This window comes from Streptomyces armeniacus, assembly GCF_003355155.1.
Taxonomy (GTDB): domain Bacteria; phylum Actinomycetota; class Actinomycetes; order Streptomycetales; family Streptomycetaceae; genus Streptomyces; species Streptomyces armeniacus.
In genome coordinates this window covers 57672-114272 of the sequence record NZ_CP031320.1, presented here as the reverse complement: position 1 = coordinate 114272, position 56601 = coordinate 57672, and the positions used below count along the sequence as shown (strand labels likewise).

General features: G+C 71.9%; 51 protein-coding genes (2 of these 51 running past the window's edge). 20 read left to right on the top strand and 31 right to left on the bottom strand.

Features of this window, described 5'->3' with window-relative positions; translation table 11 throughout:
- Window positions 1–621: the 5' portion of an SDR family oxidoreductase gene (locus tag DVA86_RS00510; protein WP_208874793.1), read on the bottom strand. 270 nt of this gene lie to the left of the window's left edge; only the first 621 of its 891 coding nucleotides appear in the window; it begins with the start codon at window positions 619–621; the stop codon falls past the left edge of the window.
- Window positions 622–671: 50 nt separating this feature from the next.
- On the opposite strand from DVA86_RS00510, the gene DVA86_RS00505 reads away from it, so the two are divergent.
- Window positions 672–1400 (top strand): TetR/AcrR family transcriptional regulator, encoded by a 729-nt coding sequence (locus DVA86_RS00505; RefSeq protein ID WP_208874787.1) that lies wholly within the window; start codon window positions 672–674, stop codon window positions 1398–1400.
- On the opposite strand, the gene DVA86_RS00500 is transcribed toward DVA86_RS00505, so the two are convergent.
- A complete protein-coding gene (locus tag DVA86_RS00500; protein WP_208874786.1) occupies window positions 1397–2023 on the bottom strand; it encodes a HEAT repeat domain-containing protein in 627 nt (208 codons plus the stop codon). The two genes, DVA86_RS00505 and DVA86_RS00500, sit on opposite strands and share 4 nt — an antisense overlap.
- 643 nt (window positions 2024–2666) lie before the next feature.
- On the opposite strand from DVA86_RS00500, the gene DVA86_RS00495 reads away from it, so the two are divergent.
- The 9 genes from DVA86_RS00495 to pssA all read left to right on the top strand — a co-directional run bounded on the left by DVA86_RS00495 (window position 2667) and on the right by pssA (window position 13544).
- On the top strand, window positions 2667–4403 hold the full coding sequence (locus tag DVA86_RS00495) for a 3-hydroxyacyl-CoA dehydrogenase family protein (RefSeq protein WP_245997506.1): 1737 nt from the start codon (window positions 2667–2669) through the stop codon (window positions 4401–4403).
- Window positions 4404–4525: 122 nt separating this feature from the next.
- Window positions 4526–5308, top strand: a complete 783-nt coding sequence (locus DVA86_RS00490; RefSeq protein WP_208874783.1) for a TetR family transcriptional regulator — start codon at window positions 4526–4528, stop codon at window positions 5306–5308.
- 369 nt (window positions 5309–5677) lie between these two features.
- Window positions 5678–7051 carry a crotonyl-CoA carboxylase/reductase gene (gene ccrA / locus DVA86_RS00485; protein ID WP_208874781.1) on the top strand — a complete coding sequence of 458 codons (1374 nt, stop codon included), beginning with the start codon at window positions 5678–5680 and terminating at the stop codon, window positions 7049–7051.
- Window positions 7052–7092: 41 nt separating this feature from the next.
- Window positions 7093–9147: a protein meaA gene (locus tag DVA86_RS00480; protein WP_245997504.1), complete on the top strand. Its 2055-nt coding sequence runs from the start codon at window positions 7093–7095 to the stop codon at window positions 9145–9147.
- Complete coding sequence (locus tag DVA86_RS00475; protein ID WP_208874775.1) at window positions 9144–10151, top strand: HpcH/HpaI aldolase/citrate lyase family protein; 1008 nt, start codon at window positions 9144–9146, stop codon at window positions 10149–10151. The genes DVA86_RS00480 and DVA86_RS00475 overlap by 4 nt, the downstream gene beginning before the upstream one ends.
- A gap of 3 nt (window positions 10152–10154) precedes the next feature.
- Window positions 10155–10676: a MaoC family dehydratase gene (locus DVA86_RS00470; RefSeq protein WP_208874773.1), complete on the top strand. Its 522-nt coding sequence runs from the start codon at window positions 10155–10157 to the stop codon at window positions 10674–10676.
- Window positions 10676–11881, top strand: a complete 1206-nt coding sequence (locus DVA86_RS00465) for an acyl-CoA dehydrogenase family protein (RefSeq protein WP_208874771.1) — start codon at window positions 10676–10678, stop codon at window positions 11879–11881. The genes DVA86_RS00470 and DVA86_RS00465 overlap by 1 nt, the downstream gene beginning before the upstream one ends.
- A gap of 165 nt (window positions 11882–12046) precedes the next feature.
- A complete protein-coding gene (locus DVA86_RS00460) occupies window positions 12047–12715 on the top strand; it encodes a phosphatidylserine decarboxylase (protein ID WP_208874769.1) in 669 nt (222 codons plus the stop codon).
- A complete protein-coding gene (gene pssA / locus DVA86_RS00455) occupies window positions 12702–13544 on the top strand; it encodes a CDP-diacylglycerol--serine O-phosphatidyltransferase (protein ID WP_208874768.1) in 843 nt (280 codons plus the stop codon). Before DVA86_RS00460 ends, pssA begins: the two co-directional genes overlap by 14 nt.
- Window positions 13545–13848: 304 nt before the next feature.
- On the opposite strand, the gene DVA86_RS00450 is transcribed toward pssA, so the two are convergent.
- Complete coding sequence (locus DVA86_RS00450; RefSeq protein ID WP_208874766.1) at window positions 13849–14991, bottom strand: glycerate kinase; 1143 nt, start codon at window positions 14989–14991, stop codon at window positions 13849–13851.
- Between the two features lie 274 nt (window positions 14992–15265).
- Between DVA86_RS00450 and DVA86_RS00445 the strand changes: the two genes are divergently transcribed.
- Complete coding sequence (locus tag DVA86_RS00445) at window positions 15266–15418, top strand: helix-turn-helix domain-containing protein (RefSeq protein ID WP_208884255.1); 153 nt, start codon at window positions 15266–15268, stop codon at window positions 15416–15418.
- Window positions 15419–15423: 5 nt separating this feature from the next.
- A complete protein-coding gene (locus tag DVA86_RS36240) occupies window positions 15424–16068 on the top strand; it encodes a Clp protease N-terminal domain-containing protein (RefSeq protein WP_208874764.1) in 645 nt (214 codons plus the stop codon).
- A gap of 133 nt (window positions 16069–16201) precedes the next feature.
- Here the strand turns inward: DVA86_RS36240 and DVA86_RS00435 are convergent, their stop codons facing one another.
- The 4 genes from DVA86_RS00435 to DVA86_RS00420 form a co-directional block, all read right to left on the bottom strand.
- Window positions 16202–17635, bottom strand: coding sequence for a phytoene desaturase family protein (locus tag DVA86_RS00435; RefSeq protein ID WP_208874762.1), 1434 nt, complete (start codon window positions 17633–17635; stop codon window positions 16202–16204).
- A 27-nt stretch (window positions 17636–17662) separates the two neighbouring features.
- Window positions 17663–18481 carry an inositol monophosphatase family protein gene (locus tag DVA86_RS00430; RefSeq protein WP_208874760.1) on the bottom strand — a complete coding sequence of 273 codons (819 nt, stop codon included), beginning with the start codon at window positions 18479–18481 and terminating at the stop codon, window positions 17663–17665.
- 116 nt (window positions 18482–18597) lie between these two features.
- Entirely contained in the window at window positions 18598–19200 is a 603-nt protein-coding gene (locus DVA86_RS00425) for a hypothetical protein (RefSeq protein WP_222623270.1), read from the bottom strand.
- A gap of 140 nt (window positions 19201–19340) precedes the next feature.
- Window positions 19341–21260 (bottom strand): gamma-glutamyltransferase family protein, encoded by a 1920-nt coding sequence (locus DVA86_RS00420; protein WP_208874757.1) that lies wholly within the window; start codon window positions 21258–21260, stop codon window positions 19341–19343.
- Between the two features lie 259 nt (window positions 21261–21519).
- Here DVA86_RS00420 and lplAB point away from each other — a divergent pair, with 259 nt between their 5' ends.
- Complete coding sequence (gene lplAB, locus DVA86_RS00415) at window positions 21520–22572, top strand: lipoate-protein ligase LplAB (protein WP_208874755.1); 1053 nt, start codon at window positions 21520–21522, stop codon at window positions 22570–22572.
- Between the two features lie 102 nt (window positions 22573–22674).
- On the opposite strand, the gene DVA86_RS00410 is transcribed toward lplAB, so the two are convergent.
- The 6 genes from DVA86_RS00410 to ggt all read right to left on the bottom strand — a co-directional run bounded on the left by DVA86_RS00410 (window position 22675) and on the right by ggt (window position 31425).
- Window positions 22675–24279 (bottom strand): NCS1 family nucleobase:cation symporter-1, encoded by a 1605-nt coding sequence (locus tag DVA86_RS00410; RefSeq protein WP_208874751.1) that lies wholly within the window; start codon window positions 24277–24279, stop codon window positions 22675–22677.
- Window positions 24280–24543: 264 nt separating this feature from the next.
- Window positions 24544–25560 (bottom strand): TIGR03842 family LLM class F420-dependent oxidoreductase, encoded by a 1017-nt coding sequence (locus DVA86_RS00405; protein ID WP_208884253.1) that lies wholly within the window; start codon window positions 25558–25560, stop codon window positions 24544–24546.
- A 36-nt stretch (window positions 25561–25596) separates the two neighbouring features.
- On the bottom strand, window positions 25597–26994 hold the full coding sequence (hydA, locus tag DVA86_RS00400; RefSeq protein ID WP_208874749.1) for a dihydropyrimidinase: 1398 nt from the start codon (window positions 26992–26994) through the stop codon (window positions 25597–25599).
- Window positions 26991–28364: an aspartate aminotransferase family protein gene (locus DVA86_RS00395; protein WP_208874748.1), complete on the bottom strand. Its 1374-nt coding sequence runs from the start codon at window positions 28362–28364 to the stop codon at window positions 26991–26993. The genes hydA and DVA86_RS00395 overlap by 4 nt, the downstream gene beginning before the upstream one ends.
- Window positions 28361–29203 (bottom strand): nitrilase-related carbon-nitrogen hydrolase, encoded by an 843-nt coding sequence (locus tag DVA86_RS00390; protein ID WP_208874747.1) that lies wholly within the window; start codon window positions 29201–29203, stop codon window positions 28361–28363. The genes DVA86_RS00395 and DVA86_RS00390 overlap by 4 nt, the downstream gene beginning before the upstream one ends.
- Window positions 29204–29577: 374 nt before the next feature.
- On the bottom strand, window positions 29578–31425 hold the full coding sequence (ggt, locus tag DVA86_RS00385) for a gamma-glutamyltransferase (protein WP_208874743.1): 1848 nt from the start codon (window positions 31423–31425) through the stop codon (window positions 29578–29580).
- A gap of 102 nt (window positions 31426–31527) precedes the next feature.
- Here ggt and DVA86_RS00380 point away from each other — a divergent pair, with 102 nt between their 5' ends.
- Entirely contained in the window at window positions 31528–32328 is an 801-nt protein-coding gene (locus DVA86_RS00380) for a hypothetical protein (RefSeq protein ID WP_208874741.1), read from the top strand.
- Here the strand turns inward: DVA86_RS00380 and DVA86_RS00375 are convergent.
- Window positions 32304–32747 (bottom strand): DUF6278 family protein, encoded by a 444-nt coding sequence (locus DVA86_RS00375; protein WP_208874740.1) that lies wholly within the window; start codon window positions 32745–32747, stop codon window positions 32304–32306. The genes DVA86_RS00380 and DVA86_RS00375 overlap by 25 nt on opposite strands.
- Before the next feature lie 280 nt (window positions 32748–33027).
- Here DVA86_RS00375 and DVA86_RS00370 point away from each other — a divergent pair, with 280 nt between their 5' ends.
- Complete coding sequence (locus DVA86_RS00370; RefSeq protein WP_245996174.1) at window positions 33028–34872, top strand: SGNH/GDSL hydrolase family protein; 1845 nt, start codon at window positions 33028–33030, stop codon at window positions 34870–34872.
- Window positions 34873–34914: 42 nt separating this feature from the next.
- On the opposite strand, the gene DVA86_RS00365 is transcribed toward DVA86_RS00370, so the two are convergent.
- The 13 genes from DVA86_RS00365 to DVA86_RS00305 all read right to left on the bottom strand — a co-directional run bounded on the left by DVA86_RS00365 (window position 34915) and on the right by DVA86_RS00305 (window position 48267).
- Window positions 34915–35694 (bottom strand): exodeoxyribonuclease III, encoded by a 780-nt coding sequence (locus DVA86_RS00365; RefSeq protein ID WP_208874738.1) that lies wholly within the window; start codon window positions 35692–35694, stop codon window positions 34915–34917.
- A gap of 10 nt (window positions 35695–35704) precedes the next feature.
- Window positions 35705–36361 carry an MBL fold metallo-hydrolase gene (locus tag DVA86_RS00360; RefSeq protein WP_208874736.1) on the bottom strand — a complete coding sequence of 219 codons (657 nt, stop codon included), beginning with the start codon at window positions 36359–36361 and terminating at the stop codon, window positions 35705–35707.
- A 35-nt stretch (window positions 36362–36396) separates the two neighbouring features.
- Window positions 36397–37656: a bifunctional 3-oxoadipate enol-lactonase/4-carboxymuconolactone decarboxylase PcaDC gene (pcaDC, locus tag DVA86_RS00355; RefSeq protein ID WP_208874734.1), complete on the bottom strand. Its 1260-nt coding sequence runs from the start codon at window positions 37654–37656 to the stop codon at window positions 36397–36399.
- 76 nt (window positions 37657–37732) lie between these two features.
- Complete coding sequence (locus DVA86_RS00350; protein ID WP_208874732.1) at window positions 37733–38551, bottom strand: hypothetical protein; 819 nt, start codon at window positions 38549–38551, stop codon at window positions 37733–37735.
- Window positions 38548–39693, bottom strand: a complete 1146-nt coding sequence (locus tag DVA86_RS00345) for an ROK family glucokinase (protein WP_208874730.1) — start codon at window positions 39691–39693, stop codon at window positions 38548–38550. The genes DVA86_RS00350 and DVA86_RS00345 overlap by 4 nt, the downstream gene beginning before the upstream one ends.
- A gap of 265 nt (window positions 39694–39958) precedes the next feature.
- Window positions 39959–40762 carry an ATP-binding cassette domain-containing protein gene (locus DVA86_RS00340; protein ID WP_208874728.1) on the bottom strand — a complete coding sequence of 268 codons (804 nt, stop codon included), beginning with the start codon at window positions 40760–40762 and terminating at the stop codon, window positions 39959–39961.
- Complete coding sequence (locus tag DVA86_RS00335; protein ID WP_208874726.1) at window positions 40762–41814, bottom strand: ABC transporter permease; 1053 nt, start codon at window positions 41812–41814, stop codon at window positions 40762–40764. Before DVA86_RS00335 ends, DVA86_RS00340 begins: the two co-directional genes overlap by 1 nt.
- Window positions 41811–42797 carry a sugar ABC transporter substrate-binding protein gene (locus DVA86_RS00330; RefSeq protein ID WP_208884250.1) on the bottom strand — a complete coding sequence of 329 codons (987 nt, stop codon included), beginning with the start codon at window positions 42795–42797 and terminating at the stop codon, window positions 41811–41813. The genes DVA86_RS00335 and DVA86_RS00330 overlap by 4 nt, the downstream gene beginning before the upstream one ends.
- A gap of 145 nt (window positions 42798–42942) precedes the next feature.
- Entirely contained in the window at window positions 42943–43941 is a 999-nt protein-coding gene (locus DVA86_RS00325) for a substrate-binding domain-containing protein (RefSeq protein WP_208874724.1), read from the bottom strand.
- Window positions 43942–44065: 124 nt separating this feature from the next.
- Window positions 44066–45775, bottom strand: coding sequence for a glycoside hydrolase family 183 protein (locus DVA86_RS00320; protein WP_208874722.1), 1710 nt, complete (start codon window positions 45773–45775; stop codon window positions 44066–44068).
- 129 nt (window positions 45776–45904) lie between these two features.
- Window positions 45905–46642, bottom strand: a complete 738-nt coding sequence (locus tag DVA86_RS00315) for a GntR family transcriptional regulator (protein WP_208884249.1) — start codon at window positions 46640–46642, stop codon at window positions 45905–45907.
- Window positions 46643–46754: 112 nt separating this feature from the next.
- Entirely contained in the window at window positions 46755–47567 is an 813-nt protein-coding gene (locus tag DVA86_RS00310) for a methyltransferase domain-containing protein (RefSeq protein WP_208874720.1), read from the bottom strand.
- 241 nt (window positions 47568–47808) lie between these two features.
- The gene (locus DVA86_RS00305) at window positions 47809–48267 is read right to left on the bottom strand and encodes an ATP-binding protein (protein WP_245996172.1); all 459 of its coding nucleotides are present in this window, start codon (window positions 48265–48267) and stop codon (window positions 47809–47811) included.
- A 207-nt stretch (window positions 48268–48474) separates the two neighbouring features.
- Between DVA86_RS00305 and DVA86_RS00300 the strand changes: the two genes are divergently transcribed.
- The 3 genes from DVA86_RS00300 (at window position 48475) to DVA86_RS00290 (ending at window position 50550) form a co-directional block, all read left to right on the top strand.
- Window positions 48475–49332, top strand: coding sequence for a helix-turn-helix domain-containing protein (locus DVA86_RS00300; RefSeq protein ID WP_208874716.1), 858 nt, complete (start codon window positions 48475–48477; stop codon window positions 49330–49332).
- A gap of 2 nt (window positions 49333–49334) precedes the next feature.
- Entirely contained in the window at window positions 49335–49580 is a 246-nt protein-coding gene (locus tag DVA86_RS00295; protein ID WP_208874714.1) for a DUF397 domain-containing protein, read from the top strand.
- Between the two features lie 142 nt (window positions 49581–49722).
- Window positions 49723–50550 carry an SAM-dependent methyltransferase gene (locus DVA86_RS00290; protein WP_208874713.1) on the top strand — a complete coding sequence of 276 codons (828 nt, stop codon included), beginning with the start codon at window positions 49723–49725 and terminating at the stop codon, window positions 50548–50550.
- A 39-nt stretch (window positions 50551–50589) separates the two neighbouring features.
- On the opposite strand, the gene DVA86_RS00285 is transcribed toward DVA86_RS00290, so the two are convergent.
- From DVA86_RS00285 to DVA86_RS00270, 4 genes are all read right to left on the bottom strand, one after another.
- The gene (locus DVA86_RS00285) at window positions 50590–51093 is read right to left on the bottom strand and encodes a GNAT family N-acetyltransferase (protein WP_208874711.1); all 504 of its coding nucleotides are present in this window, start codon (window positions 51091–51093) and stop codon (window positions 50590–50592) included.
- Window positions 51094–51169: 76 nt separating this feature from the next.
- The gene (locus tag DVA86_RS00280; protein WP_208874709.1) at window positions 51170–51802 is read right to left on the bottom strand and encodes a bifunctional 4-hydroxy-2-oxoglutarate aldolase/2-dehydro-3-deoxy-phosphogluconate aldolase; all 633 of its coding nucleotides are present in this window, start codon (window positions 51800–51802) and stop codon (window positions 51170–51172) included.
- A 138-nt stretch (window positions 51803–51940) separates the two neighbouring features.
- A complete protein-coding gene (locus DVA86_RS00275) occupies window positions 51941–52909 on the bottom strand; it encodes a sugar kinase (RefSeq protein WP_208874707.1) in 969 nt (322 codons plus the stop codon).
- A gap of 32 nt (window positions 52910–52941) precedes the next feature.
- A complete protein-coding gene (locus tag DVA86_RS00270; protein WP_208874706.1) occupies window positions 52942–54222 on the bottom strand; it encodes an ROK family transcriptional regulator in 1281 nt (426 codons plus the stop codon).
- A gap of 156 nt (window positions 54223–54378) precedes the next feature.
- On the opposite strand from DVA86_RS00270, the gene DVA86_RS00265 reads away from it, so the two are divergent.
- Both DVA86_RS00265 and DVA86_RS00260 read left to right on the top strand, forming a co-directional pair.
- A complete protein-coding gene (locus tag DVA86_RS00265; RefSeq protein ID WP_208874704.1) occupies window positions 54379–55722 on the top strand; it encodes an ABC transporter substrate-binding protein in 1344 nt (447 codons plus the stop codon).
- A gap of 13 nt (window positions 55723–55735) precedes the next feature.
- Window positions 55736–56601, top strand: the 5' portion of a protein-coding gene (locus DVA86_RS00260; protein ID WP_208874703.1) for a carbohydrate ABC transporter permease. It continues 133 nt past the right edge of the window; 866 of the gene's 999 nt are visible here — the first part of the coding sequence; the start codon lies at window positions 55736–55738; its stop codon lies beyond the right edge, outside the window.

Below are 56601 nucleotides of genomic sequence, written 5' to 3'. Positions count from 1 at the left end.
TTCCTGCTCCGGGGTCATCCCGGCGGCCAGTTCGTTCGCCGTGGCGATCCCGCGGGTGGCCATCTCCGTACGGACGCCGCCGGGTTCGACCACGACCACCTGGACGCCCAGCGGCGCGAGTTCCCGGCGGAGCGAGTCGCTCACCGCCTCCAGGGCGAACTTCGCGCCGGCGTAAGCGCCGTACGTGGCCATGGCGACCTTGCCGCCGACCGAGCTGATGTTGATCACGCGGCCTGTGCTCCGCAGCAGCGCGGGCAGGAGCGCCTGGGTGACGGCGATGTGGCCGAACAGGTTGACCTCGAACACGTGCCGCCACTGCGCCAGGGGCAGCGTTTCGACCGGGGCGTTGACCTGGATGCCGGCGTTGTTCACGAGCGCGTGCAGCGGCCGCGGGTCGTCGGCCGTCCGCGCGGCGAGTGCCGCCACGTGCTCGGGGCTGGTGATGTCGAGGATGACCGGTTCGACGCCGGGCGCGCGGATGGCGTCGGCGTCGCGGTCGCGCCGTACGCCGGCCAGTACGTGGAATCCCCGGCGGGCCAGTTCGCGGGCGGCCGACGCGCCCATGCCGGTGGAGGCTCCGGTCACGACGACGAGCTTCCGGGTTTCAGTTGACGCTGTCATCTCACGACCGTAGCATTTCAGATGACAGCGTCAACTGTATGCTGAGCACCATGTCCACCCGTGCGGAGTCCGCCGCCGCCACCCGCCGCGCGCTGCTCGACGCGGCCGCCGAACTCCTCGACCTCGGCGGCCCCGAAGCCGTCACCCTGCGCGAGGTGGGCGCGCGGGCGGGCGTAAGCCGGGGCGCGCCGTACCGGCACTTCACGGGCAAGGACAGCCTGCTGACCGTCGTCGCGACCGAGGGCTGGCAGCGGATCGGCGACCAGGTCCACGCCCTGCGGGCCGACCCGGCGCTGTCGGCCGCCGGCAGGCTGCGCGGCGCGCTCCAGACCCTCGTCGGCGTCGGCCGGAGCCAACCGCACCTGTACCAGGTGCTGTTCAGGCGGCGGGGGCACCGCCCCGAGGAGCTCGGCGAAGGACTCGACCGCGTCCGGCGCCAGCTGTGCGGACCGGCGGACGACCCGGCCGCGGACCGCGTACGCGCGGCTGGGCGCTTCCACGGCGAGTTCCTGGCGATCGTCGCCGGCCTCGTGGGCGAGCGGAACGCACGGCACTACGGCGCCCTGCTGCTCAGCAGCGCCCACGGCATCGCGGACATGGAGGTCAGCGGCCATCTGGCACCGGAGGGGCTGGGCGCGGGCGCCGACGAACTTGTCGACACCCTCGTCCAGATGATCGCCGAAGCCGGCATCGGGGACGCGGCACAGCGGCAGCACCCGAGCCCCGTCCACGCCGACTCGACGGACGGCGGCATGGAGGACTCCGGCGGCAGCCGCTAACCCCCCGCCCGCGCGAGCGCCGCGTGCGCGGCCGCGCGGAGGCGGTGGTGGTGGGCGGCCTCCTGGAGGACGGGGCGGGCGCGGGCGTCGCCGATGCGGCCCAGGCCCTCGACGCACGCGAGCGCGACGGGCCAGTGCGGTACGGGCCGCTCGAGCAGCCGGGAGAGTACACCGACCAGTGTCGGTACGGACTCGGGCGCGCGCAGCGCGACCAGCAGCCGTACGGGATGCAGGGCATATGCTGTCCGCAACTCGTTGGTGGCAAGTGCCGCCGCGGCGCGGGCCGTACGCGGGTCTCCGAGCCGTACGAGCGCGTGCGCGGCGGTGGCGCCGCGCACGGGATCGCGGTAGTTCAGGAGGAAGATCAGGGTCTCGAAGGCGCGGCGGTCTCCCGCGCACCCCAGGGCGAACGAGGCCACCTCCCGCGCCCACAGCGGCCGTTCGGTCTCCGCCAGTACGTCTGCCAGCGCATCCCGCGACTCCGGGCCGCCGTCCCGCGCGAGGGCGACCAGCTCCGCGCAGTCGGCCGACGCTTCCGGGCTCGCCGCCTCGGCGCGTACCCGCCGCAGGAGCGCCGCGAATTCACTTCCGTCTTGCTGCCGGGTCCGTCCACCGCTCGCCATGAGACCCCCTTCACTTTTCAATTGAACCGCAGATCGAAGCGGCGTCCAGAGCAGCGGTAAGCCCTGTTCCGGGCAATTGCGGAGCGGGCTTGCCCTGGGACGCGGTCTTCACAGTCCCGCCCCGCACGCAACGCCGTGCCCGCACATCTCCCCGCCGAACCTTGACGGCCCGTACGGTTTCGCCGCCGCGGTACGGCCGTGCGCGCGGCGGTGCGCGCGGCGCCGTACGGGTGCCCACGGGGACCCCGAACGCGGCGCAGCTCACACCGGCGCACCCCTGGCGTTCTTGTTACCCACCGGTTAGCCTGCTCATCAGAGCGGTACCCCCGCTCAGGCGGCCTGGTGACGCAGCCGCCGAGAGTGCAGTCGGTCTGGCGACCTCAAGCTGCGGCCGCGGCCCCGGGACAGGGCCGCAGGCCGGTTTCCCGCAACTCCGTTGCCCTGCGCGTGTGCACGCGCGGCACGCCTCAACTGCCACGCCCCGCCGTACGGGGCCTGTGTCACAACCCTCTGGAGTCCCGTGATGGACAGTCCCTCCCTCACCGCCCTCTCCCCCGAAGCCCCGGACGCCCCCGGCGCCGGCGCCGGCGCCCAGGACGCTCCTCCCGCGCTCGCCACCGTCGCCGTCGTCGGCCTGGGCACGATGGGCACCGGCATCGCCGACGTGCTCGCCCGCGCCGGCCGCGAGGTGATCGGGATCGACCACGACCCGGAGGCCGCGCGCCAGGCCGTGGCCGCGCTGGAGTCGTCCACCGCGCGCGCCGTGCGCCGCGAGCGGATCACCGAGGCGGAACGCCGCGACGTGCTGGCCCGGTTCCGTACGTTCCCCGACCTCCAGGCTGCCGCCGAGGCAGACCTGGTGATCGAGGTCGTGCCGGAGGACTACGACACCAAGTGCCAGGTGTTCGCCGCCCTCGACCAGGTGGTCAAGCCGGACACCATCCTCGCCACCGGCACCAACGCGCTGTCCGTGACCCGGCTCGCCGCCGACTCGGACCGGCCCGAACGCGTCCTGGGCCTGCACTTCTTCAACCCCGCCCCGGCCATGAAGCTGGTCGAGGTGGTCTCCTCGGTGCTGACGTCGCCGGAGGCGGTCGCGGCCGTGACCCGGCTCGCCCGCGAGCTCGGCAAGGACCCGATCGCGGTCGGCGACCGGCCCGGATTCGTGGCCGACGGGCTGCTGTTCGGCTACCTCAACCAGGCCGCCGCGATGTACGAGTCCCGGTACGCCACCCGCGAGGACATCGACGCGGCGATGCGGCTGGGCTGCGGCCTGCCGATGGGGCCGCTGGCGCTGCTCGACCTGATCGGCATCGACACGGCGCGCACCGTGCTGGACGCGATGTACGCGGCGTCGCACGACCGCCTGCACGCCCCCGCCCCCGTCCTGCGGCAGCTCAGCGACGCGGGCCTGAACGGCCGTAAGTCCGGCCGGGGTTTCTACACGTACGCCGCCCCCGGCAGCGCCGAGACCGTCGCCGACGCGGAGACGCCGGACCCGGCCGGGCGGAGGGCGGCCGCGCGTACGGTCGACTCCGTCGGCGTCGTCGGCTCCGGCACGATGGCCGCCGGCATCGCGGAGGTCTTCGCCAAGGCGGGCTACCCGGTCGTGCTGGCCGCGCGCAGCGCGGAGAAGGCCGAGGCGGCGAAGGCGCGCGTGGCCAAGTCGCTGGAGCGGGCAGTCGCCAAGGGCCGGCTCGGCGCCGACGACCGGGACGCGGCGCTGGCCCGGCTGTCCACGGCCGGTGCGCTCACCGCGCTGGCCGGGGTGGACCTGGCCGTGGAGGCGGTGGCGGAGGACCTGGAGGTGAAGCGGGAGCTGTTCGCGGCGCTGGACGAGGTCTGCCGGGACGGCGCGGTGCTCGCCACGACCACCTCGTCGCTGCCGGTGGTCGCGTGCGCACGCGCCACGTCGCGGCCGCGGGACGTCGTCGGCATGCACTTCTTCAACCCGGCGCCCGCGATGAAGCTCGTCGAGGTGGTCCGTACGGTGCTCACGGCCGACGACGCGCACGCCACCGTACGAGAGGTCTGCGGCACGCTCCGCAAGCACCCGGTGGACTGCGGTGACCGGGCGGGCTTCATCGTGAACGCGCTGCTGTTCCCGTACCTCAACAACGCGGTCAAGATGGTCCAGGAGCACTACGCCTCGCTGGACGAGATCGACACCGCGATGAAGCTCGGCGGCGGCTACCCGATGGGCCCCTTCGAACTCCTCGACGTCGTCGGCCTGGACGTCTCGCTGGCCATCGAGCAGGTGCTGCACACCGAGTTCCGCGACCCGGGTCTGGCCCCGGCGCCGCTGCTCGAGCACCTGGTTGCCGCGGGCTGCCTCGGGCGCAAGACGGGACGTGGATTCCGCGAGTACGCACGGCGGTGACCGGGTCCTGGCCCGGGCCGTGGCACGGTCCGGGCACCCACGGCGAGAGCTGGGGCGGGCTGCTGCGTCCGTCGGCCAACGGCCCGCCTCCCGGGCAGGTCACACCGTGTAACGTGCACCACATGCCGGAGACCGTGAAGCCTTCCCGTACCCCTGCCGCGACGTCCCAGCGGCTGAAGCTCCGCCGGGACCTCGCGGCGGCGGCCATGGAGCTGTTCGCGACGAAGGGGTACGAGGGGACGACCGTCGACGAGATCGCCGCCAGGGCCGGAGTCGCCCGCCGTACGTTCTTCCGGCACTTCCGCTCCAAGGAAGAGGCGATCTTCCCGGACCACGACGAGACCCTCGTACGCGTGCAGGCCGTGCTGGAGGCCGCGCCCGCGCACGAACACCCGCTGGACACCGTGTGCCGCGGCATCAAAGAGGTCATGCGGATGTACGCGTCCTCGCCGAAGGGCAGCGTCGAGCGGTACAAGCTGACCCGCGAGGTGCCCGCGCTCCGCGAGCGCGAGATCGCCTCCGTCGCCCGCTACGAGCGGCTGTTCACGCGCTATCTGCTGGGCCACTTCGACGAGGCCGCACACGGCGACGGCGTCAGCGACTTCGACGAGCCGCTGCTCGCGGAGGTCGCCGCGTCCGCGGTCGTCACGGCGCACAACCACGTGCTGCGGCGCTGGCTGCGCGGCGGCGCGGTGGGCGACGTGGAGGCGCAGCTGGACCACGCGTTCGCGATCGTACGGAAGACCTTCGGCACCGGCTTCGGCGCCAACCGTACGGAGGGCGGGGGCCGTTCGCTCGCGGCGCAGACGGAGCGGCAGGACGAGGTGCTGGTCACGGTGGCCCGTACGGACGCGCCGCTGGAGGACATCATGAGCTCGATCGAGGAAGCCCTGCGGAGGCGGTAAGCCTCAGTTTTTCCCGCCGCCGCGGCGCGCAACCGCGACGGCGAGGGTCCCGGGGACACCTCCCGGGCCGCCAGACCCAGGGGGAGGAATGCCCTGCTGGCTCAGCCGATACGTACGGCCAAAATCAATGGCACGCAGTGTCTTGTCAACTGGCACTGGGTGTCATACGGTGAGTGTCAGTCCGGGCGCTGTCCCCACGGCGACACCCCGTGCGTGTCCGGACGCCTGCGTCACAGGCACTCCGCGCGCCCACCGGCGCGCACCAGAGTCAGACAGCTAGAACCGGTCAGATACAGCCAGCCGACGGCACTGCCTCACAACCGACGTCCCTCAGCGTTCTCCCCCATGCGCTTCGCCGGAGGCATTACCGTGAACAAGATCCTCGACGCGATCCTGGCGTCAGACACACCAGCGGAAGAGTTCGCCCAGCTGGACCTCCCGGAGTCGTACCGCGCGGTGACCGTGCACAAGGACGAAACCGAGATGTTCGACGGACAGTCCAGCAGGGAGAAGGACCCGCGCAAGTCGCTGCACCTGGACGAGGTCCCGGTGCCCGAACTCGGCCCCGGCGAAGCGCTGGTGGCCGTCATGGCCTCCTCGGTCAACTACAACTCCGTGTGGACCTCGATCTTCGAGCCGATGTCCACCTTCGGCTTCCTCGAGCGCTACGGGCGGCTGTCGCCGCTCGCCAAGCGGCACGACCTGCCGTACCACGTGATCGGCTCCGACCTGGCAGGCGTCGTGCTCCGTACGGGCGCGGGCGTCAACTCCTGGAAGCCCGGCGACGAGGTGGTCGCGCACTGCCTGTCGGTCGAGCTGGAGAGCTCCGACGGGCACAACGACACGATGCTCGACCCCGAGCAGCGCATCTGGGGCTTCGAGACGAACTTCGGCGGCCTCGCCGAGATCGCCCTCGTCAAGGCCAACCAGCTGATGCCCAAGCCGGGCCATCTCTCCTGGGAGGAGGCCGCGTCGCCGGGCCTGGTGAACTCCACCGCGTACCGGCAGCTGGTCTCGCGCAACGGCGCGGGCATGAAGCAGGGCGACAACGTGCTGATCTGGGGCGCGAGCGGCGGACTCGGCTCGTACGCCACGCAGTTCGCGCTCGCGGGCGGCGCCAACCCGATCTGCGTGGTCTCCAGCGAGCAGAAGGCGGAGATCTGCCGGCGGATGGGCGCCGAGGCGATCATCGACCGCAGCGCGCGCGACTACCGGTTCTGGAAGGACGAGCACAACCAGGACCCCAAGGAGTGGAAGCGCTTCGGCAAGGACATCCGCGAGCTGACCGGCGGCGAGGACGTGGACATCGTCTTCGAGCACCCCGGCCGCGAGACGTTCGGCGCGAGCGTGTACGTGACGCGGAAGGGCGGCACGATCGTGACCTGCGCGTCCACCTCGGGCTACAGCCACGAGTACGACAACCGCTACCTGTGGATGTCGCTGAAGCGGATCGTCGGCTCGCACTTCGCCAACTACCGCGAGGCGTGGGAGGCCAACCGCCTGATCGCCAAGGGCAAGATCCATCCGACGCTCTCCAAGACGTACCGGCTGGAGGACACCGGCCAGGCGGCGTACGACGTGCACCGCAACCTCCACCAGGGCAAGGTCGGCGTGCTCGCGCTGGCTCCCGAGGAGGGCCTGGGCGTACGCGACCCGGAGCTGCGCGCGAAGCACGCCGACGCGCTCGCACGCTTCCGCGACGACTTGCCGGAGCGGAACAACAAGCACAGCCGGAGCGTGTGACCATGCCGGGCGAGCACAAAAAGCGAGATCGTCCGTGGCTGATGCGGACGTACGCCGGGCACTCCACCGCCGAGGCGTCCAACGAGCTGTACCGGCGCAATCTCGCCAAGGGCCAGACCGGCCTGTCCGTGGCCTTCGACCTGCCGACCCAGACCGGCTACGACCCCGACCACGTCCTCGCCCGCGGCGAGGTCGGCCGGGTCGGGGTCCCGGTGTCCCATGTCGGGGACATGCGGCGGCTGTTCCAGGACATCCCGCTGGACAGGACGAACACCTCGATGACGATCAACGCCACCGCCATGTGGCTGCTGGCGCTCTACCAGGTCGTCGCGGAGGAGCAGGGTGCGGACGTGGCGGCGCTCCAGGGGACGACGCAGAACGACATCGTCAAGGAGTACCTGTCGCGCGGCACGCACGTGTTCCCGCCCGGTCCGAGCCTGCGGCTGACCACGGACATGATCGCGTACACGGTCAACCGCATCCCCAAGTGGAACCCGATCAACATCTGCAGCTACCACCTCCAGGAGGCGGGCGCCACGCCCGTCCAGGAGATCGCGTACGCGATGTCCACGGCCATCGCCGTCCTCGACTCGGTGTTCGCGTCCGGACAGGTCCCCGAGGACCGCAAGGGCGACGTGGTGGGCCGCATCTCGTTCTTCGTGAACGCGGGCGTCCGCTTCGTCGAGGAGATGTGCAAGATGCGCGCCTTCGGCCGCATCTGGGACCAGGTGACACGCGAGCGGTACGGCATCGGGGACCCGCGGCAGCGCCGCTTCCGCTACGGCGTCCAGGTCAACTCCCTGGGCCTGACGGAGGCGCAGCCGGAGAACAACGTCCAGCGGATCGTGCTGGAGATGCTCGCCGTCACGCTGTCCAAGGACGCGCGCGCCCGCGCCGTACAACTCCCCGCCTGGAACGAGGCGCTGGGCCTCCCCCGGCCCTGGGACCAGCAGTGGTCGCTCCGGGTCCAGCAGGTGCTGGCGCACGAGAGCGACCTGCTGGAGTACGACGACCTCTTCGCCGGCTCGCACGTCGTCGAGGAGAAGGTGGCCTCACTGACCGCCGAGGCGCTGGCGGAGATCGAGCACATCGAGCGGCTGGGCGGCGCGATGGCCGCGGTCGAGTCCGGCTACCTCAAGTCGCAGCTCGTCGCGTCGCACGCGGAGCGCCGGGCGCGCATCGAGTCCGGCGAGCAGAAGATCGTCGGCGTCAACTGCTATGAGGGCACCGAGCCGAGCCCGCTGACCGCCGACCTCGACACGGCCATCATGACCGTCGACCCGGCCAACGAGGCGAGCGTCGCGCAGGCCGTACGGGACTGGCGTACGGCACGCGACGCACCGCACGCCGGAGCGGACACGCCGCACGCCGACCCGCCGGCCGCCGAGGCGCTGCGGCTGCTCAAGGAGGCCGCGGGCGGCGACGCCAACCTGATGGAGGCCACGCTCGAGTGCGCCCGCGCGGGCGTCACGACCGGCGAGTGGGCGGAGGCGCTGCGCGAGGTGTTCGGCGAGTTCCGCGCGCCGACGGGGGTGAGCAGCGCGCCGGTGGCGGTCGCCCCGGAGCACGGCTCGGACCTCGCGAGGGTGCGCGCCGACGTCGAACGCACCGCCGCCGAACTCGGCCTGGGGACCGGCGGCCGGCTGCGGCTGCTGGTGGGCAAGCCCGGCCTGGACGGGCACAGCAACGGCGCCGAGCAGATCGCCGTACGCGCCCGCGACGCCGGCTTCGAGGTCGTCTACCAGGGCATCCGGCTCACCCCGGAGCAGATCGTCTCCGCGGCCGTCGCGGAGGACGTGCACTGCGTCGGCCTGTCCATCCTCTCCGGCTCGCACGCCCAGCTCGTCCCCGACGTGCTGGAACGGCTCCGGGCGGCGGGCGCCGAAGCGTCCCCTGGGCCTAGCGGCCCGGGAGATACCCCAATCCCCGTGATCGTCGGCGGGATCATCCCGTCCGCCGACGCCGAGGCACTGCGTACGGCCGGGGTGGCGGCCGTGTTCACGCCGAAGGACTTCGGCATCACGGAGATCATCGGCCGTATCGTCAACGAGATCCGCACCGCGAACAAGCTCGACCCACTGGAGGTCCCCGCATGACCGGCTCTTCCCCGTCGGACGCCACGGAGTCCCCGGCCGCCCCGGCGGGCGTGAACCGGCTCCGCCCGCGGCGTTCCTGCCTGGCCGTGCCCGGCAGCAACCCCCGCTTCCTGGAGAAGGCCCAGGGCCTCCCGGCGGACCAGGTGTTCCTCGACCTGGAGGACGCGTGCGCGCCGCTCGCCAAGGAGGGCGCGCGGCACACCATCGTGAAGTCGCTCAACGAGGGCGACTGGACCGGCAAGACCCGCGTCGTACGCGTCAACGACTGGACGACGCACTGGACGTACCGCGATGTGATCACGGTCGTGGAGGGCGCCGGCGCCAACCTCGACTGCATCATGCTGCCGAAGGTCCAGGACGCGCAGCAGGTGCACGCCCTCGACATGCTGCTCACCCAGATCGAGAAGACGGTCGGGCTGGACGTGGGCCGCATCGGCATCGAGGCGCAGATCGAGAACGCCAAGGGCCTGATCAACGTGGACGGGATCGCCGCCGCCTCGCCGCGCCTGGAGACGATCATCTTCGGGCCCGCGGACTTCATGGCGTCCATCAACATGAAGTCCCTCGTCGTCGGCGAGCAGCCGCCCGGCTACCCGGCCGACGCCTACCACTACATCCTGATGCGCATCCTGATGGCCGCCCGCGCCCACGACCTCCAGGCGATCGACGGCCCGTACCTCCAGATCCGCAACGTGGACGGCTACCGCGAGGTGGCACAGCGTGCCGCCGCGCTCGGCTTCGACGGCAAGTGGGTGCTGCACCCGGGCCAGGTGGAGGCGTCGAACGAGATCTTCTCGCCGTCCCAGGAGGACTACGACCACGCCGAGCTGATCCTCGACGCGTACGAGTACTTCACCTCCGAGGCGGGCGGCAAGAAGGGCTCCGCGATGATCGGCGACGAGATGATCGACGAGGCCAGCCGCAAGATGGCGCTCGTGATCGCCGGGAAGGGGCGCGCCGCCGGCATGACCCGTACGTCCACGTTCGAGCCCCCGGAGGCGTAAGCGATGCAGTTCGGCCGCACCTACGAAGAGTTCGCCGTCGGGGACGTCTACAAGCACTGGCCGGGGAAGACCGTCACCGAGTACGACGACCACCTGTTCTGCCTGCTCACGATGAACCACCACCCGCTGCACATGGACGCCAACTACGCGGAGAAGACCACCGACTTCGGCCGCAACGTGGTCGTCGGCAACTACGTCTACTCCCTGCTGCTCGGCATGTCCGTGCCGGACGTCTCCGGGAAGGCCATCGCCAACCTGGAGGTCGAGTCGCTGCGGCACGTCGCGCCGACGTTCCACGGCGACACCCTCTACGGCGAGACGACGGTGCTCGACAAGACCCCGTCCCGGTCCAAGGACGACCGCGGGATCGTGCACGTGGAGACGAAGGGCTACAACCAGGACGGCACCCTCGTCTGCGTGTTCCGGCGCAAGGTGATGGTGCCCACCGCCACGTACGTCAAGGAACGCGGCGGAGAGCAGCCGGGCCGCCCGGAGCTCAGGGAATCCCCGAAGGGAGAGCGGTGATGGGACGGCTCGCACAGACCGAGGGTCTGACGGAGATCCAGCAGGAGATCGTCGCCACCGTCCGCAGCTTCGTCGACAAGGAGATCCTGCCGGTCGCGACGGAGCTGGAGCACCGCGACGAGTACCCGAGCGAGATCGTCGACGGTCTCAAGGAGCTGGGCCTGTTCGGCCTGATGATCCCCGAGGAGTACGGCGGGCTCGGCGAGTCGCTGCTCACGTACGCGCTGTGCGTGGAGGAGATCGCCCGCGGCTGGATGAGCGTGTCGGGCATCATCAACACGCACTTCATCGTGGCGTACATGCTCAAGCAGCACGGCACCCAGGAGCAGAAGGACCACTTCCTGCCCCGGATGGCGGCGGGCGACATACGCGGCGCCTTCTCCATGTCCGAGCCGGGCCTGGGCTCCGACGTGTCCGCGATCACCTCCAAGGGCGTACGGGACGGCGACGAGTACGTCCTGGACGGCCAGAAGATGTGGCTCACGAACGGCGGCTCCGCGTCGCTGGTCGCGGTGCTCTGCCGGACCGACGAGGGGCATCCGGAGGGGACGGCTCCGCACAAGTCGATGACGACGTTCCTGGTCGAGAAGCAGCCGGGGTTCGGCGAGGTCAAACCGGGCCTGACGATCCCCGGCAAGATCGACAAGATGGGCTACAAGGGCGTCGACACCACCGAGCTGATCATGGACGGGCTGCGCGTACCGCAGGACCGCGTGCTCGGCGGGAGCACCGGCCGCGGCTTCTACCAGATGATGGACGGCGTCGAGGTCGGCCGCGTGAACGTGGCCGCGCGTGGCTGCGGCGTCGCCCAGCGTGCGTTCGAGCTGGGCATCGCGTACGCGCAGCAGCGGCACACGTTCGGCAAGGCGATCGCGGAGCACCAGGCCATCCAGTTCAAGCTGGCCGAGATGGCGACCAAGGTCGAGGCCGCCCACGCCCTGATGGTGGGCGCCGCCCGCAAGAAGGACTCGGGCCAACGCAACGACCTGGAGGCCGGGATGGCGAAATATCTCGCCTCCGAGTACTGCAAGGAGGTCGTGGAGGACGCGTTTCGCATCCATGGCGGGTACGGTTTCTCCAAGGAGTACGAGATCGAGCGGCTCTACCGGGAGGCGCCGATGCTGCTGATCGGCGAAGGAACCGCCGAGATCCAGAAAATGATCGTCGGGCGCCGCCTGCTGGAGGAGTACCGCTTCCAGGGGTGAGTGTCCGATTCGGGGTGGTGTCGGGGATTCCGGGCAGACTCCCGGACAGGACACCGGCCAACGGACTGGCCCACTGGCTTGCCCAGTTGCCACCCGTAACCGATAACATCCCGGAATACCCGCCGTCCCCCTCTATTGCGGCACCCACCGCGACGAAGGTCTTCCATGCCCCACAGCCCATCTTCTGCTTCCAGTGATGGAGCCTCTGCACCCAGCGGTCGCGTCCGGCTCGCGCGTGGAGCGTCGCCGTGGCTTCTCCCGACCGTGGCCACCGCCGCCGTCAGCCTCGCCCGGTCCCGCCGGTCGCGGCGGGCGGCGGCGGTCGCCGTGCCTGCCACCGCGCTCGCGGCGGGCATGCTGTGGTTCTTCCGCGACCCCGAGCGTGAGATCACCCAGGGCCGCGTGATCTCCCCGGCCGACGGCGTGGTGCAGAGCATCATGCCGTGGCAGGACGGGCGTACCCGCGTCGCGATCTTCATGAGCCCGCTGAACGTCCACGTCAACCGCGCACCGCTGGCGGGCACCGTGGCCTCCGTGGAGCACGTTCCCGGCGGCTTCGTGCCGGCGTTCAACAAGGAGAGCGAGCACAACGAGCGCGTCATCTGGCACTTCGACACCGAGCTCGGCGACATCGAGCTGGTCCAGATCGCCGGCACCGTCGCGCGCCGGATCGTTCCGTACGTCGCCCAGGGCGCGAAGCTCGAGCAGGGGGAGCGCATCGGCCTGATCCGCTTCGGCTCACGCGTCGACGTCTACCTCCCGCAGGGGGTCGAGGCCGCCGTCGAGGTCGGCCAGACCACAACCGCGGGGGTGACGCGCCTTGACCGTGATTGATCCCGACACGCAGGCGGGCTGGGTCCCGGACGAGGACGAGGACGAGATGCCGCTGTCCATGCGGCTCTCGATAGCGGACACGCTCACGCTGGGCAACGCCACGTGCGGCTTCCTGGCGGTGTACTTCACGACCACCGGCGTCCTCATCCCGCACCTCGCCGGCAACGAGGACGGCGGCATGGCCCGGCACAGCGCCGCCACGGCCGTCATCCTCATGCTCCTCGCGTCGGTCTTCGACCTGTTCGACGGCCTCGTCGCGCGCAAGCTGCGCAGCTCGGCGATGGGCGCCGAGCTCGACAACCTCTCCGACCTGATCAGCTTCGGCCTGGCCCCCGCGTACTTCGTCGCGGTCTGGGGCATGGTCGCCAGCGACGCCCACCAGCGGGTCTCGGTGGTCGCCGCGGTGGTGGTGCTGCTGGCCGTGGTCCTGAGACTCGCACGGTTCTCGTGCGTCACCCTGAGAGACGGCATCTTCCAGGGGATGCCCAGCCCGTTCGGGGCGCTGACGGTCGTCTCCATCGTGCTGCTGGAGCTGCCGTTCTTCCCGACGCTGCTGGCCATCATCGGAGTGGCCTGGCTGATGGTGAGCCGCGTCGAGTACCCGAAGCCGCGCGGGCGGCTCGCGATCGCGATGCTCAGCTGGATCGTGCTCAGCATGGGGCTGCTGGCGGCGTGGGCGTTCGACGCCCCCGGCGGCGAACTGGTGCTCCAGACGGGGTGCGCGCTGCAGGTGGTACTGGGTGCGGTGATCCCGCTGTTCGCGACGGCCCGCAGGGTGAACGCGTTCCGCGACCACCGCCGCGAGGCCCGCGCGGCGGCCCAGGGCTGACGCCCCTGTACGACGACGGAAGGGGGCCCGGGCTTTCGCCCGGGCCCCCTTCCGCGTGCGGCGCCGCGGGGGCGCACCTTCAGGCGTCCTCAATCGCCGGACGGGCTTGGGGTGTGGCTGCTCGACGGCCCACAACAAGCGACAGAGGGAGGACGGACCGCACCAGATCAAGCCCGTCCGGCGATTGAGGACGGCCCTCGGCCCGCGACAAGCAGCACGGGTGGGCGCGGACGCGCACCAAATCAAGCCCGTCCGGCGATTGAGGACGCGCACGCTGACGCGCACCGGCCACAGACCGGACCCGTCACTTCGAGAGCCGGTCCTCCGCCAACCGCTCCGCGACCCGCTCCAGCAGCGGTCCGGCCTCCGCCATGCACTTCGCCGGATCGCGCTCGACGGACGTCAGCGGGTACGCCGCCTCGATCCCGGCACCCTTCAGCGCCGACTTGTTGATCGTGATCCGCCCGCACACCGCGAGCACCGGCTTCCCGGCCTTGCGGGCCGCCGCGGCCACCCCGGCCGGGGCCTTCCCGTGCAGGGTCTGCTCGTCGAGTGAGCCCTCGCCCGTGATGACCACGTCCGCCCGTTCCAGCGCGGGCGCGAAGCCCAGCACGTCGAGCAGCACCTCGATGCCGGGCCGGAAGGCCGCGCCGAGTCCGACCAGCGCGCCGTACCCGATGCCGCCCGCCGCTCCCGCGCCGGGCGAGTCCGCCGCCTCGGCGGCCTCGGGGCCGACCGCCTCGGCGAGCACCTCCGCGAAGCGGGCGAGTCCTGCGTCCAGTACGGCCACGTCCTCCTCGCTGGCACCTTTCTGCGGGCCGTAGACCGCGGGCGCGCCCTTCGGGCCCGTCAACGGGTTGTCGACGTCGCTGGCGAGGACGATCTCGACGTCCTTCAACCGGCTGTCCAGGCCCGTGAGATCGGCGCTCACCATGTCCCGCAGAGGGCCGCCGCCGTGCGCCACCGGGTCGCCGTCCTCGTCGAGGAACTCCGCGCCGAGCGCCTGCAGCATCCCCGCGCCGCCGTCGGTCGTGGCGGAGCCTCCGACGCCGAGGACGACCGTACGCGCGCCCGCCTCGATCGCCGCGAGCAGCACCTCGCCGGTGCCGTAAGTCGTCGCGGTCAGTGGCGCGAAAACGCCCGGCGGCATCAGCTGGAGCCCGGATGCCTCGGCCATCTCGACCACGGCGGTGTCCCCGCGCAGCGCGTACGCCGCCGTCACGGAGGCGCCGAGCGGACCGGTCACGTCCACTTCACGCCGCTCGAACCCGCCCGCTACCGCCGCGGCAACCGTCCCGTCGCCGCCGTCGGCCACCGGCAGCGCCTCGATCTCGAGGTCCGGACGCGCCCGGCGCAGGCCGGCGGTGACGTGCTCGGCGACCTCCACGGCCGTCAGCGATCCCTTGAACTTGTCCGCGGCGATCAGCACGCGCCCAGAGTGAGCCATTGAGTCGTCCCTTGCTGTCGAACAGGCAGTCGCGCCGCCCAGACCCTATCCGCCGCGGGCTTCGGCCACCAGCATGTCAATCAGGGTTGACGCGAGCCGTCTGTCATCCTAAGTTGACACCATGACCGGACAGACGGACGAACGGGATCTACCGGACGCGAGGAACGCCCCCAACGCCCCCGACGCCCACGCACGCGGCGCGACCGGCGGCGACGACGCGGGTGACGCGCTCACCGCCGCCCAGGCCGCCGCCGACCGGGACCCGCACGTCGGCCTGCGCGCCGTCGCAGCACTGCGGCGCCTCGTCGAACGGCTGGAGGCGCTGCAGGTCGAGAGCGCGCGAAGGCAGGGCTGGTCCTGGGAGGAGATCGGGGCCGCGCTCGGAGTCAGCAGGCAGGCCGTGCACAAGAAGCACTCCAGGAGGTAAGCGGGATGTTCGAGCGATTCAGCAAGCAGGCACGTCAGACGGTGATTTCCGCCCAGGAAGAGGCGCGCACACTCCACCACGCCCGGGTGGGCACAGAGCACCTGCTGCTCGCTGTGCTGCGCCGGCCCGAGGAGCCGGGCGCGGCGACGCTCGTACGCCTCGGGGTGACGGTGGATTCCTGCCGCGCCGCCGTCTCGGGCGTGGTCGCACAGGACACGGACACGCTGGGGCCGGAGGACGCGGAGGCACTCAAGGCGTTCGGCATCGATCTGGACGAGATCCGGCGCCGTACGGAGGAGACGTTCGGCCCGGGTGCCCTGGACGGGCCCGGACCGCGGACCGGGCCCGGACCGCAGAAGCCGTGGCCGCTGTCGGCGCTGAGCCGCCGCCGTAACCCCCGCTCGGACGGTACGGAGTCGCGCGCGCCGGAGCAGGGTCACATCCCGTTCGCGCCGCGCGCCAAGAAGGCCCTGGAGCTGTCGCTGCGGGAGGCGATCGCGCTCAAGGACCGGCAGATCGGCGTGGAACACGTGGTGCTGGCCCTGCTCCGCTCCGACGACCGCCTCACCCGCGCCGTCTTCCAACGCCTGGGCGTCGACCCCCAGTCGTTCCGCGAACTGGTCCTGTCGGACTGCCGCGAGGCGGCCTGACGCGTGCAACGCACGCGGTGACGCGGGCCGTCGCGGATTTCCCCCGGACGGAGGGCTCCACGACGGCCGGTTCATCACCCGTACGGTGACCGGCGTCGGCGGCCGGAAGCCGCCGCCGCGCCCACAGCACCGGCTAGCGCGGCGCCGATGCGCGGAGGCGGCGCCAGACCGCGCGGGCCGCGTGGTGGCCCGACATGCCGTGGACGCCCGGGCCCGGCGGCGTGGCCGACGAGCAGAGGTAGACCGCCGGGTGCGCCGTCGCGTACGGGACGCGGGCGAGGCGGGGCCGCAGCAGCAGCTGCAGTCCCGAGGCGGCGCCGCAGGCGATGTCGCCGCCGACGTAGTTCGCGTTGCGGGCGGCGAGTTGGGGCGGTCCGGCCGTCGCGCGGGCGAGGACGAGGTCGCGGAAGCCGGGTGCGAAGCGCTCCAGCTGACGCTCGACGACGTCGGTCGCGTCGCCCTCCCAGCCGTTGGGCACGTGGCCGTACACCCAGAACGTCTGCTTGCCCTCCGGCGCCCGCGTCGGGTCCACGATGCCGGGCTGGACGCTGATCAGGAACGGCCGGTCCGGGTCACGGCCCGCCACCGCGCGCCGCATCGCGTCGTCCACCACGCCGGCGGTCGGGGCGACGTGCACCGTCGTCGCGCGGCGGGCCTCCTCCGAGGTCCACGGAACGGGCCCGTCCAGCGCGTAGTCGATCTTGAACAGGCTGGGCCCGTACCGGAATCCGCTGTACGCGTGCCCCAGCCCGGCGATGCGGGCGAGCGCGGTCGGGGAGGTGTCGAAGACGTACGCGCGTGCCGGCGGCAGTTCGTCCAGCCGCTTCACCTCGACGCCCGTGTGGATGACGCCGCCCAGGTCCCGCAGGTACGCGGCCAGCGCGTCCGAGACGGACTGCGAACCGCCGCGCGCCACCGGCCACCCCCGCGCGTGCCCGGCCAGCGCGAACACCAGGCTGATCCCCGCGGTCGCGAACGTACTGGTCGGCGCGATCACATGCGCGGCGAGCCCCGCGAACAGCCCGCGTGCCTTCTCGTCGCGGAAGCGGCGGCTGACCCAGGAAGCGGGCTGCAGCCCGGTCAGCCCGAACCGCGCCAGCCCGACGAGGTCGCGCGGCAGCCCGCCGTTCAACGCTGAGCCCAGCCCCAGGAAGTCCTCCGACAGCCGGTCCCACTTCGGCACGAACGGCTCGACCAGCCGCCGGTACGCGCCCGCGTCCCGCGGCCCCAGGGAGCTGGCCGTCTCCGCCACCGAACGGGCCAGCACCGCGGCGGTGCCGTCCGGGAAGGGATGCGCCATGGGGAGCTCCGAGTGCAGCCACTCCAGCCCGTAGCGGTCCAGCGGCATGGCGCGGAACGCGGGCGAGTTGATGCCCAGAGGGTGCGCGGCGGAGCAGGGGTCGTGCCGGAACCCCGGGAGCGTCAGCTCCTCCGTACGCGCCCCTCCCCCGATCGTGTCGAGCGCCTCGAAGAGCTCCACCGAGAAGCCGCGGCGGGCGAGTTCGACCGCCGCTGTCAGCCCGTTGGGCCCGGCTCCCACCACCACCGCGTCACGGATCGACGGCACTCTCGGCTCTCCCCTCGCCGTGCGAACTCAGCTTCCCCGCTGAAGGAGGCTCAGGATACGCCGCACGGTTTCGGCGTCCCGCGCCGCGGTGAACGGCAGCGCGTTCCCGCCCGCCAGCCGGAACGGCTCGCCCGCGATCGTGCTGCTCGCGCCGCCCGCCTCGGCCACCAGCAGCAGTCCGGCGGCGTGGTCCCAGGCGTTCTCCCAGGAGAAGGCGACCGCGTCGACGGCGCCCCGCGCCACGTTCAGATACTCCAGCCCGGCCGAGCCGCACGGGCGCGGCGCCGCCTCCGGCGTCCACAGGCCCAGCAGGGCCTGCTTCTGCGCGTCGGTCGTGAAGTCCGGGTGTGAGGTGGCGACTTCGAGGATCTTGCCGGGCTCGGGCGACCCGGCGCGCAGCACGTCCCCGTTCAGCAGCGCGCCGCCGCGGTGCCGGGCGACGGCCATCAGCTCCTGCACGGGCGCGTACGTCCAGGACGCCAGCAACTCGCCGTGCCGGGCCAGCGCCACCAGCGTGCAGAAGCCGCCCTCGCCGCGGACGAACTGGCGGGTGCCGTCCACCGGGTCCACGATCCACACCGGGGCGGGACCGCGCAGCGCCTCGTACCCTGCGGGGTCCGCGTGCACGGCCTCCTCGCCGACCACCACCGAGCCGGGCAGCAGCTCGGTCAGCGAGCGCGTCAGATGCTCCTCGGCCAGCCGGTCGGCGACGGTGACCAGGTCGTGCGGCCCGTTCTTCTCGACCACCTCGTGCGCGGCCAGCTGCCGCCAGCGCGGCATGACCTCCTCGGCCACGGCCTTGCGTACGGCTTCCTCGGCGCCGGCGACCAGCGCATCATCGATCATGCCCTCCATGGAAGCACGACCGTCCGACAGTGGACCTGTCGTACGGGTGGCGGCCCGGCGTCGTACGGGTGGAGCCCAGGCGGCGCGGGGCCCGGCGGGCGCGGGGCACCGGGTTGTCAGGCGTGGCCGGTCGGAGGCCGCCGCCAGTCGTCCGCCTTGTGGTACGGCCACACTCGGTGGCTGGCCGGCACGGTGCGGGTGATCAGCTTCAGCTGCTGCCCCGCGTCGCGGTAGTCGATCTCCCAGCTCTCGTGGCCGCTGTACGACCGCTGCCCGCCGGGCAGCCGCCCCGAGCCCTGCTGCCCCGCCTCGTCCCAGGCCAGCTTGCCCTTGCCGAGCATGCGGGCGTGGTGCGTCCCGAGGCCGTGCAGCCGTACGTGGGGGCGGCCGGCGATGCACTTGCGGCGCGCGGGCTTCTCCTCGCTGCCGAGCTCCGAACCGCTCTGCCCCGGCCGGGTGTGGAGCAGGGCCGGCTGCACCGTGTGGTGCGGGATGACGTGGATGGGGGTGCCGATCATCATCGTGCGCAGCACCAGCCCGTGCTCGTACAGCCGGTGCTCGAGCAGCAGCGACGGCGCGAAGACGAGGGCCTCGCCGTAGACGAGGAGCACGAAGACGACGGCGTGGACCGGGAGGGGCGCCACGTCGCCGCTGGTCGCGAACGGCGTGAGCACGAGCGCGACGAGGATGACCAGCCCCCAGCCGAGCACGGGCTGCAACGGCCGGTGGACGTCGATGAGTCGGCCGAGTTCGGCGGGAGGCTTACGACGCAGCGTCCCCTCGATTGAAGCAGACGGGGGCAGGGTGGGGAGGGGGGTTCGGCGCGGGCGCCGGCGGGCGGCGCCCGGCGGATCAGCGGTCAGCGGCCGACCGCGTACCCCTGCGCGCCGCGCGGGTTGGCCGCCCCGCTCAGCACCCCCGTCTCCGGGTCCCGCGCGACCGCGCACAGCCGCCCCTCCGACCAGGGCGGCCCGACGGTCACCTGGTGCCCGCGGCGGCGCAGTCCGGCGATGACGTCCTCGCCGATCCGGGACTCGACGGTGACGCTGCCGGGGCGCATCGTGCGCGGGTAGAACGAGCCGGGGAAGCTCTCCGTATGCCAGTTGGGCGCATCGATGGCGCCCTGCAGGTCCGGGCCGCCGCGTACGGCCGCGCGGCGGGCCAGACCGACCAGGAAGTGCAGCTGCCACTGGTCCTGCTGGTCGCCGCCGGGCGTACCGAACGCCATCACCGGCACCCCGTCCCGCAGCGCCAGCGACGGCGACAGCGTGGTGCGGGGGCGGCGGCCGGGGGTCAGCGAGTTGGGCAGTCCGGGCTCGAGCCAGGCCATCTGCAGCCGCGTGCCGAGCGGGAACCCCAGCTCGGGGATCACGGGGTTGGACTGGAGCCAGCCGCCGCTGGGGGTGGCGCTGACCATGTTGCCCCAGCGGTCGACGACGTCCACGTGGCAGGTGTCGCCGCGGGTCAGGCCGTCCGCGCCGACGGTCGGCTCGCCCGTGCCTGTGCCTGTGCCTGTGCCTGCGGTCGGCTCGCCCGTGCCCGCGCCGACGGGCCGGTGCGCGGGCGCGGCCGCACCGGCCGAGGCCACGGCCCGCGCGTGCCGGGGCAGTCGCGGCGTACGGCCGCCGGGGTGGCCGGGACGCAGCTCGTACGACGCGGACTCCCCGATCAGCGCCCGGCGCGCGGCGGCGTACGGCCGCGACAGCAGCCCGTCCAACGGCACGGTCGCCGCCCCCGCCGCGTCGCCGTACCACGCCTCGCGGTCCGCCATCGCCAGCTTCGTCCCCTCGATCAGGCGGTGCGCCTGCTCGGCGGTCGGGCTGCCGTGGGCGCCGCGGGCGCCGTTCGCGGCTGGACCGGCGGTCTCCTGCTCCCAGTCGTCCGGGTCGCCGGGCAGCAGGGCCAACTGCTGCAGCAGACTCGGCCCTTGCGACCACGCCCCCGCCTTGCACACCGTCCAGCCGTGCCACCAGGGCAGCGTCACGGGGTCCTCGTACGTCGCCTCCCAGCCGGCGAGATCGTCGCCGCTGAGGGTGCCGCTGTGGCGCTCACCGCTGCTGTCCATGGTCGGCCGCGCGGCCGCCCGTACGAGCGCCTCCGCCACGAAGCCCTCACGCCAGGCCCTGCGGGCCGCCTCCAGCTGCGCGTCCCGGTCCGCCCCGGCCGCACGCGCCTCGGCCAGCAGCCGCCGCCACGTACGGGCCAGCGCGGGGTTCTTCAGCAGCGCGCCGGGGGCGGGGGCGCGGCCGCCGGGCAGGTACAGCTCGGCGGAGGTGGTCCACTCCCGTTCGAAGAGATCCCGTACGGACTCCACCGTCTCACCGACCCGTTCGACGGCCGGGTGCCCGCCCTCGGCATAGCCGATGGCGTACGTCAGCACGTCCTCCAGGGGCTTCGTGCCGTAGTCCCGCAGCAGCACCAGCCAGGCGTCGAACGAGCCCGGCACGGCGGCGGCCAGCGGCCCGGTGCCGGGGACCAACTCCAGCCCCAGACCGGTGTAGTGGTCGACGGTGGCACCGGCGGGCGTGGTGCCCTGACCGCACAGCACCCGTACGGGGCGGCCGTCGGCGGGCGCGACCAGGATGGGCACCTCGCCGGCGGGCCCGTTCAGATGCGGCTCGACGACCTGCAGCACGAAGCCCGCGGCGACGGCGGCGTCGTACGCGTTGCCGCCGTCCTCCAGCACGGCGAGAGCGGTCTGTGAGGCCAGCCAGTGGGTGGAGGACGCCATGCCGAATGTGCCCTGGAGTGTGGGCCGCGTGGGCCGCGTGGTCACCATGGTGACCATCCTGCCCGCGCCCGCGCGAACTCCCACCTCACGACGGCGACTCCCGCGGCGGCGGAAGTTCTTCCCGCCGCGACGGCGAGCAGCCACCGCGGCGGAGCCCGGCGGTACCAAACCGGGCCCGGCCCGCGTACGACACCGAAGGCCGCCACCCATGCCGCCGGACCCACTCCAACCTGGCCGCCCGCCGCGGCGGCGGGAAGAGTGTCCGCTGCGGCGGAAGGGACTCGCGGCGGCGCGTTACCGTTGCCGGATGCACGGTGAATACAAAGTCCCCGGTGGCAAGCTCGTCGTCGTGGACTGCGAAGTCCGGGACGGGGCACTGCGCGACGTGCGGGTCGCCGGGGACTTCTTCCTGGAGCCCGACGAGGCGCTCGACGCCATCGACCGGAGCCTCGAGGGCGCGCCCGCGGACGCCGACGCCGCGCAGCTCGCCGCCCGTATCGAGGCGACGCTGCCCGAGGGCACCGTCATGTTCGGCTTCTCGGCCGACGCCGTGGGCACCGCCGTCCGCCGGGCGGTCGCGGAGGCGACCGACTGGACGGACTACGACTGGCAGTTGATCCACGAGCCGCCCCAGCCGCCCGCCCTGCACATGGCCCTGGACCAGGTGCTGATGGAGGAGGTCGCCGCCGGGCGCCGGCCGCCGACGCTGCGGGTCTGGGAGTGGGGCGCGCCCGCGGTGATCATCGGCAGCTTCCAGTCGCTGCGCAACGAGGTGGACCCGGAGGGCGCCGCGCGGCACGGCATCGAGGTCGTACGCCGGATCAGCGGCGGCGGCGCGATGTTCGTGGAGCCGGGCAACACCATCACGTACTCGCTGTGCGTGCCGGGGGCGCTCGTCAACGGGCTGTCGTTCGCGGACAGTTACGCCTACCTGGACGACTGGGTGCTCGGCGCCCTCGCCGACATGGGCGTCAAGGCGTGGTACCAGCCGCTCAACGACATCGCCTCCAAGGACGGCAAGATCGCGGGCGCCGCGCAGAAACGGGTCGCGGGCGGCGGCGCCGTGCTGCACCACGTGACGATGGCGTACGACATCGACGCCGCCAAGATGCTCGAAGTCCTGCGCATCGGCAAGGAGAAGCTGTCGGGCAAGGGCACCGCCAGCGCCGCGAAACGCGTCGACCCGCTCCGCCGCCAGACGGGCCTCCCCCGCGCCGAGGTGATCGACCGCATGATCGCCTCGTTCCGGGGCCGCTACGGGCTGACGCGTGACCGTGTCACGGACGAGGAGGCGGCGCGGGCGGAGGAGCTGGCCGCGACCCGGTTCGGCACCGCGGAGTGGACCGCGCGCGTGCCGTAGCGGCCCCGGCCCACGCCCCGGCCCACGCGCCCCGCCACGAGGCGCGCCACGGGGCGCGGGCACGAGGCGCGGCACGAAGCGCGGACCGGCGAACGGCAGCGGTCACCTGCCCCGCGCGGGCAGCGCCGGCTCCGTCCCCTGGCGCGGCGCCGTGAACGGCGCCGTCATCAGCACCGCGTACACCAGCATCGAGCCGCCCAGCCCCACGGCCCACCCGTAGTCCGCGAGCGGCTGCAGGAACGGGATCACGCCGTCCGCCGGGAACGGGCCCTTGCCCTGTTTCGAGTACGAGCCGCCCACCGCCAGGACGCCGCCGACCGCGAAGGCGGCCACGGCGCGCCAGTTCCAGCCGGCGTCGTACCAGTAGCGGCCGTGCGGGCGGTAGAGGTCGGCGAGGTGCAGGTGGGTGCGGCGGAGCAGCCAGTAGTCGGCGATGAGGATGCCCGCGACGGTGCCGAGGAGGCCGGCGACCGTGCCGAGCCAGGTGAAGATGTACACGTCCGGGTTCTCGATCAGCTTCCACGGGAAGATCAGGACGCCGATCGTGCAGGCGAGCAGCGCGCCGGTGCGGAACGAGATGAGCCGGGGCGCGAGGTTGGACAGGTCGTACGCGGGGCTGACGAGGTTGGCGGCGATGTTCGTGGAGAGCGTCGCCATCAGCACGATGAGCAGCGCGAAGAGGACGCCGACGGTGCTGTCCATGCGGGCGGCCAGTTCACTGGGGTCCCATACGGGCTCGCCGTAGACCGCCTGCGAACCGGAGGTGACGAGGACGGACAGCAGCGCGAACGCCGCCATCGTGGTGGGCAGTCCGAGCGACTGGCCCCAGACCTGGGCGCGCTGGCCCGCGCCGAAGCGGGTGAAGTCGGGGATGTTCAGGGACAGCGTGGACCAGAAGCCGATCATGCCCATGAGGGCGGGGAAGAAGACCGGCCAGAAGTCGGCGCCCCAGCCCAGCTCGGACGGCTGGTCCAGGAGCGGGCCGAAGCCGCCCGCCTTGTCGGCGATCCAGATGAGCAGGGCGAGGGCGCCGACGAGCATGAGCGGCGCCGCCCAGTTCTCCAGCCGCCGTACGGCCTCCATGCCGCGCAGGATGACGGCGATCTCGATCAGGAAGAAGGCGAGGAACGACAGCCACTGCGTGGCCGGGTAGCCGAACACGTCGGCGGAGTCGACCCACCAGCCGGCACCGTCCAGCACCTTTCCGGCGAGGAAGTAGATCGACTGGCCGCCGATCCACGTCTGGATGCCGAACCACGCGCACGCCACCAGCCCGCGCAGCAGCGCGGGCAGGTTCGCCCCGGCAACGCCGAACGAGGCGCGGGCCAGCACCGGGAAGGGGATGCCGTACTTCGGTCCGGCGTGCCCGGTGAGCAGCATCGGGAAGAGGACGATGACGTTGGCGAGCGAGATGGTGAGGACGGCCTGCTTCCAGTCCATCCCGAGCGAGACCAAGCCGGAGGCCAGGGTCCAGGACGGGATGTTGACGGCCATGCCGATCCAGAGGGCGGCGAAGTTGTACGTCGTCCAGTCGCGTTTGGCGATCGGCACGGGGTGCAGGTCGGCGTTGGTGTAGCGGCTGTCGGCGGGTACGACGCCGGCGGCGAGCTCCACCCGCCCGTCGGGGCGGGTGTGCTGCTCGGCGCCGGCGGCGCCGCCGGGTGCGCCGGCCGGCGGGCCGGGGGTGCTGGGAGCGGTGTCGGTCATGGGGAGAGCACCTCGTCGGCTCGGAACGGCACGGGGGACGGGACGTGCGACGGGGATACGGGACAGGAGACCGCGCCGCGGATACGCGGCGGTGACAGGCGCGTTACGGGCGCTGACGGCCGTACGGGGACGGGTGCGGGCACGGGTCCGGGTGCCGTACGGGGACGGTTGCGGGGAGTCGTACGGGACCGGGTGCGGGTGGCCGTCGGCGGACGGGTGGTACGGGCGGGGCAGGCGTGGGTGGCCGTGCCGTGCCGCCGGCGCTCAGTCCTTCTGCAGGACGGGGATGACGCTGCTGCCGTACGCGTCGATGGTGTCCTCCTTCGCGTCGTGCATCGCGTAGACCGCGAACTGGTCCACGCCGAGCGCCCGCAGCGTGCGCAGCTTCTCGATGTGCGCCTCGGCGGGCCCGAGCAGGCAGAAGCGGTCCACGATCTCGTCGGGCACGAAGGCGGTGTCGGGGTTCCCGGCGCGGCCGTGGTGGGCGTAGTCGTAGCCCTCGCGGGCCGCGATGTACGAGGTCAGCGCCTCCGGTACGAGCGTGGAGTCGGTGCCGTAACGGGACACCAGGTCGGCGACGTGGTTGCCGACCATTCCGCCGAACCAGCGGCACTGCTCCCGCGCGTGCTCCAGCCCGTCCGCCGTGTCCTCGCTGACGTAGGCGGGGGCGGCGACGCAGATGGTGACCTCGTCGGGGTCGCGGCCCGCGTCGGCCGCGGCCGTACGGACCGCCTTGACCATCCACTCGACGAGGTACGGGTCGGCCAGCTGGAGGATGAAGCCGTCCGCCTCACGGCCGGCCATCGCCAGGGCCTTGGGGCCGTACGCCGCCATCCAGACCGGGAGTTTGCTGTCCTCGATCCACGGGATGCGCAGCGTGGTGCCGTCCACCTCCGCCTCGCGGCCCTCGGCCAGGTCGCGGATGACGGTCATGGCCTCGCTGAGCCGCGCCAGCGTGTTCGGCTTCCGCCCGGCGACCCGCATCGCCGAGTCGCCGCGGCCGATGCCGCAGACGGTGCGGTTGCCGTACATCTCGTTGAGCGTCGCGAAGGTGGAGGCGGTGACCTCCCAGGAACGCGTGCCCGGGTTGGTCACCATGGGGCCGACGACGAGCCGCTGGGTGTGCGCCAGGATGCGGCTGTGAATGACGAACGGCTCCTGCCACAGCACCGCGGAGTCGAATGTCCAGCCGTAGCGGAATCCGCTGCGTTCGGCGCGCCGCATCAGCCCCACGGTTGCCGCGCCCGGCGGATCGGTCTGCAGGACCAGCCCGAAATCCATGCTCATGGCCGTCTCGTCTCCCATCAGTGGTACTGGTCAGAGGTACTGGCAGATACCGCGGGGGGTGTATTGGCCGTGCCCGGCCCGGCCGGTGTACGAACGCCGTTCGAGTACGGGTGTGCCGCGAGAGAGTACCGTCTCGACCTGTCCCGTGACCCGCTTTCCCTCGTAAACGGAATAGTCGACATTCATGTGGTGGGTCTCTGCGGACAGGGTCTGCTCGGCCGCCGGGTCGTAGATCACGACGTCCGCGTCGGAGCCGGGCGCGAGGGTGCCCTTCTTCGGGTAGAGACCGAACATACGGGCCGGGGCGGCGGCCGCGAGCTCGATCCAGCGGCGGCGGGTGATGTGCCCCTCCACCACCGCCTGGTGCAGCAGGTCCATCCGGTGCTCCACGCCGGGAAGCCCGTTCGGGATCTTCGAGAAGTCCCCGCGGCCCAGCTCCTTCTGGCCGCTGAAGCAGAACGGGCAGTGGTCGGTGGAGACCACCTGGAGGTCGTTCGTACGCAGCCCCCGCCAGAGCGCCGCCTGGTGCTCGCGCGGCCGCAGGGGCGTGCTGCACACGTACTTGGCGCCCTCGAAGTCGGGCTCCGCGAGGTTGTCCGTGGACAGGAAGAGGTACTGCGGGCAGGTCTCGCCGAATACGGGGAGGTCCTTGTCGCGGGCGGCGGCCAGTTCGGCGACCGCCTCCTCGGCCGAGACGTGCACGACGTACAGCGGCGAACCTGCCACCCTGGACAGCTGGATCGCCCGGTGCGTCGCCTCGGCCTCCAGCAGCACCTTGCGTACCTCGCCGTGGTAGCGCGGGTCGGTGCGGCCCTCGGCGAGCGCCTGCTCGACGAGGACGTCGATGGCGATGCCGTTCTCCGCGTGGATCATGGTGAGCGCGCCGTTGGCGGCGGTGCGCTGCATGGCGCGGAGGATCTGGCCGTCGTCGCTGTAGACGACGCCGGGGTAGGCCATGAACAGCTTGAACGAGGTGATGCCCTCCTCGACCAGCAGGTCCATCTCCTTGAGGGTGCCCTCGTGCACATCGGAGAGGATCATGTGGAACGCGTAGTCGATGGCGCACTGCGCGTCGGCCTTCGCGTGCCACTGGTCCAGCCCCTCGCGCAGCGCGTGCCCGCGGGTCTGGACGGCGAAGTCGACGATGGTGGTGGTGCCGCCCCAGGCCGCGGCCCGGGTGCCGGTCTCGAACGTGTCGGACGAGAACGTGCCGCCGAACGGGAAGTCCATGTGCGTGTGCGCGTCGACACCGCCCGGCAGGACGTACTTCCCGGTCGCGTCGATGGTGCTCTCCGCCGACCAGCTCTCGGCCGTCGAGCTGCCGTGTGCGGCGAGGGCGGCGATCCGCCCGTCCTCGATCAGTACGTCGGCGTGCACCTCGTCGCTGGCGGTGATGACGAGGCCGCCGCGGATGACTGTACGGCTCACTGTCCGGCACTCCCCTCGGTGTCCTGACTGGTTCCGGTCTGCGAAGTACCTGCCGCCGCCTGCCCGTTGAACGCGCCGTCGGCCGTACGCAGCGCGCGGGCCAGGATGTCCGCGCCCTCCTCCGCCTCGGCCACGGTCAGCGACAGCGGCGGCGCGATGCGCAGCACGCTGCCCAGGTGGCTGCCGCCCTTGCCGATCAGCAGCCCGCCCTCGCGCGCCGCCTCCAGCACGAGCGACGCGGCCTCGGGCGAGGGCTCGTCGGTGCCGGGCCGCACCAGCTCGACGCCGATCATCAGGCCGCGCCCGCGCACCTCCCGCACGACGCCCAGCCCGGCGCAGGCCGAGCGCAGCCGCTCCAGCAGCAGGCCGCCCACCCGGCGGGCGTTGCCCTGGAGGTCGTGTTCGAGCAGGTGGATCAGGTTGGCGTTGCCCGCGGCCATGGTGACGGGGCTGCCGCCGAAGGTGGAGATGGAGTTGGCGTCGAGGCAGTTCATGATGTCGGCGCGGGCGACGACACCGCCGATGGACATCCCGTTGCCGATGCCCTTGGCGAACGTGAGCATGTCCGGCGGGCCCGCCGCGCCGTGCGCCTGCCAGCCCCAGAAGTGGTCGCCCGTACGGCCCCAGCCCGTCTGCACCTCGTCCGAGATCCACAGGATGCCGTGCTGTTGGAGCACTTCGCGGAACGCCGCGTACAGCCCGTCCGGTGGGGCCGTGAACCCGCCGACGCCCTGCACCGGTTCGGCGATCAGCGCCGCCACTCCCCCGCGGGTCTGGCCCAGCATGTCCTCGAGGTCCGCGACGCAGGCGGCGGTGAACTCCGCGTCGTCGAGGTGCGCGTACGGGCCGCGGGTACGGACGCCGCCGTGCACGTACAGCGTCTGCAGCGGCGACAGGCTGGTCGGCGACCAGGCGCGGTTGCCGGTGATCCCGACGGCGGAGAAGGAACGGCCGTGGTAGCTGTTCCGCATCGCCAGGATCTGGTTGGACTGCCGGTACGTGGTGGCCAGCAGCAGCGCGGTGTCGTTCGCCTCCGTGCCGGAGGTGGTGAAGAAGACCCGCGCGTCGGGGATGCCGGACAGCCCGGCGATACGTTCCGCCAACTCGACCATGGGCCGGTCGAGATAGAGCGTCGAGGTGTGCAGGATGCGCCCGGCCTGCTCGCTGACGGCCTTGGTGACCTCGGGCAGCGCGTGCGCCGTCATGGTGGTGAGGATGCCGCCGAAGAAGTCCAGATAGCGGCGGCCGTCGGCGTCCCAGACGTGCCGCCCCTCGCCGTGCGTGAGCTCCAGCGGACGCTCGTAGTAGAGGGAGAGCCAGTCGGGCAGGACGGCGCGGTGCCGCTCGTGCAGATCGCGGGGCTCGGTCACGGCTGCACCAGCCCGTCGTACGCGTCGGGCCGCCGGTCCCGGTAGAACGCCCACTGCTGGCGCACCTCCTCGATCAGCGACATGTCGAGGTCGCGGACCACCAGCTCCTCCTCCTTGTCGCTGGCGGCGTCGCCGACGAGCTGGCCGCGCGGGTCGACGAAGTAGCTGGTGCCGTAGAAGTCGTTCTCGCCGTACTCCTCGACGCCGACCCGGTTGATGGCAGCGATGTAGTACTCGTTGGCGACGGCCGCGGCGGGCTGCTCCAGCTGCCACAGGTACGAGGACAGGCCGCGCGATGTCGCCGACGGGTTGTAGACGAGCTGCGCGCCGGCCAGCCCGAGGGCGCGCCAGCCCTCCGGGAAGTGGCGGTCGTAGCAGATGTACACGCCGACCTTGCCGACGGCGGTGTCGAACACGGGCCAGCCGAGGTTCCCCGGCTTGAAGTAGAACTTCTCCCAGAAGCCCTTCAGCTGCGGGATGTGGTGCTTGCGGTAGCTGCCGAGGACGGTGCCGTCGGCGTCGATGACGGCGGCGGTGTTGTAGTAGAAGCCGGACTGCTCGACCTCGAAGACCGGCACGACGACGACCATCCCGGTCTCCCGGGCCAGCTCCCGCATCCGCTGCACGGTCGGCCCGTCGGGCACGGGTTCCGCCCATTTGTAGTGCTCGGCGTCCTGGACCTGGCAGAAGTAGGGCGCGTTGAACACCTCCTGGAAGCCGATGATCCGCGCGCCCTGGCGGGCCGCCTCGCGCGCGTGCTTCTCATGCTTCTCGATCATCGACTCGGTGTCGCCGGTCCAGGTCGCCTGCACCAGTGCGGCGCGCAGAACATCGGGCATGAGCAGCTCCTTTGTACGGGCGTCAGCCGGGTTTGACCCGCGTAGATCCGCGAAGATCCGCGTAGTCCCGCGTAAGGATGCGACGGTAAATCCCGCCCAGGACTGTGGCAAGAGCATCGGCGCCAGGTCGCGGGATCGATCGTGCTCCGTACGGCGTACGGAGCAGCGCTTTCTCTCCGGCCCGAACCGCCCACAACCCCGCCCGTCCGGCGTTTGAGGACGGCCCGGAGCGGCCACCGCCGGTGGTGGGTCCGGGCGCTTGGCCCAGCGCGCGTGCTTCGTGGCCGAGGGCCGTCCTCAATCGCCGGACGGGCTTGATTTGGCTGAGGTACGCCCTCAAGTACCCGAGGGCTTGATTTGGCTGGCCTTGGTCGTCAGCTGTCCGAGGGGTCGAGGACGCGGGCCGATCCGCCGCCGCGGCGGGTCTTCTCCGCGGCGGCCAGCCACCGCCCGTCGTCGAGCCGCTGCACACCCGTCGCCGCGCCGATCTCCGGGTTCGCCTTGAAGCTGTGGCCCAGTGCCTCCAGCTCGGCGCGTACGGGGCTGTCCCACAGGCCCGGTTCGAGCTCGGTCTGCTCGGTGTTGCGCTGGCTGGCCCGCGGCGCGGCGATCGCCTCGTGCAGCGGCATGCCCCGGTCGACGTGGTTGAGCACCGTCTGCAGCACGGTCGTGATGATCGTGGAGCCGCCCGGTGAGCCCAGCGCGAACGCCGGTTCGCCGTTCTCCAGCGCGATCGTCGGCGACATCGACGAGCGCGGGCGCTTCCCGGGGCCCGGCAGGTTCGGGTCGGGGACGTCGGGGTCGGCGGGCGCGAACGAGAAGTCGGTCAGCTCGTTGTTCAGCAGGAAGCCGCGGTCGGGCACGGTGATGCCGCTGCCGCCGGTCTGCTCGATGGTGAGGGTGTACGAGACGACATTGCCCCACTTGTCGGCGGTCGTCAGATGCGTCGTGCTCTCGCCCTCGTACGTCAGCGGCGCCGCCTTGCCGCCGTCCCCGCAGTCCTCGGGGTGCCGCGGGTCGCCGGGGGCGAGCGGGCTGGTGAGGGCCTTGTCGTCCTGGATCAGGCAGCCGCGGGAGTCGGCGTACCGCTGCGACAGCAGCCCGCGCGTGGGCACGTCCGCGTGCTCCGGGTCGCCGACCCAGCGGCCTCGGTCGGCGAACGCGATACGGCTCGCCTCGATGTAGCGGTGCAACCGCTCGCGTTCACCGGCGGAGCCACCGGCACCGGCGTCGGCGCGGGCGCCGTCACCCCCCTCGTACCGCTCCAGGATGTTCAGCGCCTCCCCCACCGTCGTACCGCCCGACGAGGACGGCGCCATTCCGTACACGTCCAGCCCCCGGTAGCCGATCCGGGTCGGCTTCTGGTCCCGCACTCCGTAGTCGCGCAGGTCGGCCATGCGCAGGTCGCCCGCCCGCACCTCGCGTTCGGCGTCTGGCGCGACGGGCGGGGTGCGTACGGTGCGGACGACGTCGCGGGCCAGCTCGCCCTCGTACATCGCGTCGGCGCCCTCGCGGCCCAGCCGCTGGTACGTGCGGGCCAGGTCGGGGTTGCGGAGGGTGGAGCCGACCTCGGGGAGTTCGCCGCCGGGGAGGAAGAGTTCGGCGCTGGCGGGGAAGTCGCGGAAGCGGTCCTCGTTGGCCGCGGTCTGGTCGCGGAACGTCTCGTCCACCGTGAAGCCGTCGCGCGCCAGCCGCTCGGCGGGCCGCAGCGCCGTACGGAGCGAGGTGCTGCCCCAGGCGTCCAGCGCTTCCTCCCAGGTGGCCGGGGTGCCGGGGGTGCCAACGCTGAGGCCGCTGGTCACGGCGTCCGCGAACGGGATGGGCTCGCCGTCCTCGAGGAACAGGTCCTCGCCGGCGCTGAGCGGGGCGCGTTCCCGGCCGTCGAGGGTGTGGACGCGGCCGCTGCCCGCGTCGTAGTAGACGAAGTACCCGCCGCCGCCCACGCCCGCGGAGTACGGCTCGGTGACGCCGAGCGCGGCGGCGGTGGCGACGGCGGCGTCGACCGCGTTGCCGCCGCGCCGGAGTACCTCGATGCCCGCGGCGGACGCGTCCGGGTCGACACTGGAGACGGCGCCGCCGTTGCCCACGGCGACGGGTGACTTGGGCGGTGGTTCGGCGGATCCGGTGGCGGGTGCGGTGCCGGGACCGGCCGCGGCGGTCAGTGCGCCGACCGCTCCGAGTGCGGTCAGCAGGGACAGTACGCGGGCGGGGCGGCGGCGCATCGGACCTCCAGTGATCGGCTGGCGCGCAGCGTAGCCCGGTACCGACGGACTCGTCAGCATCCGGTGACCACAGGACCTTCATGACATGTACGCTGCCGCCCTATGACGGAGAACCTGCGCGAGATCCTGCTCGGCGTGGTGGGGGCCGGTATCGCGGCCGCCGTCGGCTGGCTGGCCCGTACGTACCTGTGGCGCCGCAAACTCCACCGCAAACAGCGGTTCCTGGGGCTCCCGGACCACTCCGAGTGCGTGCTCGTCGTGAACCGCGACGCCGGTACGAGCGACTGGGCGGTGGCCCGGCACGACGTCTTCGCCCTGCTCGAACTGTCCGCCATGATCAAGGACTGCGGCGCGCACGCCGACGTCATCTCGCACGAGACCGCGCACCAGGGCTTCGGCGAACGCACCGAGTTCTGCGTCGGCGGCCCGGTCTCCAACCGCCGTATGGCCGCCCATCTGCAGTCGCTGCTGCCGGGCGTCGCGGTGAACACGGACATGGAACCGGGCCCGGACCGCGGCGCGTTCAGCATCGGCGGCGAGCGCTACGCGCTGGAGAACGGCACCGCCGAGTACGTGCTGCTCGCCCGGCTCACCGCGGGCCAGTCCGAGAACACCCGCCCGGTGTTCCTGTTCTGCGGCCAGCGCTCCATCACCAACCAGGCCGCGGCCCGCTACCTCGCCCGGCACCAGACGCGGCTGGCCCGCAAGTACGGGCTGGGCGGCGACTTCTGCCTGCTGCTCAAGGTGGTCAACTCGCAGGCGTACGGCCCCGACGTGGTCGAGCTGATCGCGGACGTCACCCGTACGGCCACCAACCCGGCGCCCGCGGCGACCGGTTCGCGCCGCGCACGGCGACGCGGCGGCGACACGGGGCCGTCTCAGCCCTCGGCGACCTCCGCGTAGGTCTGCGACAGTTCCGGAGTGCCGGTCTCCGCCCAGGAGTGGCCGTCCTCCAGCACGTCCACCTCGCGCCCTGACGGCAGCCGTACGACCGGCTGGCCGTCGGGCCACAGCGCCCACACCGAGCCCGGCACCGTACGCACGATCACGGTGCCGAGGTAGAGCCCGGCGTCGCCGCCGAGCCACGGCACCACTTCGGCGTCGTCGCGCCAGCGCGGCAGCAGCTGGTCGAGGGCGGCCAACGAGTCGGCCGTGTCGTCCAGTTCCACTCCCGCCCTCCTCGCCTGGTCGCGCAGCAGCTCGCACTCGGAGAGGAGTTGGGCAACGCCCTCGGGATCGCCGGAGAGGGCGTCCGAGAGGGCGACGCCGCCGTCCTCCTCCCCGTGCCTCTTGCGCCAGTTGTCCAGGAAGGGGATGTTCATACGGGTCAGGGTGGCATCCACGGTGCCGCGAACGCCACAGGCGCGCTGCGGAAGAACGGCCCGGCCAGGGGTGTTGTTATCGCGAGATGACATCCGGCACAGCCCGCACACGCCCACCGCACAACACAGGCGCACCACCCGCACCACGCGGGCACAGCACGCGGCACGGCACGGCATGGCACCGCACACGCGTCACCGCGTTAAACGCACGGCACGGCTCACGTACGGCAACGCAACGCTCGGCAACGGCACGCTGAATCCGGCGAAAGGGCACACACACGTGCGCAGATGTCTGTGGAGCACCCTGACCGCGTTCGGTCTCACCTGTCTCACCTCCCTCACCTGTCTCACCGGCCCCGCGGTCACGGCCTCCGCGTACGCCGCCGACCGTCCCCCGTCGCACCCCTCCGAGCCGCTCCCGCTGGAGCGGCTCTTCGACAACCGGGCGGTGAGCGACGACGCCCGCCCGGCCGAGGCCGACTTCGACGGCGCCGGCAACTCCCTCTCCGCACAGGACCTGTCGGCCGCCGGCTGGACACGCGGCCGCGCCCTGGACTTCGACGGGGCGCGGCTGCGCTGGCCGGACCGGGCGCCGGGCGAGCCGGACAACGTACGGGCCGACGGGCAGCACGTACGGCTGAACGGGCGCGGCGACGCCGTCTCCTTCCTGGTGGCGGCCACGTCACCGGACGGCCCCGGCACCGAGGTGAGCGGCAGCGGGCTGGTGCGCTACGCCGACGGCTCCTCGTCGCCGTACGTGCTGCGGGCCCCCGACTGGCAGGGCGGCCCGCTCGCCACCAAGGCGGTCGCGCTGCCGCACGTCAACCAGCGCGACGGCGGCCAGCACGTCGCGAAAGCGAAGCTGTACGCGGTGACGGTGCCGGCCGTACGGGGGCGGGACATCGTGTCCGTGACGCTGCCCGCCGATCCCGGGCCCCAGGGCGATCTGCACGTCTTCGCCGCGTCGGTGCGCTCGGGCGCGCCGGGCTGGACGGGCACCTGGTCGGCGAGCACCGCCGGATATCCGAGCGTCGGGACGTGGCGCGACCAGACGATGCGGCTGGTGGTGCACACCTCGGCCGGCGGGCCGCAGGCGCGCGTCCGGCTGGAGAACACGTTCGCGTCCGCACCGGTGCGGATCGGCGCGGCGTCGGTCGCCGTACAGGGCGAGGGGGCGTCGGCGCGGGAGCGGCCGGTGCCGCTGCGGTTCGGCGGGCGGGCGGGGGTGTCCGTGCCGGCGGGCGCGCAGGCGTTCAGCGACCCGGTCGGCTTCGAGGTGCTCGCGGATACGAACCTGCTGGTCAGCATCCATCTGCCGGAACCGGTGGCGGCGGCTCCGGTGCACAGCGAGGCGCTGCAGCAGTCGTATCTGAGCGAGGCGGGCAGCGGCGACCGTACGGGCGAACCGGACGGCACCGCGTACACCCGCGCACTGCACATGTGGCCGCTGCTGACCGGGGTGGACGTACGCGGCGGCCCGGGGTCGGTCGTGACGCTCGGCAACTCGATCACCGACGGCGTGAAGTCGACGCCTGGCGCCAACGCGCGCTGGCCGGACGTGCTGGCGGGCCGTCTGCTGGACGGCGGGCGTGACCCCGCGGTGCCCGCGTACGGCGTGCTGAACCACGGCATCTCGGCCAACCGCATCGTCAGCGACCGCTATCCCGGCGACGGCATCAGCACCGACACGGGCGGCGTCAGCGCGCAGCACCGGCTGGAACGGGACGTACTCGGGCAGACCGGGGTCCGTACGCTTGTCCTCTTCGAGGGCATCAACGACGTGCGCTGGGGCGCCACTTCGGACGAGGTGATCGCGGGCATGCGGGCCATCGCCGACCGCGCGCGGGAACGCGGCCTCCGGGTGGTGGGCGCCACGATCACCCCGTGCGGCGGCTATCCGGACTGCACGCCGGAGGTGGACGCGCGGCGCACGGCGGTCAACGCGTTCGTACGGCACAGCGGCGGCGCCTTCGACGCCGTGCTCGACTTCGACCGGGTGCTGCGCGATCCGGCGCGGCCCGAACGGATGCGCGCGGACTACGACAGCGGCGACCATCTGCACCCGGGCGACGCGGGGCTGCGGGCGCTGGGCGAGTCGGTCGACCTGCGCGCGCTCGTGCCATGACGGGCCGCGCGCCCGTACGCCCGGCCGTCCCCGCCGGGGCCCTTACGGCTCCAGGTCCACCACGACCGGCGCGTGGTCGGAGGCGCCCTTGCCCTTGCGCTCCTCCCGGTCCACGTACGCGTCCTGCACGGCGGACTGGAACGGCGCGTTGCCGCACACGAGGTCGATGCGCATGCCCCGGTTCTTGGGGAAGCCCAGCTCGCGGTAGTCCCAGTACGTGAAGGGGTGGTCGTACTTCAGCGGTCTCGGCATCACGTCCGCCAGCCCCGCGTCGCGGAGCGCTGCCAGCGCGGCGCGCTCCGCGTCGGTGACGTGCGTGGCGCCGTCAAAGCGCGAGATGTCCCACACGTCGTCGTCCGTCGGCGCGACGTTGAAGTCGCCGAGCACCGCGAAGGGCAGCTCCCCCGCCGCATCCGGCTCGGCGGCCTTGCGCAGCGCCGCGAGCCACTCCAGCTTGTACGCGAAGTGCGGGTGGCCGACCTCGCGCCCGTTCGGCACGTACACCGACCAGACCCGGACGCCGCCGCAGGTGGCCGCCGCCGCGCGGGCCTCCTGCCCGCCGTCGAACGGCGGCCCGCCCGGCAGCCCCACCACGGGGTCGGCCAGGCCGACGCGGGACAGCACCGCGACGCCGTTCCACCTCCCGGAGGCGTTCACCACCGCTTCGTACCCCAGCTCGCGCAGCTGCTCGGCGGGGAAGGCCTCCGCGGAACACTTCAGCTCCTGCAGGCACACCACGTCCGTGCCCGAGGATTCGAGCCAGGCCAGCAGCCTGGGAAGCCTGGCTGTTATCGAGTTGACGTTCCAGGTCGCGATTCGCATACGGGGAAACCTACCGCCCGGCACTGACAGGCACGCTGGTGCCCGGTGTCAGCCGGGTGTGCTCGGCGCCGCCCACGCCCGGACCGCCGGGGCCGAGCATCCGCCCGTAGACCGTGTGCCCGAGCTCGCCGAGCAGGCCGTCGTGGACGTCGTAGGCCTGCCGCGGCCGTACCTCGCGCAGATAGTCGATGACCTCGGCGACCTTGCTCCAGGGCGCGTGCACCGGCAGCAACAGCGTGTCCACGGGGCGGTCGGGCACGGTCAGGGCGTCGCCGGGGTGGAAGACGGAACCGTCCACCACGTAACCGACGTTCGTGATGCGCGGAATGTCCGGGTGGATCACCGCGTGCAGCTCGCCGTGCACCTCCACGTCGAAGCCCGCCGCGGAGAACGTGTCGCCGTGCCCCACCGTGTGCACGCGGCCCGGGAACGCCGCCGAGATCTGGCCCGAGACGCTGCCCAGCGTCCAGATCGCGGCCGCCGGATTCGCCTCCATGGCGGCGCGCAGCCGGCTCTCGTCGAAGTGGTCCGGGTGCTCGTGGGTGACCAGGATCGCGTCGGCGCCGATCGCCGCGTCCGGCTCGCTGAAGCCGCCGGGGTCGATCACCAGCGTGCGGTCGCCCTTGGTCAGGCGCACGCACGCGTGGCCCTTCTTGGTGAGTTCCATGGCCGCCATTGTGCTACGCGCCACGCGCCGGGACGTTACGCCTCCGGCGCCGTCTCCTCCTGTATCACCCGCTGGGCGACGGAGAAGGCCGTGTTGGCGGCCGGTACTCCGCAGTAGACGCCGGTGTGCAGCAGGATCTCCTTGATCTCCGCCGGGGTGAGGCCGTTGCGGAGCGCCGCGCGGGTGTGGAAGGCCAGCTCGTCGAAGTGGCCGCGGGCGGTCAGCGCGGTGAGCGTGGCGACGGAGCGCGTACGGCGGTCGATGCCGGGCCGGTTCCAGATCTCGCCCCAGGCGTAGCGGGTGACGAAGTCCTGGAAGTCCTGCGTGAAGTCGTCGGCGTTCTCGGCGGCCCGGTCCACGTGGGCGTCGCCCAGCACCTCGCGGCGCACCTTCATGCCCGCTTCGTACGGGTCGGCCCGTACGGCGGGCGCCTCCGCCGCCTCCAGTTCGGCCACGGCCGACGCCTGCTGCGGCTCGGGGGCGATCACGGGAGCCGGGGCGGGCGGGCCGGCGGCGGACTGCTGCCAGGTGGTGGTCAGATGGCGGATCAGCAGCTCGGTGACGGCTCCGGGCTGCTCCACGGGCACCAGGTGCGAGGCGCCCGGGACGATCGCGAGCCGGGCGTCCGGTATGCCGGCGACCAGGGCCCGCGCGTCGGCGGGCGGCGTGGCCTCGTCCTCGGCGCCGGCCACGACCAGCGCGGGTACGCCGATCCGGGACAGCTCCGTGCGTATGTCGAACGCGGCCAGCGTCTCGCAGGCCGCGATGTAGCAGCCCGGGTCGGTCGTACGGACCATCTGCACGGCCCACTCCACGATCGCGGGCTGGGCGGCCGCGAAGGCGGACGTGAACCAGCGTTCGGGGGTGGAGGCGGCGATGGGCTCCAGCCCGTTGGTGCGGACGACGACGCCCCGCTGCCGCCACGCGTCGGGCGTACCGTGCCGGGCCGAGCAGGACACCAGCGCCAGCGACGAGACGCGCTGCGGGTGGTCCAGCGCGAGCTGGGCGCCGATCGCGCCGCCGAGGGAGCAGCCGGCGTAGCCGAACCGGTCCACGCCGAGCGCGTCCACGGTGGCGAGCAGCCGCTGCGCGTAGTCGGCCGCGGCGGAGGCGGCGTGCGCGGGGGCGCCGCCGTGGCCGGGCAGATCGAAGCGCAGGACGCGCCAGTGCCGGGTCAGCTCGGGGATCTGCCGGTCCCACATGTGCCAGGTGGCGCCCAGCGCGGGGCCCAGGACGAGCAGCGGGGCGTCGTCCGGGCCGTCGGTCCGGTGCTGGAGGGTCTTCGTCTCGCTCACCCGTTCACGCTATCGAGGGATACGGCCGGTCCGCTTCACGGGTCCGGAAATTACGGTTCCGGGAGCGGGCGGCCGGTTACGGGCCGCGGAACTTCACGGTCGAGACGACGTACACGCGCGGCCACTTCGGGGACGCGGTGTCCACCGTGATCTCCAGCTCGGGCGTGCCCTTGGAGCGCTGGTGGACAAGGCTCCAGTAGCGGTGCCCGGGGGTCTGGAAGTTCCAGCCGACCTTGTCCGCCTGCTCCTTGGCGACCCCGTGCGTCCAGCCCCGCTTCAGCTCGGAGCGCGAGGTGCCGACCGACTTGAGGAACGACTCCAGGCCCTGGTTGCCGATGTGGAACTGCGCGTGCAGGGAGCTGACCTTCCACGAGTTCTGCTCGTAGAACGCGACGTGACTGGCGCCGTTCGGGATGTCCACGTCGTAGATGCGCTGCTGCACGCGGCTCGGCCAGTGCCAGTCCAGGCCGGTGAGGGTGGCCTCGCGGGCCTTCACCCGGCCGCTGTCACGGCTCACGAACGCGGACATCACCAGATAGCCGGCGGGAATCGCGATCAGCAGCACGACCACGAGCAGCGTGATCAGCCGACGCCGCAGCCACTGCGGGGAGTCGCGGCCGGGCGTTCCGTCGGCCGCCGGGTCGGGCGTCTGGTCCGGCGTCTCGCCGGGGGTCTCGTCGGGGGTTTCGTCCGGCGTCGGCGGGTCCATCGGCTCCTCCGCCGCACCGGGGGCGCGGTCGCCCGTGGCGTCCTGGTCGGCGCGCTCGTGTTCCTCGTGCTCGTGATCGGCGCGCTCGTGGTCCGCGCGCTCGCGGTCCGCGAGCTGCTCGTCGGCGGACTCGCGGTCGTACCGGCGACCGCCGGGTCCGGTGTGGGTGCTGGAAGAGGTGCTCACTGGCCCACCGCCCGGCGGAAGTTGTCGGCGGCGCGCTCGTACCGCTCGTACCGCTCCAGCCGTCTCCGGTTCGCGCGCCGGAAGCGGCGGGCGACCAGCCGGGCCAGATCGGCCGCGCCGACCATGCCCGCCTCGGGGCCGAGCTGCGCCTTGGCGATACGGGCCTCGGGGCGGTAGCCGCGGCCGGTGAGATGCCGGCGGAACGCGTCGCGCGCGGGATCGATGAGGAGTTCGTCGGCCGCGCTGACGCCGCCGCCGATGACGAAGCAGGACGGGTCGAGGGCGGCGGCGAGGTTGGCGATGCCGATGCCGAGCCACTGGCCGATGTCCTGGAGGAGCTCGACGCACATCGCGTCGCCCTGCCGGGCCAGCTCCGTGATCATCGGCCCGGTGATGTCCCCGGGCTGGCCGCCGGTGCGGGCGATGATGCCGTACGCCACCGGTGACTCCGCGACGGCCAGCTCGCGGGCCTCGCGGACGAGCGCGTTGCCGGAGCTGTACTGCTCCCAGCAGCCGCGGTTGCCGCACGGGCAGCGGTGCCCGCCCGGCACCACCTGCATGTGCCCGAACTCGCCCGCGACACCGTACTTGCCGCGCTTGACCCGGCCGTCCTCCAGTATGGCGCCGCCGATGCCCGTGCCCAGGGTGATCATCACGAGGTGGTCCTCGCCCCGGCCGGCCCCGAAGCGCCACTCGCCCCAGGCGGCGGTGTTGGCGTCGTTGTCGACCATGACCGGCACCGCGAGGCGCGCGGTGAGCGCGTCCTTCAGCGGCTCGTCGCGCCACGCGAGATGCGGGGCGAACAGCACGCGGGACCGGTCCGCGTCCACCCAGCCCGCGGCGCCGATGCCGACGGCGTGCACGTCGTGCCGGTCGGACAGGTCGAGCACCAGCTCGGCGATGGTGTCCTCGACGACCTTGGGGCTCTTGGACTTGTCCGGCGTCTCGGCACGGACCCGCTCCAGGATGTGCCCGTCGGCGTCCACGACACCGGCCATCACTTTCGTACCGCCGATGTCGATGCCGACGGTGGGCACGCGCGGCGCGGACAGATGCGAGCGCCGCTCGCGCGTGCTCACGGTCCGCAGCACGCTCGCGCTGGGGGCGTTCCGGCGGTACGCACGGTCGCGGTACGTGCTCACGCTGTGACACCTGCGCTGAAGGCGGAGCGGATGCGCTGGCGGCAGCGGGTGGGTGCGCGCACGGTCGTCTCGTCTCTGCGTGATCTGGTTCGTCGGTCGGAGTGGCATGAGAGCCCGCGTGCTGATTGTGCCACGTGTGGCTTAGGGCCTTGCCCGGACCGCCTGCCTGCACCCCGACGCACGGGTGTGCCGCGACGGGCTGGATTTTCCAGCCCGTCCGGCGATTGAGGACCCGCCGGAGGCCGCCTCCGGCCCGACGAAACCGTCAGTCCGTGCCGTCCGCGGCGTCCGAACCGTTCGTACGTTCCAGCTCGTGGCTGAGCTGCTCCAGTTCGCTGCCGCCCGCCATCTGGCGGGTGAGCTCGTCCAGGTCGATGTCCTGGCGGGCGTGGCTGCCCGCCATCATCCCGCGCTTCAGCAGTACGAAGCGGTCCCCCACCAGATACGCGTGGTGCGGGTTGTGGGTGATCAGGACCACGCCGAGGCCCTGGTCGCGCGCGTTCGCCACGTACTTCAGCACCACGCCCGACTGCTTCACGCCGAGCGCCGCCGTCGGCTCGTCCAGCACCAGCACCTTCGCGCCGAAGTGGACGGCGCGGGCGATGGCCACGCACTGCCGTTCGCCGCCCGACAGGGTGCCGATCGGCTGGTCGACGTCGCGCAGGTCGATGCCCATGCGCAGGAGCGCCGCGTGGGTCGTACGGCGCATGCGCTCCACGTCGAGCCGGGCGAACGGGCCCCGGCCCACGGTGGGCTCCGAGCCGAGGAAGAAGTTCCGCCAGACCGGCATCAGCGGGACCACCGCGAGGTCCTGGTACACGGTGGCGATGCCCCGGTCCAGCGCCTCGCGCGGGGAGCCGAGCCGGGTCTCGTCGCCCTCCACGGCGAAGCCGCCCGCGTCGTGCTGGTGCAGCCCCGCGATGATCTTGATGAGGGTGGATTTGCCCGCGCCGTTGTCGCCGAGTACGCAGGTGATCTCGCCCGCGTGCACCTCCAGGGAGACCCCGTCGAGGGCCTTGATGTGGCCGTAGTGCTTGCTGACGTCCGTCAGCTCGATCAGGGCGCTCATCAGCTCGCCTCCGCCCGCTTGCGAATCCACGCGTTCAGCAGGGTGGCGAGCAGCAGCATCGCCCCCAGGAAGAACTTGAACCAGTCCGGGTCCCACTGCGCGTACACGATGCCCTTGCTCGTCATGCCGAAGATGAACGCGCCGACCGCCGCGCCGACCGCGGAGCCGTAGCCACCGGTGAGCAGGCAGCCGCCGATGACGGCGGCGGCGATGTAGATCAGCTCGTTGCCCACGCCCTCACCGGACTGCACGACGTCGTAGTTGAACAGCAGGTGCTGGCCCGAGATCCAGGCGGCCAGCGCGACGCCCATGTAGAGGCCGATCTTCGTACGGGCGACGGGGACGCCGACCGCGCGGGCCGCGTCGGAGCCGCCGCCCACCGCGAAGATCCAGTTCCCGGCGCGGGTGCGGAGCAGTATCCAGGTGGCGACCGCGACCAGGCCGAGCCACCACAGGATGGTGACCTGGAACTCGACATCGAACAGCGTCAGCTGGGACGCGAAGACCTTCTGCGCGGCGGGGAAGCCCTCCATGTCGCTGATGCTCTTGGTCGAGACGGTGCCGCTGATCTGCTTCGTCAGCCCGAGGTTGAGGCCGGTGAGCATCAGGAAGGTGCCGAGCGTGATGATGAAGCTGGGCAGCTTCGTACGGGTCAGCATCAGGCCGTTGAAGCAGCCGATGGCGAGGGTGACGAGCAGCGAGACGCCGATGCCGACCCAGACGTTGGCCGTCATCTGGTAGCTGAACATCGAGGAGACCAGCGCCGAGCTGGTCACCATGACGCCCGTCGACAGGTCGAACTCGCCGCCGATCATCAGCAGCGCCACCGGCACCGCCATGATCCCGATGGTGGACGAGGCGTACAGCACCGTGGAGAGGCTGGCCGTCTCCAGGAAGCTGTCGGCGATGACCGAGAAGAAGATGAAGACGGCGACGGCGCCGACCACCGCACCCAGTTCGGGGCGGCTCATCGCGCTGCGTACGAGCGACCGGTGCACCAGCCGCTCGTCCGGTGCCTCGGCCGTCGCCTTGGCCGTGGGCGTGGTGGTCATCGCGTCCCCCGTTCCGTGTAGTCGGCCAGTTCGGGTGCGTCCTTCTTGGTGAGGATCTGCGGGCCGGTGAGGACGGGCTTGCCGCCGCCGAGCATGTCGGCGTTGTAGCGGTACAGCCACATCAGGTCGATGGCCTCGTAGCCCTGGAGGTACGGCTGCTGGTCGACCGCGAAGCCGACCGAGCCGTCCTCCAGCCCGTCCACCACCTTGGCGTTGAGGTCGAAGGTGACCGTACGGGCGTCGCTGCCCGCCTCGTCGGCCGCCTTGACCGCGGTGGCGGCGAACGGGGCGCCGAGGGTGACGACCGTGTCGACGGCGTCGTCCGACTGGAGCTTGGCGGTCACGGAGGACTGCACGTCGGGCATGTTCGTGCCGTCCACGTAGAGCTTCTTCAGCTTGCCCTTGAACGTCTTCTCGACGCCGTCGCAGCGCTGTTCGTGGCCGACGTTGCCCTGCTCGTGCAGGACGCAGAGGGCGTTCTTCCCACCGCGCTTGTTCAGCTCGTCGCCGACCGCCTCGCCCGCGACCGTCTCGTCCTGGCCGATGTGGGTGAGGGCGCCGAACTGCTTGGACTGCTCCTGGCCGGAGTTGATCGTGATGACCGGAATGCCCGCCTTGACGGCCTTCTGTACCACGGACTTCATGGCGTCCGGTTTGGCGAGGGTGACGACCAGCCCGTCGACCTTCTTGTCGATCATCGACTGGACGAGCTGCGCCTGCCGCCCGGCCTCCTTGTCGTGCGCGTAGAGGAACTCGATGTTGTCCTTCACGGCCGCCTGCTTGGCGCCGCTCTGCACGATGTCCCAGTACGTGTCGCCGTCTCCCGAGTGGGTGACCATCGCGACCTTCCAGCGCGGGGTGTCCACCGCGGACTCGCCCCCGGCGTCGGCCGCGCGCCGCTCCTCGGCACGCTTGCCTCCCGTACTGCTGCACCCCGCCAGGGCGGCGGCGGTCACCCCCGCCACGACCGCTGCTCCGAGCATCCGCGACCGGCGGCGGGGACGGCGGCGTGCCTGCTGCTCCGTGAACACGGTGTGCTGACCTCTCGACGGGGTGTTCGCCGCAGGTCGTCCTCATGATCGCTGCGGAACTGCGGAACAGTATCGGTCACCGCCGACCGGCGGCCCCTCACCGGGTCCCACGCTTGGTGTACTTCTCCAGCCGCGGCACGTCCTTCTCCGTCACGATGGCCGGGCCGGTGAGTACGGGCTTGCCGCCACCGAGCTCGTTGGCGTTGTACGCGTGCAGCCACAGCGCGTCGACCGCCTCGTAGCCCTGGAGGTACGGCTGCTGGTCGACGGCGAAGCCGATCGACCCGTCGTCGAGTCCGGCGACCACCTTGGCGTTCAGGTCGAAGGTGTTGATCTCGGCCTTGGTGCCGGTCTCCTCGGTGGCCTTGGCGGCGGTGGCGGCGAACGGGGCGCCGAGCGCGACGATCGTGTCGATGGCGTCGTCGGCCTGGAGCTTCGCGGTGACGGAGGACTGGACGTCGGGCATGTTCGTGCCGTCGACGTTGAGGTTGTCGACCTTGCCGTCGAAGGTGCGGGCGACGCCCTCGCAGCGTTCGTTGAGCGAGACGTTGCCCTGCTCGTGGATAATGCAGAGCGCCTTCTTGTGGCCGCGCTTGTTGAGCTCCTCACCCACGGCCTCGCCGGCGATCGTCTCGTCCTGGCCGATGTGGGAGAGGGCGCCGAGCTTCGCGGAGTGCTCGCCACCGGAGTTGATGGTGACGACCGGAATGCCCGCCTTGACGGCCTTCTCGACGACCGGACCCACCGCGTCCGGCTTGGCGAGCGTGACGATCAGCCCGTCGACCTTCTTGTCGATGGCGGTCTGCACCAGCTGGGCCTGCTGCGGCCCGGCCTTGTCGTGGGAGTAGTCGAAGGCGACGTTGTCCTTGGCCGCCGCCTGCTTGGCGCCGCTCTGGACGATGTCCCAGAACGTGTCGCCCTCACCGGAGTGCGACACCATCGCGATGTCCATCCGCGGGGTGTTCACACCCTTGCCCCCGCCGGCCTCCGAGTCCTTCTCCTCGGCCTCCTTGCCGCCGGTGCTGCTGCATCCGGCGGCAAGGAGCACCGCGGTCACCAGGACTGCCGCTGTTCGCGCTGTACGCCGTTGCACCATGGCGGAGTTCTAGCCTGGCGTTACCCCAGCGTCAATGGGCTGGTCACGGCGGAGTCGAACGGCTCCGGAACGGGCACGTGCCGCCCCGGAGCCGCCCGCACGGTCAGCGGGTCCTCAGCGGCCCTCAGCCGCCCGCGTACGCCACCTCCAGCTCGCCGATCGAGGTGAACGTACGGCTGCCGCCCGGCGCACCGATCACCCGTACGCCGTCACCGTCGGTGGCGTCGAAGGTGAGCTCGTACGTCTTGTTGGGCCCGGCGCTGCCGTCCGCAGGGTACGACGGGGTCACCTGGAGGCCGGTGACGTCCACCCACTCGTGGTTCTTGCGCACCTGCACCCGCAGGTCGTTGAACCAGCCGCCGTCCTCGTACATCTTGCCGGTGGTGTAGGCGACCTTGTCCATCGTGTACGAGCGCGGCCACTCGTACCCCCACCAGCTGGCCGTCTTGCGCTCGTCGTTCCAGTCGTCCTCGCTGCCCTGCTTGTCACCGTCGTTGTACGAGCCGGTGCGGCCGAAGTGCGTGGCGCGCTCGACCGGGCTGGTGCCGGGCTCGCGGGCCAGGTTGCGGGCCGGGTCGGGGCCGTTGCCGGGGGCGGACTCCGCGTACGGCTCCAGATTCATCTTGCGCAGGGAGAAGGTGTACGCGTACTGGTTGTCCGGCGGGATGCCGCCGCCGCACGGGCACACGTTGGACTGGAGCCACATCGACTTGCCGTCCGCGCTGATGTACTTGGACGGGACGGTCGTGGCGTAGCCGCCGTGCTTCTCGGCGGTGTTCCAGGGGTAGCCGCCGAAGTCCTTCGTCTTGAAGTGCTTCCAGGGGCCCCAGGGGTTGGGCGCCTCGTAGAACTCGAAGGTGTACTCGGTCCACGAGGTGTAGATGTAGCGCTTCAGCGCCTTGTTGTAGACGATGCCGCCCTGGCCGAGGACGGTGGTGTTCTCCACCCGGCCGTCCGTGAACACGTCCTGGTAGATGTGCCGGTCGTCGTGGAGGACGGCCTTGCGGTCGGCGATGTTGTCCGACCAGGTGGGCTGCCCCGAACCGTCGTAGCCGCTGACGTACTGCCAGGCGCCCTCGTTCTGCACGGAGTCCTTGGGGACGCGGGCCATGAAGAGGTCCACGGGGTCCGGGACGCGGTCGTTGAACGAGTCACGCCAGTTGTGGTCGAGGCCGTAGGCGTAGACGTAGTCGTCGGGGGCCTCGGCGTAGTCCTTGCCGTAGTCCAGGAACATGACGGTCGAGAAGACGCCGTTGCCGAACATCGGCGCGTTCTTGTCGTACGTCCAGGTCCTGCCCTTGTCGGTGGACTTGGCGATCGTCGCGGCGGGCGCGGAGTTGAAGTCGGACGCCAGGTCCTGGACGGCGAGGTAGAGCGCGCCGTCGACGCAGGCCATGCCGGTGGGCTTGCGGGTGTGCCCGTCGTTCCAGACCTTGCCGACGGCGTCGCCCTCGGCCAGCTGCTCGCCGGTCAGGTTGCCGGGCATGCCGGAAATCCTGGCGACGCCGATGTCATGGTAAGAGGCGTCGAAGCCGAGTCCGTCGCCGTAGGCCGTGTAAACGTTGTCATCGTCAGACCAGCAATTGGGCCAGAGGTCACCGTGGTTCTTGTTGTCGCCGACGGTGGGCGCGCCGACGCTGGCGCGGTTGTCGATGTTGACGGTGGAGAAGTAATCGCTGGCGGGTGGCGAATCGGCGGCCTTGGCGCCGGACTTGGCGTCTGACTTGGCGCCGTCGCCGCCCGGCGAGGCGCCCGCCGGGACTGCCAGTGCGGCGGTCGCCAGGGCCAGCGCGCCTGCCGTCAGCAGACGTGCGGTACGGGATCGTGGGGGCATCGCGGTCCTCCGAGGGACAGTGACAGATGCGGCTTGAAATCGATTTCGCGAAAGTTATCGCCAGGTTCCGGGACCGTCAACCCTTTGGACTGGCAGGAACCTTCACGCGCGCGCCGGACGCGCGGCACGCTAACTCCTTACGAGCAGCTGGAAGTCGAACGCGTAACGCGACGCCCGGTACAGGTGCGAGCCGAACTCCACCACGCGGCCCGTGTCGTCGAACGTCGTCCGCTGCATCGTCAGCAGCGGTGCCCCACGCCGCTCGTCGAGCAGCTCCGCCTCCGCCGCCGTGGCGGCGCGCGCGCCCACCGACTGGCGTGCGCTGTGCAGGGTGATGCCCGCGCCGCGCATCAGCCGGTACAGACCGGTGCGTTCGAGCTCGTCGGCCTCGGCCTTGAGCACGTCGGGCGGCAGGTGGTTGCGCAGGTACGCGATGGGCTCGCCGTGGGTCAGGCGGAGCCGCTCCACCACGCGTACCTCGGTGCCCTCCGCGATGCCGAGCGCGGCGGCGGCCTCCGCGCCGGCCTCCTGGGTCTCCAGCCGGAGCACCCGGGTGGCGGGCTGCTGGCCGGCGGCCTCGAGGTCGTCGTACAGGCTGCTCAGCTCCAGCGGCCGGCGCACCTGGCTGTGCACGACCTGGGTGCCGATGCCGCGGCGGCGTACCAGCAGGCCCTTGTCGACCAGCGCCTGTATCGCCTGCCGGACCGTGGGCCGGGACAGGCCGAGGCGCCCGGCGAGCTCGATCTCGTTGCCGAGCAGGCTGCCGGGGGCGAGGTCTCCGTGCTCGATGGCGGCTTCGAGCTGCTGCGAGAGCTGGAAATAGAGCGGGACCGGGCTGCTGCGGTCCACGCTGAGCTGGAGGTCCACCGGATCCTTCTTGGCCACCTGCGGAGCGTAACCCGTGCCCGGAGGGACGGGAAGCGATACGTTCGATTGTCCGGACAAAATCGCTCCCGCCCCGCCCGTCGCCCCGCCCCGGTTACCCCGCCGCGGGCCCGCCGCCCGGCACCCCGGCCACCAGGTGGAAGATCCGCGCGGTGTGCACGTACGGCTCGCGGTCCGTCAGCGCCAGCTCCAGCGCTTCGAGGTCGGCGTAGAAGGCGGGGTCGCGCTTGCGGGCGTCGTCGGTGATGTGGTCGGCGACCGTACGGATGCCGTAGTGCCGTACGCCGGTGCAGCCCAGCACGGTGAGCTCGGCGGTGATCTCCTCGGCGGTGTGCAGGGTGAGTCCGGCGTCGAAGGTCGCGGAACGGCTCTGCCGTTCGCCGAGCGCGCGCAGCGCGGCCGCCGGGTCGAGGGAGCGGACGGCGAGGGCGAGCGGGGCCGAGTGCCGGTTGATCGCCATCACGGACAGCAGGCCGCCGGGGCGTACGAGGGGGACGACCGTACGCAGCACCGGACCGGGCTCCTCCTGGTACTGGAGCAGGTTGTGGCACAGCACCAGGTCGTACGTGGCGCCGCGCACCTCGGCGGGCAGGTCCAGCACATCCGCCAGTACGGTGGCCAGCCGCTCGCCGGCGTCGGCCGCGCGTGCGCGGTCGCGGGCGGCGGCGAGCATGCCCGGCGAGTAGTCGACGACGGTGACGTGGTGCCCGCGGACCGCGAGCGGGACGGCGTCGGCGCCGTCGGCACCGGCCAGGTCGAGCACGCGGAGCGGGCCGCGGCCGAGGGCGGGCGTGTGGCGGGCGAGGTTGTGCTCGGCGAGCGCGTAGCGCAGCCGCCCCCACGGGCTGGCCTGCCACTCGCGCCATGCGTCGATGGCGTGGTCGAACGAGTCGGCGGAGGCGGACATCCGCCGATCCTAGCCGTGCGGGCCGTGCCGCGGACGCGCGCAGACCGTACGCACACCGCGCGCGCAGGGTCCCGGAACCGGGAGCGGGGACCGTAACGGCCCCCCACGGCCCGTACGGTCCCCGCCGCTCCCGGCCCGGACCCGGGACGAGGCTCCGGGTCCGGGCCGGGCCCGGTGCATCCCCCGCTGGCTTGCCCCCTGGTCGGTACGGCCCCCCGTCCCGTACCGACCGCCGTGCCGGTCAGGTGGAAATGGGCCCCAGCTCCACCCAGACCACACGGCCCCCCTCCTCCCCCGTACGGTCGACGCCCCACTCCTCGGAGAGGGTGTCCACCAGGAGCAGTCCGCGTCCGTGCTCGTCGTCGGGCGTCGCCCAGCAGGGCAACGGCACCGCGGACTCACTCCCCTGGTCGTGGATCTCTATCCGCAACCGGGTGCCGCCCCCGTGCATGAGGCAGCTGATCCGCGAACTGTCACTGTGCAGCACGGCGTTGGTGAACAGCTCCGAGACCAGCAGCTGCGCGGTGTCGCACACCTCGGGCGGGAACGCCCAGCGGCGCAGCTGACGGTGCACCCGGCGGCGTGCGTCAACGACGGCGGCGTCGTGGGCGGGTAGCTCGAAGCCCGCCCACAGCAGTTCGGTGTCCGCGCCGTCCTCCTGCGGCAGCGCGAGCACCGTGGTGCCACGAGGTAAGGCCACGGCCACTCCGCCTTTCATCCACAGATGACTTGGACTTGCGAACGTCTGGTCTCAACTATCCAACCCGCGATGGGCATATGGCAAGGGGCGTTCTGCGAATTGCAGAATAGTCGTCGCAGGCTGTTGGTTCCGTCGCCGGCGTGTAACACTGCTTGTGTAAAGAACAGTTGACCGCTAAAGAACCGGGACCCGAGGGGGGTGACGGCGGTGCCTGACGCGCGATCAGCGCCGACCGTGGGGCAGATCGTCCTCGGTCTGCGGCTCAAGGACCTGCGGGAACGGGCCGGCGTCAGCTTCGAACAGGCCGCCAGGGCACTGAGCGTCAACCAGACCACGATCCGCCGGATGGAGAAGGCCGACGTCGGCCTCAAGCCGGTGTACGTGGAGAAGCTCCTGCAGGTCTACGACGTCCCCGAGTCGGAGACCGAGTCGTTCCTCGCGCTGGTCGAGGAGGCCGGCAACCCGGGCTGGTGGCACCGCTTCCGCGACGTGCTGCCCAGCTGGTTCAGCCTCTACGTCAGCCTCGAGGAGGCGGCGGGCATCATCCGCGCGTACGAGCCCCACTGCGTCCCCGGGCTGCTCCAGACCGCGGACTACGCCCGCGCCCTGCTGCGCGTCGGCTTCCCGAACGCGCCCGACGACGAGCTCGACCGCCGGGTCGCGCTGCGCATGGAGCGACAGTCGCTGCTGACCCGGGCGTCCCCGCCGAGACTGTGGGCCGTCATCGACGAGACCGTGCTGCGCAGACCCGTCGGCGGTGCCGACGTGATGCGCGGCCAGCTCGACCGGCTGATCACGGCCGCCGCGATGCCCAACGTCACGCTGCAGATCCTGCCGTTCGCCACCGGTCCGCATCCCGGCATGTTCGGCCCTTTTCAGCTCTTCCGATTCGACATTCCGGAACTTCCGGACATCGTCTACTCCGAGAGCCTGACGGGCGCCGTCTATCACGACGAGCGCCCTGACACCGTTGCCTACCTGGAGGCACTGGACCGAATGGGCGCGCAGGCCGCGCCGCTAGGAGACACCGAGCGGATCCTCGGTGACTTGCGCAAGGAGCTCTGACCATGGATCGCATGGACCCCATCTACAACGGCATGCCCGCCAAAGACCTCGGTGCCCACGGCTGGCACAAGCCCTGGAGCGGCACCAACGGCGGCAACTGCGTGGAGGCCCTGAAGCTCACTGACGGGCGTGTGGCGCTGCGGCAGTCGAGCGATCCGGACGGACCGGCCCTCATATACACGCTGCACGAGATCGAGACCTTCATCGAGGGCGCCAAGAACGGCGACGCCGACTTCCTGCTCAACTGACCGTGCTCCACTTGACCGTGCTCCACTTGACCGTGCTCCACTTGCCCCTGTTCCTCAGACCTGTGACCCACAGTCCCGTGCCCCACAGATCCGTGTTCCCCAGACCCGTGCTCCACCGACCGTGCCACGGAGAGGCTCGCGAATGACCGGCTACAGCTTCCGGGTCGAGAACATCGACACCACGACGCCGCACTCGGCGCGCATGTACGACTACTTCCTCGGCGGCAAAACGCACTACGGCGTCGACGAGGAGGCGGCCGAGGCCGTCATCTCGCTGTGGCCGAACGTCCGCACGTGCGCCCGCGTCAACCGCTGGTTCATGCGCCGCGGCGCGAGGTGGCTGGCGGCCGAGGCGGGCATACGGCAGTTCCTCGACATCGGCGCGGGCATCCCCACGGAGCCCAATCTGCACCAGGTCACGCAGGCCATCGCGCCGGAGACCAGGGTCGCGTACGCGGACAACGACCCGATCGTGCTCACGTACTCCGAGGCGCTGCTGGAGAGCACGCCCGAGGGCCGTACGGTCTATCTGCACGCGGACGCCACGGACCCCGAGAGCATCCTCAGCGCGCCCGAGCTGCGCGAAGCCCTCGATCTGAACGAGCCCGTGGCGCTCTCGCTGATGGCGCTGCTGCACTTCATCACCGACGAGGAGAGACCGTACGAGCTCGTCGAGGCGCTGGTGAGCGCGCTGCCTTCGGGCAGCTATCTGATGCTGTCGCACGTCACCGCCGACCTTGACCCGGAGACCTGGGCGCGGCTGACGGAGACGCTGAAGCAGTCGCGGCGCGGCATGAAGGAGGGGCAGGCCCGGAGCAAGGAGGAGGTCACCCGCTTCTTCGACGGGCTGGAGCTGGTGGACCCGGGCGTCGTGGTGGCGCACCGCTGGCGGCCGGGGGACGACGACTCGCCGGCCGGCGTGGACGACGCCGCGGCCTCGCTGTGGGCGGGCGTGGCACGCAAGCCGTGACGCGCGCGAGGGGCGCGAGGGGCGCGGGGAGCGCGGCCGCTACGGGCTGCCGAACGTCTTGTACATGAACGTGCAGGCGTCCGCCACCTGGTGGGCCATGCCGGTGGCGTCCTCGTAGGACCAGCAGGCCAGATAGGCCACCGAAGGGTGGTAGCCGAGGCGGAAGTAGAGGGCTTCCGCACGCGGGTTGTTCTTCTCCACGCCGAGGCCGACGGACGCGTGGCCGCGCCCGCGTACGAGCTTCTCGGCAGTCTCGATCAGCGCGGTGCCGGTGCGCTCCGAGCGGAGCACCTCCGGCCACACGCCCAGCCCACTGATCTCCGGGCAGGACGCGTGCGCGAGTCTGACCTCCGGCGCCTCGCAGCCGTCCCAGCGCACCTCGCAGCTGCCGACGGGCAGTTCGCCGCGCCAGGCGACGAGGAAGGTGCCCGAGCGCTCCACGTGCCGCGCGAAGCGCCGCGCGTGCTGAGAGGTGGCACCGGGTGACGGCATATGGCGGTCCAGCAGCTCTACGTCGCCCTCCCGGCACTCAGTGATCCTCATGGGGCGCCATCCTGCCGTGACGGGCACCGTCGACGCCACATCGGTCGAGCCCCGTGACGCGGGGGCGAGGGCGAGTTCAGGCCCCGGCGTCGGCGTCCTCCAGGCGTGCCAGCAGATCCGCGACGCGCTTGCCGACCGTCGCCCGGTCCCCCTCGGACAGCGCCGAGCCCATGCCGCAGGCGACGGCGCCCGCCGCGATCCACCCCGGCGCGCTGTCGGGCGTGACCCCGCCGGTGGGCACCAGCGCGGCCTGCGGCAGCGCGGCCCGTACGTCCTTGATCCAGCCGGGCCCGAACGCCGAGGCGGGGAACAGCTTCAGCGCGTCCGCGCCCAGCTCCAGCGCGGTGACGACCTCGCTCGGGGTGGACACGCCGGGGAACACCGGCACGCCGTACCGGTGTCCGGTGCGGATCACCTCGGCGTCCAGGCTGGGCGAGACGAGGAAGCGGGCGCCCGCGTCCACGGCCATCCGCGCGGAGGCCGCGTCGAGGACGGTGCCCGCGCCGATCACCGCCTCGTCGCCGGTCTCCCGCTGGAGCGTGCCGACGGCCTCCAGCGCGAACGGGGTGGTGAGGGAGATCTCCAGGCTGGTGATCCCCGCGCTGAGCAGGGTGTCGGCGAGCGTCGTGGCCCGTTCGTAGCTGTCGCTGCGCACGATGGCGAGGACGCGCTGCTCCAGCGCGGCGCGGGTGAGTTCCCAGCGGTACACGGCGGTTCGCCGCCCTTCCGGTCGGGCCCGGCCGCGCGGCGGCCGGGTGCGGTCACGTAAGCAAGTCGGCGTCAGACAGGTTGGCGATGGCGGGTCGGCGGCGGCGCTTCGGCGTCGGCGGGTCGGCGGGTCGGCAGGTCAGCGGTGGACCGAGTCGGTGCCCTCGGTGAGTGAGATCAGCGTACGGTCCCGGACCGCCGCGGTGGGCAGTCCCTCCGTATCCGACGGTGCCTGCACGGCCAGCGCCGCCACGCACGCCGCCTCGGCCAGCGCGCGCTGCGGCCCCTCGCCGCGCAGCCAGCCGGAGAGCCAGCCCGCGGCGAACGCGTCGCCCGCGCCGACCGGGTCGGCGACCCGTACGGAGAAGGCGCGCTGGTCCCACTGGCCACCCTCGCTGACGGCCGTCGCGGAGTGGTCGCGGCGCTTGATGACGACGGCGCTGGTGTGGCCCAGCCCGAGGAGCGCCTTGGCGCCCTCGTCGGCGCCGCCGCCGAGCAGCAGCTCCAGCTCGTCCTCCCCCGCGAGGACGAGGTCCGCTTCGCGCAGCAGCGGGCCGACGGTGTGCATCCACTCGTGCGCGGTGCCCAGCTTGAGCCGTACGTTCGGGTCGAAGGAGACGGCGGTGCCCGCGCGTCTCGCCAGCTCGACAAGGCGCCATGTCGCCTCGGTGGCGGAGGCGGAGAGCATGGGCGTGATCCCGGAGAGGTGCAGCACGCGCGCGCCCGCCAGCGCCTCCGGCTGGATGTGCTCCGGCGCCAGCCGGGAGGCGGCCGAACCCGCGCGGTAGTACTGCACGTCGATGCCGCGCTGCGGATGGCTGTCCCGCAGCAGCAGGCCGGTGGGCGCGTCCGGGTCCACGCCGGCCCACGACACGTCGACGCCGTCCGCGCGCAGCTCCCGCAGCACCGCCTCGCCCGCCGGGTCCGCGCCAACGCGGCCGAGCCAGCGCGTACGGTGCCCGAGCCGGGCCAGCCCCGCGGCGACGTTGGACTCGGCGCCCGCGACGGAACGGCTGAAGCGCGCCGCCCTCTCGAGCGGCACGCCGGGCTCCGCGAGCATCAGCAGCATCGCTTCACCGCAGGTGACGACCTCCGGTCCGGTGACCACCGATACCTCCCCACTGCCGCCCCTGACGGCCCTCACTCCCGGTGGGGAACGCTACCGGTCGCCGCTGACAGCGCCACCCTCGGGTGACCTTCCTCCCGCCCGCCCGCGTCCAGGAAGCGGCGCAGCGGCAGTGTCGCCGCCCCGACGGTCACCGCGTCGGGGCCGAGCCGGCCCAGTTCGATGGCCGTGCCCGCGGCCGGGTACCGCAGCGCGTACTCCGCCGCGGTCCGCCGTACGCCGGGCAGCAGCCGCGGCCCGAGCGCCAGTCCGGCCCAGCCGCCGAGGACGATCCGCTCCGGGTTGAACAGGTTGATCAGGTCGGCGATGCCCGCGCCGAGGTACTCGGCTGTCTCCTCCAGCACGGAGGTGGCCGCCCGGCTGCCGACGGAGAGCAGTTCGGCGAGCGCCGACTCCTCGTCCGTGCCGCGCGGTGCGCCGCCCGCCTCCCGCCAGCGCTCCAGGACGGCGCCGGCCCCGACGTACGCCTCCAGGCAGCCGCGCGCTCCGCACCGGCAGCGGCGGCCGCGCATGTTCAGGACGGTGTGGCCCCATTCGCCGGCGCTGCTGGTGGCGCCGCCGTACGGCAGCCCGTCGGTGATCACGCAGGCGCCGACGCCGGACCCGATGAGGGCGATCACGGCGTCCCGGGCGCCCCGCCCGGCGCCGAACCACATCTCGGCCTGGCCCATCGTGCGCGCGCCGTTGTCCAGCAGGAGCGGCACCTCGGAGGGCAGCCCGGGGAGTTCGCGCCGCAGCCGGCGGCGCAGCAGGTCCTCCAGGGGTACGGCGTCCCAGCCGACGGTCTGGCCGTGTACGACGGTGCCGCCCGGTGTGCTGTGGTCCACGATGCCGGGCACGCCGACGCCGATGCCGACGAGCCGTCCCGCGGGCAGCCCGGCGTCGTCGAGCACGCCGGCGAGTCCGTCCAGTACGTGCCGTACGACGCGGTCCACGTCGTGCCCCTCGTCGTCCAGCGGCCGTTCCGCGCGGGCGACTTCGGTGAGGGCGAGGTCGAACAGCTCGACGCGGACCCGCGTCTCGCCCACGTCCACGCCGATGAGGCTGCCGCTGTGCGGCGCGACGCGCAGCAGCGTACGGGGGCGGCCGCCGTCGGACTCGACCGAGCCCGCCTCCTCCACCAGGCCGTCACCGAGCAGGTCGGCGACGACGTTGCTGACGGAGCCGGAGCTGAGTGAGGTGAGCGGGCCCAGCTCCTGGCGGCTGAGAGGGCCGTCGAAGTAGAGCCGCCGCAGCACGGCCGCACGGTTGGTGCGCCGTAGATCGCGCACCGTGCGCCTGTTCCGCTCCGCCATCGGGCTCCTCACGTCGCTCCGCGCCCATCCCGCAATCTATCTCTGTCAGGAGTCTTGACGCGACCATCTTTCACTACTTAACTCACGCCCTAAATTAAGCGCCGCAGTGACTGCAACTTCCGAACACGGGCAACCCTGGAGAAGGGTCAACTGACCATGCGCGTACGCCGCTCCGCACCCGGCCGACCAGTCCTCCGCAGAACCGCCGCGCTCGCCGCCGTATCCGCCCTGACCATGGCCGCGACGGCCTGCGGCGGCGGCAGCAGCACCGGCGACGAGGGCAGCAACAAGAACCCCGGCACGCTCACGTACTGGGCCACCAACCAGGGCAGCAGCCTGGAGCACGACAAGAAGGTGCTGACTCCCGAACTGAAGAAGTTCGAGAAGGAGACGGGCATCGACGTCAAGCTCGAGGTCGTGCCCTGGGACAGCCTGCTGGACCGGATCCTCGCCGCCACCTCCTCCGGGCAGGGCCCCGACGTCCTCAACATCGGCAACACCTGGTCCGCCTCGCTCCAGGCCACCGGCGCCCTGCTGCCCTGGGACGCGAAGAACCTGAAGAAGATCGGCGGCAAGGACCGCTTCACGCCGTCCGCGCTCGCCGCCGCGGGCGCCGAGGGCAAGCCCCCGGCCGCCGTGCCGCTGTACTCCCTGGCGTACGGCCTCTACTACAACAAGCAGATGTTCAAGGACGCCGGCATCGCCAAGCCGCCGGAAACCTGGGACGAGCTGGTCGACACCGGCAAGAAGCTGACCGGCGACGGGAAGTACGGCCTCGCCGTCGAGGGCGGCAACCCGGTGGAGAACGCCCACCACGCGTTCGTCTTCGGCAAGCAGCACGGCGCCGACTTCTTCGACTCCTCCGGCGAGCCCACCTTCGACAAGCCGGCCAACGTCAAGGCCGTCAAGCAGTACGTCGACTTCCTCGCCAGTGACGGGATCGCCGCCGAGGGCAACGCCGAGTACGCGAAGAACGAGTCCGTACGCGACTTCGCCACCGGCAAGGCCGGGATGCTGCTGTGGCAGGCCGCCGCCTCGTCGCTCAAGTCGCACGGCATGAAGCCCGACGAATACGGCGTGGCACCCGTTCCGGCGCAGAGCGCGGACGCGTCAGGCGAACGCGCGGTCAACACGATGGTCGCGGGCATCAACCTGGCCGTCTTCAAGAACACCGACAACCTCGACGGCGCCCTGAAGTTCGTGAAGTTCATGACCTCCACGGAGGAGCAGAAGGCGCTCAACGGCACGTACGGCTCCATCCCGCCCGTCAAGGAGGCGCAGCAGGACGCCGCGTTCAGCACCCCCGATCTGAAGGTGCTGCGCGACGTGCTCGCCAACTCGTCGGCGCCGCTGCCGCAGGTCCCGGACGAGTCCAAGTTCGAGACGCTCGTCGGCACCGCGATGAAGGAGCTGTTCGCCGAGGCCGCGTCCGGCAAGAGCGTGAGCACGGGGACGGTCCAGGAGCGGCTGACCGAGGCCCAGCAGCAGATGCAGAAGTGAGGCCGCGCAGCCGATGACCACGCTCGACACCCCCCGCGCCGGCAGCCCGGCGCCGCCTCCTCCCGAACCGCCGCGCACCCGGCGGGCACGCCTCCGCGTGCCCGCGCGGGTCCGCCGCGCCGGGCTGCCCTACCTGCTGCTCCTCCCGGCGCTGCTGCTCGAACTGCTCATCCACCTCGTCCCGATGGGCGTCGGGATCGTGATGAGCTTCAAGGAGCTGACCCAGCAGTACATCCGCACCTGGGGCGACGCGCCCTGGTCGGGCCTGGACAACTTCCGCGTCGCCGTCGACTTCGACGCGCCCGTCGGCGAGGCGCTGCTCCGCTCGTTCGGTGTGACCTGCGCCTTCACTGTCCTCGCGGTCGGCCTCGCCTGGCTGCTCGGGGTGACGGCGGCGGTGCTGATGCAGGAGAACTTCCGGGGGCGCGGGCTGCTGCGCGCGCTGTTCCTGACCCCGTACGCGCTGCCCGTCTACGCCGCCGTCATCACCTGGTCGTTCATGCTCCAGCGGGACAACGGGCTGGTGAACCACGTCGTGCACGAGCAGCTGGGGCTGACCGACAGCCCGCCGTTCTGGCTGATCGGCGACAACAGCTTCTTCGCGCTGGTCGTCGTCGCGGTGTGGCGCACCTGGCCGTTCGCGTTCCTGATCCTGATGGCCGCGCTGCAGAACATCCCGCGCGAGCTGTACGAGGCGGCGCAGGTGGACGGCGCCGGGATCTGGCAGCAGGTCCGCCGGATCACGCTGCCGTCACTGCGGCCCGTCAACCAGGTCCTCGTACTGGTGCTGTTCCTGTGGACCTTCAACGACTTCAACGTGCCGTACCTGCTGTTCGGCAAGGCGGCACCGGAGTCGGCGGACCTGATCTCCATCCACAT

Bases quoted from the DNA above. Each gene is read 5' to 3' on its own strand.
- DVA86_RS00505 (WP_208874787.1), top strand. From the start codon at position 672: ATGTCCACCCGTGCGGAGTCCGCCGCCGCCACCCGCCGCGCGCTGCTC.
- DVA86_RS00500 (WP_208874786.1), bottom strand. From the start codon at position 2,023: ATGGCGAGCGGTGGACGGACCCGGCAGCAAGACGGAAGTGAATTCGCG.
- DVA86_RS00495 (WP_245997506.1), top strand. From the start codon at position 2,667: ATGGGCACCGGCATCGCCGACGTGCTCGCCCGCGCCGGCCGCGAGGTG.
- DVA86_RS00490 (WP_208874783.1), top strand. From the start codon at position 4,526: ATGCCGGAGACCGTGAAGCCTTCCCGTACCCCTGCCGCGACGTCCCAG.
- DVA86_RS00480 (WP_245997504.1), top strand. From the start codon at position 7,093: ATGCGGACGTACGCCGGGCACTCCACCGCCGAGGCGTCCAACGAGCTG.
- DVA86_RS00475 (WP_208874775.1), top strand. From the start codon at position 9,144: ATGACCGGCTCTTCCCCGTCGGACGCCACGGAGTCCCCGGCCGCCCCG.
- DVA86_RS00470 (WP_208874773.1), top strand. From the start codon at position 10,155: ATGCAGTTCGGCCGCACCTACGAAGAGTTCGCCGTCGGGGACGTCTAC.
- DVA86_RS00465 (WP_208874771.1), top strand. From the start codon at position 10,676: ATGGGACGGCTCGCACAGACCGAGGGTCTGACGGAGATCCAGCAGGAG.
- DVA86_RS00460 (WP_208874769.1), top strand. From the start codon at position 12,047: ATGCCCCACAGCCCATCTTCTGCTTCCAGTGATGGAGCCTCTGCACCC.
- DVA86_RS00450 (WP_208874766.1), bottom strand. From the start codon at position 14,991: ATGGCTCACTCTGGGCGCGTGCTGATCGCCGCGGACAAGTTCAAGGGA.
- DVA86_RS36240 (WP_208874764.1), top strand. From the start codon at position 15,424: ATGTTCGAGCGATTCAGCAAGCAGGCACGTCAGACGGTGATTTCCGCC.
- DVA86_RS00430 (WP_208874760.1), bottom strand. From the start codon at position 18,481: ATGATCGATGATGCGCTGGTCGCCGGCGCCGAGGAAGCCGTACGCAAG.
- DVA86_RS00420 (WP_208874757.1), bottom strand. From the start codon at position 21,260: ATGGTGACCACGCGGCCCACGCGGCCCACACTCCAGGGCACATTCGGC.
- lplAB (WP_208874755.1), top strand. From the start codon at position 21,520: ATGCACGGTGAATACAAAGTCCCCGGTGGCAAGCTCGTCGTCGTGGAC.
- DVA86_RS00410 (WP_208874751.1), bottom strand. From the start codon at position 24,279: ATGACCGACACCGCTCCCAGCACCCCCGGCCCGCCGGCCGGCGCACCC.
- DVA86_RS00405 (WP_208884253.1), bottom strand. From the start codon at position 25,560: ATGGATTTCGGGCTGGTCCTGCAGACCGATCCGCCGGGCGCGGCAACC.
- DVA86_RS00390 (WP_208874747.1), bottom strand. From the start codon at position 29,203: ATGCCCGATGTTCTGCGCGCCGCACTGGTGCAGGCGACCTGGACCGGC.
- ggt (WP_208874743.1), bottom strand. From the start codon at position 31,425: ATGCGCCGCCGCCCCGCCCGCGTACTGTCCCTGCTGACCGCACTCGGA.
- DVA86_RS00380 (WP_208874741.1), top strand. From the start codon at position 31,528: ATGACGGAGAACCTGCGCGAGATCCTGCTCGGCGTGGTGGGGGCCGGT.
- DVA86_RS00375 (WP_208874740.1), bottom strand. From the start codon at position 32,747: ATGAACATCCCCTTCCTGGACAACTGGCGCAAGAGGCACGGGGAGGAG.
- DVA86_RS00365 (WP_208874738.1), bottom strand. From the start codon at position 35,694: ATGCGAATCGCGACCTGGAACGTCAACTCGATAACAGCCAGGCTTCCC.
- DVA86_RS00360 (WP_208874736.1), bottom strand. From the start codon at position 36,361: ATGGAACTCACCAAGAAGGGCCACGCGTGCGTGCGCCTGACCAAGGGC.
- DVA86_RS00340 (WP_208874728.1), bottom strand. From the start codon at position 40,762: ATGAGCGCCCTGATCGAGCTGACGGACGTCAGCAAGCACTACGGCCAC.
- DVA86_RS00335 (WP_208874726.1), bottom strand. From the start codon at position 41,814: ATGACCACCACGCCCACGGCCAAGGCGACGGCCGAGGCACCGGACGAG.
- DVA86_RS00330 (WP_208884250.1), bottom strand. From the start codon at position 42,797: ATGCTCGGAGCAGCGGTCGTGGCGGGGGTGACCGCCGCCGCCCTGGCG.
- DVA86_RS00325 (WP_208874724.1), bottom strand. From the start codon at position 43,941: ATGGTGCAACGGCGTACAGCGCGAACAGCGGCAGTCCTGGTGACCGCG.
- DVA86_RS00320 (WP_208874722.1), bottom strand. From the start codon at position 45,775: ATGCCCCCACGATCCCGTACCGCACGTCTGCTGACGGCAGGCGCGCTG.
- DVA86_RS00310 (WP_208874720.1), bottom strand. From the start codon at position 47,567: ATGTCCGCCTCCGCCGACTCGTTCGACCACGCCATCGACGCATGGCGC.
- DVA86_RS00295 (WP_208874714.1), top strand. From the start codon at position 49,335: ATGGATCGCATGGACCCCATCTACAACGGCATGCCCGCCAAAGACCTC.
- DVA86_RS00290 (WP_208874713.1), top strand. From the start codon at position 49,723: ATGACCGGCTACAGCTTCCGGGTCGAGAACATCGACACCACGACGCCG.
- DVA86_RS00285 (WP_208874711.1), bottom strand. From the start codon at position 51,093: ATGAGGATCACTGAGTGCCGGGAGGGCGACGTAGAGCTGCTGGACCGC.
- DVA86_RS00270 (WP_208874706.1), bottom strand. From the start codon at position 54,222: ATGGCGGAGCGGAACAGGCGCACGGTGCGCGATCTACGGCGCACCAAC.
- DVA86_RS00265 (WP_208874704.1), top strand. From the start codon at position 54,379: ATGCGCGTACGCCGCTCCGCACCCGGCCGACCAGTCCTCCGCAGAACC.